General features: G+C 71.4%; 50 protein-coding genes and 3 pseudogenes. 25 read left to right on the top strand and 28 right to left on the bottom strand.

The features are described 5' to 3' along the window. Positions 1–682: 682 nt before the first annotated feature. The gene (locus FLV34_RS32515; RefSeq protein WP_147944911.1) at positions 683–2215 is read right to left on the bottom strand and encodes an FAD-dependent oxidoreductase; all 1533 of its coding nucleotides are present in this window, start codon (positions 2213–2215) and stop codon (positions 683–685) included. Between the two features lie 418 nt (positions 2216–2633). Between FLV34_RS32515 and FLV34_RS32520 the strand changes: the two genes are divergently transcribed. Continuing rightward, a complete protein-coding gene (locus tag FLV34_RS32520; protein WP_147944912.1) occupies positions 2634–3089 on the top strand; it encodes a GbsR/MarR family transcriptional regulator in 456 nt (151 codons plus the stop codon). Positions 3090–3098: 9 nt separating this feature from the next. After that, a complete protein-coding gene (locus FLV34_RS32525; protein WP_147944913.1) occupies positions 3099–3923 on the top strand; it encodes a class I SAM-dependent methyltransferase in 825 nt (274 codons plus the stop codon). A 99-nt stretch (positions 3924–4022) separates the two neighbouring features. Here FLV34_RS32525 and helR read toward each other — a convergent pair whose 3' ends face one another. After that, positions 4023–6167, bottom strand: a complete 2145-nt coding sequence (gene helR / locus FLV34_RS32530; RefSeq protein ID WP_147944914.1) for an RNA polymerase recycling motor ATPase HelR — start codon at positions 6165–6167, stop codon at positions 4023–4025. 330 nt (positions 6168–6497) lie between these two features. Here helR and FLV34_RS32535 point away from each other — a divergent pair, with 330 nt between their 5' ends. The 3 genes and pseudogenes from FLV34_RS32535 to FLV34_RS43475 form a co-directional block, all read left to right on the top strand. Further along, the gene (locus FLV34_RS32535) at positions 6498–7130 is read left to right on the top strand and encodes a LysE family translocator (RefSeq protein ID WP_142651700.1); all 633 of its coding nucleotides are present in this window, start codon (positions 6498–6500) and stop codon (positions 7128–7130) included. Continuing rightward, positions 7127–7870 carry an alpha/beta fold hydrolase gene (locus tag FLV34_RS32540; RefSeq protein WP_147944915.1) on the top strand — a complete coding sequence of 248 codons (744 nt, stop codon included), beginning with the start codon at positions 7127–7129 and terminating at the stop codon, positions 7868–7870. Before FLV34_RS32535 ends, FLV34_RS32540 begins: the two co-directional genes overlap by 4 nt. Positions 7871–8036: 166 nt before the next feature. After that, positions 8037–9146, top strand: a pseudogene (locus FLV34_RS43475) (PLP-dependent aminotransferase family protein); the annotation flags it as partial. A 282-nt stretch (positions 9147–9428) separates the two neighbouring features. On the opposite strand, the gene FLV34_RS32550 reads toward FLV34_RS43475, so the two are convergent. The 3 genes from FLV34_RS32550 to FLV34_RS32560 all read right to left on the bottom strand — a co-directional run bounded on the left by FLV34_RS32550 (position 9429) and on the right by FLV34_RS32560 (position 12415). Further along, complete coding sequence (locus tag FLV34_RS32550) at positions 9429–10784, bottom strand: FAD-binding oxidoreductase (protein ID WP_147944916.1); 1356 nt, start codon at positions 10782–10784, stop codon at positions 9429–9431. Positions 10785–11161: 377 nt separating this feature from the next. Continuing rightward, positions 11162–11578 carry a nuclear transport factor 2 family protein gene (locus FLV34_RS32555; protein WP_147944917.1) on the bottom strand — a complete coding sequence of 139 codons (417 nt, stop codon included), beginning with the start codon at positions 11576–11578 and terminating at the stop codon, positions 11162–11164. A gap of 405 nt (positions 11579–11983) precedes the next feature. Then, positions 11984–12415 carry an Rrf2 family transcriptional regulator gene (locus FLV34_RS32560; RefSeq protein ID WP_147944918.1) on the bottom strand — a complete coding sequence of 144 codons (432 nt, stop codon included), beginning with the start codon at positions 12413–12415 and terminating at the stop codon, positions 11984–11986. 340 nt (positions 12416–12755) lie between these two features. On the opposite strand from FLV34_RS32560, the gene FLV34_RS32565 reads away from it, so the two are divergent. Then, positions 12756–13583, top strand: a complete 828-nt coding sequence (locus tag FLV34_RS32565) for a MarR family winged helix-turn-helix transcriptional regulator (RefSeq protein ID WP_222709701.1) — start codon at positions 12756–12758, stop codon at positions 13581–13583. A gap of 175 nt (positions 13584–13758) precedes the next feature. Here the strand turns inward: FLV34_RS32565 and FLV34_RS32570 are convergent, their stop codons facing one another. The 4 genes from FLV34_RS32570 to FLV34_RS32585 all read right to left on the bottom strand — a co-directional run bounded on the left by FLV34_RS32570 (position 13759) and on the right by FLV34_RS32585 (position 18087). Then, positions 13759–14727 (bottom strand): aldo/keto reductase, encoded by a 969-nt coding sequence (locus FLV34_RS32570; RefSeq protein ID WP_147944919.1) that lies wholly within the window; start codon positions 14725–14727, stop codon positions 13759–13761. After that, a complete protein-coding gene (locus FLV34_RS32575) occupies positions 14639–15100 on the bottom strand; it encodes a MerR family transcriptional regulator (protein WP_142651707.1) in 462 nt (153 codons plus the stop codon). The genes FLV34_RS32570 and FLV34_RS32575 overlap by 89 nt, the downstream gene beginning before the upstream one ends. Positions 15101–15199: 99 nt before the next feature. Beyond that, the gene (locus FLV34_RS32580; protein ID WP_147944920.1) at positions 15200–17272 is read right to left on the bottom strand and encodes a cellulose binding domain-containing protein; all 2073 of its coding nucleotides are present in this window, start codon (positions 17270–17272) and stop codon (positions 15200–15202) included. Positions 17273–17454: 182 nt separating this feature from the next. Next, the gene (locus FLV34_RS32585; protein ID WP_147944921.1) at positions 17455–18087 is read right to left on the bottom strand and encodes a TetR/AcrR family transcriptional regulator C-terminal domain-containing protein; all 633 of its coding nucleotides are present in this window, start codon (positions 18085–18087) and stop codon (positions 17455–17457) included. A 299-nt stretch (positions 18088–18386) separates the two neighbouring features. Between FLV34_RS32585 and FLV34_RS32590 the strand changes: the two genes are divergently transcribed. Further along, positions 18387–19016, top strand: a complete 630-nt coding sequence (locus FLV34_RS32590) for a hypothetical protein (protein ID WP_147944922.1) — start codon at positions 18387–18389, stop codon at positions 19014–19016. 77 nt (positions 19017–19093) lie between these two features. On the opposite strand, the gene FLV34_RS32595 is transcribed toward FLV34_RS32590, so the two are convergent. Then, a complete protein-coding gene (locus FLV34_RS32595; protein WP_142651711.1) occupies positions 19094–19474 on the bottom strand; it encodes an ester cyclase in 381 nt (126 codons plus the stop codon). 78 nt (positions 19475–19552) lie between these two features. Here FLV34_RS32595 and FLV34_RS32600 point away from each other — a divergent pair, with 78 nt between their 5' ends. Further along, complete coding sequence (locus FLV34_RS32600; RefSeq protein ID WP_142651712.1) at positions 19553–20017, top strand: MarR family winged helix-turn-helix transcriptional regulator; 465 nt, start codon at positions 19553–19555, stop codon at positions 20015–20017. 62 nt (positions 20018–20079) lie between these two features. Here the strand turns inward: FLV34_RS32600 and FLV34_RS41885 are convergent, their stop codons facing one another. The 4 genes from FLV34_RS41885 to FLV34_RS32620 all read right to left on the bottom strand — a co-directional run bounded on the left by FLV34_RS41885 (position 20080) and on the right by FLV34_RS32620 (position 22491). Further along, positions 20080–20238, bottom strand: a complete 159-nt coding sequence (locus FLV34_RS41885; protein ID WP_205831114.1) for a hypothetical protein — start codon at positions 20236–20238, stop codon at positions 20080–20082. Between the two features lie 106 nt (positions 20239–20344). Then, positions 20345–20890 (bottom strand): hypothetical protein, encoded by a 546-nt coding sequence (locus tag FLV34_RS32610; protein WP_147944923.1) that lies wholly within the window; start codon positions 20888–20890, stop codon positions 20345–20347. 176 nt (positions 20891–21066) lie between these two features. After that, positions 21067–21840 carry an SDR family NAD(P)-dependent oxidoreductase gene (locus FLV34_RS32615; RefSeq protein WP_142651714.1) on the bottom strand — a complete coding sequence of 258 codons (774 nt, stop codon included), beginning with the start codon at positions 21838–21840 and terminating at the stop codon, positions 21067–21069. An 81-nt stretch (positions 21841–21921) separates the two neighbouring features. Continuing rightward, positions 21922–22491 carry a MarR family winged helix-turn-helix transcriptional regulator gene (locus tag FLV34_RS32620; protein ID WP_261985982.1) on the bottom strand — a complete coding sequence of 190 codons (570 nt, stop codon included), beginning with the start codon at positions 22489–22491 and terminating at the stop codon, positions 21922–21924. A gap of 111 nt (positions 22492–22602) precedes the next feature. Between FLV34_RS32620 and FLV34_RS32625 the strand changes: the two genes are divergently transcribed. The 6 genes and pseudogenes from FLV34_RS32625 to FLV34_RS32650 all read left to right on the top strand — a co-directional run bounded on the left by FLV34_RS32625 (position 22603) and on the right by FLV34_RS32650 (position 30830). After that, positions 22603–25911, top strand: a complete 3309-nt coding sequence (locus FLV34_RS32625; protein ID WP_147944924.1) for an efflux RND transporter permease subunit — start codon at positions 22603–22605, stop codon at positions 25909–25911. 340 nt (positions 25912–26251) lie between these two features. Beyond that, complete coding sequence (locus FLV34_RS32630; RefSeq protein WP_147944925.1) at positions 26252–26926, top strand: transcriptional regulator; 675 nt, start codon at positions 26252–26254, stop codon at positions 26924–26926. After that, entirely contained in the window at positions 26923–28287 is a 1365-nt protein-coding gene (locus tag FLV34_RS32635; RefSeq protein WP_147944926.1) for an MFS transporter, read from the top strand. The genes FLV34_RS32630 and FLV34_RS32635 overlap by 4 nt, the downstream gene beginning before the upstream one ends. Next, positions 28284–28454, top strand: a pseudogene (gene rpsO, locus FLV34_RS32640) (30S ribosomal protein S15); the annotation flags it as partial. The gene FLV34_RS32635 and the pseudogene rpsO, both read left to right, overlap by 4 nt. A gap of 175 nt (positions 28455–28629) precedes the next feature. Then, entirely contained in the window at positions 28630–30057 is a 1428-nt protein-coding gene (gene purB / locus FLV34_RS32645; protein ID WP_147944927.1) for an adenylosuccinate lyase, read from the top strand. 8 nt (positions 30058–30065) lie between these two features. Further along, complete coding sequence (locus FLV34_RS32650; protein ID WP_222709702.1) at positions 30066–30830, top strand: GNAT family N-acetyltransferase; 765 nt, start codon at positions 30066–30068, stop codon at positions 30828–30830. A gap of 64 nt (positions 30831–30894) precedes the next feature. Here FLV34_RS32650 and FLV34_RS32655 read toward each other — a convergent pair whose 3' ends face one another. Then, positions 30895–31632 carry an HAD family hydrolase gene (locus FLV34_RS32655; RefSeq protein ID WP_168066524.1) on the bottom strand — a complete coding sequence of 246 codons (738 nt, stop codon included), beginning with the start codon at positions 31630–31632 and terminating at the stop codon, positions 30895–30897. Positions 31633–31729: 97 nt separating this feature from the next. On the opposite strand from FLV34_RS32655, the gene FLV34_RS32660 reads away from it, so the two are divergent. After that, positions 31730–32302 (top strand): helix-turn-helix transcriptional regulator, encoded by a 573-nt coding sequence (locus tag FLV34_RS32660; protein WP_261985983.1) that lies wholly within the window; start codon positions 31730–31732, stop codon positions 32300–32302. Positions 32303–32543: 241 nt separating this feature from the next. Next, the gene (locus tag FLV34_RS42820; RefSeq protein ID WP_260617525.1) at positions 32544–32759 is read left to right on the top strand and encodes an SRPBCC domain-containing protein; all 216 of its coding nucleotides are present in this window, start codon (positions 32544–32546) and stop codon (positions 32757–32759) included. An 81-nt stretch (positions 32760–32840) separates the two neighbouring features. On the opposite strand, the gene FLV34_RS32670 is transcribed toward FLV34_RS42820, so the two are convergent. The 3 genes from FLV34_RS32670 to FLV34_RS32680 all read right to left on the bottom strand — a co-directional run bounded on the left by FLV34_RS32670 (position 32841) and on the right by FLV34_RS32680 (position 35360). Beyond that, complete coding sequence (locus tag FLV34_RS32670) at positions 32841–33599, bottom strand: MerR family transcriptional regulator (protein WP_142651721.1); 759 nt, start codon at positions 33597–33599, stop codon at positions 32841–32843. Positions 33600–33810: 211 nt separating this feature from the next. Then, positions 33811–34956, bottom strand: coding sequence for an RNA polymerase sigma factor (locus FLV34_RS32675; RefSeq protein ID WP_142651722.1), 1146 nt, complete (start codon positions 34954–34956; stop codon positions 33811–33813). Further along, the gene (locus FLV34_RS32680) at positions 34953–35360 is read right to left on the bottom strand and encodes a YciI family protein (RefSeq protein WP_142651723.1); all 408 of its coding nucleotides are present in this window, start codon (positions 35358–35360) and stop codon (positions 34953–34955) included. The genes FLV34_RS32675 and FLV34_RS32680 overlap by 4 nt, the downstream gene beginning before the upstream one ends. Before the next feature lie 149 nt (positions 35361–35509). Here FLV34_RS32680 and FLV34_RS32685 point away from each other — a divergent pair, with 149 nt between their 5' ends. Further along, complete coding sequence (locus FLV34_RS32685; RefSeq protein WP_261985984.1) at positions 35510–36319, top strand: MerR family transcriptional regulator; 810 nt, start codon at positions 35510–35512, stop codon at positions 36317–36319. 101 nt (positions 36320–36420) lie between these two features. Here the strand turns inward: FLV34_RS32685 and FLV34_RS32690 are convergent, their stop codons facing one another. Beyond that, positions 36421–37500: a tyrosine-type recombinase/integrase gene (locus tag FLV34_RS32690; RefSeq protein WP_147944928.1), complete on the bottom strand. Its 1080-nt coding sequence runs from the start codon at positions 37498–37500 to the stop codon at positions 36421–36423. Positions 37501–37553: 53 nt separating this feature from the next. Continuing rightward, the gene (locus tag FLV34_RS32695) at positions 37554–38018 is read right to left on the bottom strand and encodes a ribosomal protein L7/L12 (protein ID WP_142651726.1); all 465 of its coding nucleotides are present in this window, start codon (positions 38016–38018) and stop codon (positions 37554–37556) included. Positions 38019–38459: 441 nt separating this feature from the next. Here FLV34_RS32695 and FLV34_RS32700 point away from each other — a divergent pair, with 441 nt between their 5' ends. Beyond that, a complete protein-coding gene (locus tag FLV34_RS32700) occupies positions 38460–39341 on the top strand; it encodes an NmrA family NAD(P)-binding protein (protein WP_147944929.1) in 882 nt (293 codons plus the stop codon). A 21-nt stretch (positions 39342–39362) separates the two neighbouring features. Here the strand turns inward: FLV34_RS32700 and FLV34_RS32705 are convergent, their stop codons facing one another. Further along, complete coding sequence (locus tag FLV34_RS32705) at positions 39363–40313, bottom strand: DUF2218 domain-containing protein (protein ID WP_142651728.1); 951 nt, start codon at positions 40311–40313, stop codon at positions 39363–39365. A gap of 112 nt (positions 40314–40425) precedes the next feature. Between FLV34_RS32705 and FLV34_RS32710 the strand changes: the two genes are divergently transcribed. Further along, on the top strand, positions 40426–41016 hold the full coding sequence (locus FLV34_RS32710) for a transcriptional regulator (RefSeq protein WP_185949099.1): 591 nt from the start codon (positions 40426–40428) through the stop codon (positions 41014–41016). Here FLV34_RS32710 and FLV34_RS32715 read toward each other — a convergent pair. Next, positions 40944–41771 (bottom strand): phosphotransferase enzyme family protein, encoded by an 828-nt coding sequence (locus FLV34_RS32715; protein WP_187280795.1) that lies wholly within the window; start codon positions 41769–41771, stop codon positions 40944–40946. The genes FLV34_RS32710 and FLV34_RS32715 overlap by 73 nt on opposite strands. Positions 41772–41773: 2 nt before the next feature. Next, a complete protein-coding gene (locus FLV34_RS32720) occupies positions 41774–42196 on the bottom strand; it encodes a hypothetical protein (RefSeq protein ID WP_261985985.1) in 423 nt (140 codons plus the stop codon). Between the two features lie 16 nt (positions 42197–42212). Here FLV34_RS32720 and FLV34_RS42830 point away from each other — a divergent pair, with 16 nt between their 5' ends. Together FLV34_RS42830 and FLV34_RS32735 are read left to right on the top strand one after the other, a co-directional pair. Beyond that, on the top strand, positions 42213–42605 hold the full coding sequence (locus tag FLV34_RS42830; RefSeq protein ID WP_240972122.1) for an SDR family NAD(P)-dependent oxidoreductase: 393 nt from the start codon (positions 42213–42215) through the stop codon (positions 42603–42605). Positions 42606–42686: 81 nt separating this feature from the next. Further along, positions 42687–43106 (top strand): ester cyclase, encoded by a 420-nt coding sequence (locus FLV34_RS32735; protein WP_187280793.1) that lies wholly within the window; start codon positions 42687–42689, stop codon positions 43104–43106. Between the two features lie 210 nt (positions 43107–43316). Here the strand turns inward: FLV34_RS32735 and FLV34_RS32740 are convergent, their stop codons facing one another. Beyond that, positions 43317–43697, bottom strand: coding sequence for a LysR substrate-binding domain-containing protein (locus FLV34_RS32740; RefSeq protein WP_315985222.1), 381 nt, complete (start codon positions 43695–43697; stop codon positions 43317–43319). A 44-nt stretch (positions 43698–43741) separates the two neighbouring features. Here FLV34_RS32740 and FLV34_RS32745 point away from each other — a divergent pair, with 44 nt between their 5' ends. After that, positions 43742–44917, top strand: a complete 1176-nt coding sequence (locus tag FLV34_RS32745; RefSeq protein WP_261985987.1) for an MFS transporter — start codon at positions 43742–43744, stop codon at positions 44915–44917. Between the two features lie 26 nt (positions 44918–44943). Here the strand turns inward: FLV34_RS32745 and FLV34_RS32750 are convergent, their stop codons facing one another. Continuing rightward, positions 44944–45891 (bottom strand): alpha/beta hydrolase, encoded by a 948-nt coding sequence (locus FLV34_RS32750; RefSeq protein ID WP_147944933.1) that lies wholly within the window; start codon positions 45889–45891, stop codon positions 44944–44946. Between the two features lie 41 nt (positions 45892–45932). Between FLV34_RS32750 and FLV34_RS32755 the strand changes: the two genes are divergently transcribed. Then, positions 45933–46409, top strand: a complete 477-nt coding sequence (locus tag FLV34_RS32755) for a MarR family winged helix-turn-helix transcriptional regulator (RefSeq protein ID WP_147944934.1) — start codon at positions 45933–45935, stop codon at positions 46407–46409. 87 nt (positions 46410–46496) lie between these two features. On the opposite strand, the gene FLV34_RS32760 is transcribed toward FLV34_RS32755, so the two are convergent. After that, positions 46497–47846, bottom strand: coding sequence for a nitroreductase/quinone reductase family protein (locus FLV34_RS32760; protein ID WP_147944935.1), 1350 nt, complete (start codon positions 47844–47846; stop codon positions 46497–46499). Positions 47847–48517: 671 nt separating this feature from the next. On the opposite strand from FLV34_RS32760, the gene FLV34_RS32765 reads away from it, so the two are divergent. Then, positions 48518–49129, top strand: a complete 612-nt coding sequence (locus FLV34_RS32765) for an alpha/beta hydrolase (protein ID WP_261985986.1) — start codon at positions 48518–48520, stop codon at positions 49127–49129. Positions 49130–49204: 75 nt separating this feature from the next. On the opposite strand, the gene FLV34_RS32770 is transcribed toward FLV34_RS32765, so the two are convergent. Then, on the bottom strand, positions 49205–49741 hold the full coding sequence (locus tag FLV34_RS32770; RefSeq protein WP_142651736.1) for an HIT family protein: 537 nt from the start codon (positions 49739–49741) through the stop codon (positions 49205–49207). Positions 49742–49999: 258 nt separating this feature from the next. Here FLV34_RS32770 and FLV34_RS32775 point away from each other — a divergent pair, with 258 nt between their 5' ends. Beyond that, positions 50000–50425 carry a VOC family protein gene (locus FLV34_RS32775; protein WP_168066530.1) on the top strand — a complete coding sequence of 142 codons (426 nt, stop codon included), beginning with the start codon at positions 50000–50002 and terminating at the stop codon, positions 50423–50425. Between the two features lie 494 nt (positions 50426–50919). Here FLV34_RS32775 and FLV34_RS32785 read toward each other — a convergent pair. Then, positions 50920–51406, bottom strand: a pseudogene (locus FLV34_RS32785) (RNA polymerase subunit sigma-24); the annotation flags it as partial.

The following is a 51406-nucleotide window of genomic DNA, read 5'->3' on the forward strand; positions in this document are numbered from 1 at the left end:
GGACCAGCCCACTCGGACACCCCTACCGCAGCCCACTCCCGAAGATCATCCAGCCCGTCCCCGACCCCCAGCCCCGCACCTGGCCCGACGCCCCACCCGGACGCCTGCCCGCCGACCTCCCCGGAGCACCAGACACGATCATGGCCCCACCATGCCCTCCCACCACCCCACCAGCACAAACCCCCGCAGAAACCCCGGCACAAGCAGCGGGCAGGCAGACAAAGCGGACAGCCGATGCCGACAGTCGCGGCAGGGAAGCGCAGGACAACGGCACATCACAGGACGAATCGGGAGCAAGTTTCATCCAGCGCGACCTCGAGACACCGCCCTTTTGACGACTTGACGACGCCTCGCTCGGCACGGGTTCAAGGGAGAAACCGTTCATGGAAGAAGCGTGCGCGGGGAGTACCGGTTCCTGACGGTCGCTTCACAGCGTGCCGTTGTTCCATCGCTGTTCCATTGGCGCGCCACTTCGGCCGCCCGATTGCGGATCAGCCCGCTCGCCGACGCCGCGGATCGACCCGCGGAGTTTCTTGGAGTGCCAGGGTTAGGCGGCGCTTCTTGAGCGCCAGGGTCACCTGCCCTTGCTCTGCAGTGCCTTGGTCCGTAGAACCTTCGTCCGTAGAACCTTCGTCTGTAGCGCCTTCGTCTGCAGGGCCTCCTCGGCCGCGCCGAGCCCTTCCTAAGCCGCGATGAGGGTCGGGTCGCCGAACCAGCGGGCCGCAGCGTGCCGGAACGCCTCGCGGTCGGGGTCGCGTCCGCCGGTCCAAGCGACGACGCCGTCGGGCCGGATCAGTAGGGCGCCGAATCCGAGGTCGTCGCGCACCGGCCCGGCCGCGTAGCGGATCCGGTCCTTCCAGCTCGTCGCCGCGTCGTGCAGGCACTGGCCGGTGGTGAAGTCGAGCGCGACGCCCTGTCCTTCGCGCAGCAGGTCGCCGAGGCGGGTGCCGTCGGCGAAGTGGAAGTCCGGGGCGGTCCGGCCGACGAGTGGGTGCTCATCGCCCAGGTCGTAGCGATGGAACAGTCCCGAGGTGCTGCGGAACACGTGAGTGGTGCCGTCGCGGGTGGCGAGCAGATCGTGGACGAGGCGTCGCAGGGCCGGGGCGTTGGGGCCGGGGTTCATGGTCGCGACCTGGGCGCGTGACCAGTCGAGGATCGCCGCGCCGACGGGGTGGCGTTCGGAGGTGTAGGTGTCGAGCAGGCCGTCCGGCGCGGTGCCGTGGACGGTAGCGGCGAGCTTCCATCCGAGGTTCACGGCGTCGCCGATGCCGAGGTTGAGGCCCTGGCCGCCGAGCGGGGAGTGGATGTGGGCGGCGTCGCCGGCGAGCAGGACGCGGCCGTGCCGGTAGGTCGTGGCCTGCATCGCGCGGTCGGTGAAGCTGGAGGCGAGATGCACCTCGGTGATGGTCGCGTCGGTGCCGGAGACCCGGCGCAGGACCGTCTGAAGGTGCTCGCGCGTCAACGGCTGCGAGCGATCGAAGGCGCCGCCGTCGAAATCCATCATGCCCAGATGTCCATCGAAGGGCGTCCGCAGATACATGCCGGTCGGCGTCAGGGTGAAGCCCAGGCGCAGCGCATGCGGATCGGCAAAGGTGACGTGGGCGACGTAGCCGGTGAACAGCGGCGGCGTGCCGGCGAAGCGGAAGCCCGCGAGCTCGCGCACCGTGCTGCGCCCGCCGTCGCATCCCACGAGCCAGCGCGCCGGGTGGTCGCGCCCGCCTGCGCGGGCGACGACGGTGTCGCCGTCCTGGGTCACGGCCTCGACGGCAGCACCCCGCACGACCTGTACGCCGAGCCGGGCCGCCCGCTCGGCCAGCACCGTGCAGACCGCGTCGAGGCTGGTCATGATGCCCTCCATCGCCGGGCCGGGCAGCCGGAACGGAAGGGCGGCGGTGTCGATGCCGGCCGGGTCGAGCGGCATGCCCGCGAAATGGCTCACGGCACGAGGCGCGGGCGCCTCCCGCGCGCCGGGGTCCGCGCCGACCTGCGCCCCGTCGGCGCCCGAGGCTTTCAGCAGCTCTCCCAGCATCCCGCGGCGGTAGAACGTCTCCATCGATCCGGGGTTCAGGCCCCGCAGTCCCAGCGGGAGCGTCTTCCACGGTGTGGACGGCTCCTCGTCCCGCTCCAGCACCAGGACCGAGCAGTCCGCCAGCGCCAGCTCACCGGCGAGGAACAGGCCCACCGGGCCGGCCCCCACGATCACCACGTCGTACACGTCGAGGCTCCTTCGACCAGGGCCGCCCGGCGGAGGCTCTCGGAGGGCAGCGCTTGGAACATCGCTCCAACAGTGGAACCGTACTCCATGTTGGAGCAATGCTCCAAACCTGCGTGTACGGACACGTCGGGCCGGATTCGGGTCGGAGTCCGCGCGGTCGCCGCCGCGGGCGATCGAGGGTCGTTCCAAGCAAAGATTGACATTGATAGACATTTCAGTCAGAGTTGAAACAACTAGCAACCAGTTATGGAGCACGCCATGGAACGCGTGGCCTTCAACGGCCTCGTCACCCGCTGCGCGGGCGAGCCCAAGTGCCTCGCGGACATCACCCCGACACCCACCTCCGAGACGGTGGCCGCCATGGCACAGTGAACCGGCACACGGAACCGGCACGCGATCGACAAGGGAGGACGCGACGATGAGCACTGAGGCACAGCAGGACCGGCTGCTCCGCTGGGTGGAGCGGGTGGCGGCCTTCTGCGTCGAGGAGTGGGGGCTGCCGCCCATCACCGGGCGCATCCTCGGCTGGCTCATGATCTGCGATCCGGCCGAGCAGTCCGCCGGCCAGATCGCGGACGTCATCCAGGCCAGCCGGGCTTCGCTCACCTCGAACATGCGTTTCCTCACGGCCATCGGCCTGGTCAAGAAGGTGAGAAGGCCCGGCGATCGCGTCTCCTACTACCGCATCGAAGACGACGCCTGGCAGAAGGTCATCCAGCGCAAGCTCGAAAGCCTGAGCGCGTTCGGCGAGATCGCCGACGAAGGGCTCGACATCGTGGGCGGCGAGGGGCACCGCATCGAGCGCATCAAGGCCGCCCACGACTCCCTGACGTGGCTGCAGGACCTCGCGGCCCGTCATCCGTTACACCGTTAAGGAATCCCCATGCACCGCCTGCACCCCCAGCTCGGGCTGATCCAGGAAACGTCGCTCCTCACTCTCTACGCCAAGGCCCTGGACGCCGTACGGCCCAGCCCGATCCTCGGCGACACGCTCGCCGCCGACCTGGCAGGCACCATCGACTACGACTTCGGCAAGCTGAAGGTCAAGCCCAGCCTCGTCGTCAGCACGGCACTGCGCACCAAGAAGCTCGACGACGTCGTCCGCGCCTTCATGGCCGCTCATCCCGGATGCGTGGTGCTCGACCTGGGCTGCGGCCTGGACACCCGGGTGTTCCGCTGTGCTCCGCCGCCCGGCGTCGACTGGTACGACATCGACTTCCCGGAAGTGGTGGACCTGCGGGCCGAGTGCCTGCCCGGCCCTTCCCACCTGGTCGGAGCCGACCTCACCAGTACAGACTGGATCACAGCCGTCCCCGGCGACCGCCCGGCGATGATCGTCGCCGAGGGGGTGTTCCCCTTCATGACCGGCGACTCCTTCCAGTCGCTGACCCGGGCGCTGACCCGGGCGCTGACCGGCCACTTCCCTTCGGGCGAGCTCGCGCTCAACGGCTACACGCGATTCGCCGCCTGGACGATGAAATATCACCCGACGATCAAGGCGCTCGGCGTCAAGGCCGCCCAGGGCTTCGACGACCCGCACGAACCGGAGTCCTGGCACGCCGGCCTCGAACTGGTCGAGGAACAGTTCGTCACCCGCGCACCGGAAACGGCCCTGTTCCCGCAACCCCTGCGCGCGCTGAGCCGTCTCATCGCCCGCAGCACGGCCTTGTCCCGGCAAGGGGCACGCATTCTCCGCTATCGGTTCTGAGCCCGCGCGACCGGCGGTGGCGGCAAGCGGGAGGGGCGGGCGCGGCACCGTCGTCGGAGCCCGGGCATCGCGGCATCGACGCCGTACGCGGGCGAGACGTCAGCTCGTGAGGATGACGAGCCGCTGGGTCGCCCTGGTCATGGCGACATAGCGGTCGACCGCCCCTTCGATGCCTTCGCCGAACTTCTCCGGGTCGACGAGGACGACCAGGTCGAACTCGAGCCCCTTCGACAGTTCCGGGGACAGCGAACGGACACGCGCGCTGCCCTGGAACGCGGGATGGCCGATGACGCAGGCGGTCCCCTCGGCATTGGCGGCGAGCCAACTGTCGAAGATCGAGCGCAGCTCCGAAAGCGAGCCGTACTTGACGGGGACGCCGCTGCTGCGGACGGAGACCGGCACGTTGGCGTCCGGGAGCATGGCCCGGATGACCGGCTCGGCCTCCGCCATGACCTCTTCCGGCGTCCGGTAGTTGATGCTCAGGGAGGCGAGTTCGATCCGATCGAGCCCGATCCGCTTGAGCCGTTCCTGCCACGACTCGGTGAACCCGTGCCTGGCCTGTGCGCGATCTCCGACGATCGTGAAGCTCCGGGACGGGCAGCGGAGCAGCAGCATCTGCCACTCCGCATCGGTGAGCTCCTGCGCCTCGTCCACGACGACGTGCGCGAACGGTCCGGCGAGCCGGTCCGGGTCGGGCGCGGGCAGCTCGGACTCGTCGACCAGATTGCGCTGCAGGTCCTCCCGGCGCAGCTGCGTCACCAGGCCCTCGCCGTCGTCGTCGGCTTCGATCAGGTTCTCGACGACCTGCGCCATGTGCTCGCGCTGGGCGGCGAGCGCGGCCTCCCTGCGTCGCCTGCGTCGCGACGCCTCCGGGTCGCCGAGCCGCTGCCGCGCCGCGTCGAGGAGCGGCAGGTCGGACACCGTCCAGGCCTGGGCGTCCGCGCGCTGCAGCTTCCGCACCTCGTCGGGGCTGAGCCACGGTGCGCACAACCGCAGGTAGGCGGGCACCGACCACAGGTCTCCGACGAGGTCGGCCGGCTCGATCAGCGGCCAGGCGCGGTTGAAGGTCGTGAGCAGTTCCCTGTCGCGCAGCAGCGACTTGCGGACCAGGTCGGCCGGCGCGTCGCCGTCGTGCTTGTCCACCAGGATGGTGAGCAGTTCCGCCCAGATCTGGTCACGCGCCTCGTTGTGGGGAGTGCCCGGGTCGGGTGCGTCGAACGCCTCGGCCCAGTCGTCGGCGCTGACCGGGATGCTTGACCAGGGGGTCGTGACCGTCATCGGCGTGGTGGGCGGATTCTCGTAGAACCTGACGGCAGGCTCGATCGCCTTTACCAGGTCCGCGGACGACTTCAGGCGGGCCACATCCGGGTCGGTCTCCACCGTCGCGGCCGCTCCCTCGGGGACGAGGTCCCGCAGGGTGCAGGTCTGCACACCCTCCTCGCCGAGGCTGGGCAGGACGTCGGCGACGTACGCCAGGTAGGGCTGGTGCGGGCCGACGAACAGTACGCCGCCCCGGCGGTGGCCGACGCGAGGGTCGGAGTAGAGGAGATAGGCGGAGCGGTGCAGGGCGACGACGGTCTTCCCCGTGCCCGGACCGCCGTCGACGACGAGGGCGCCCCGGGACCCGGCGCGGATGACGGCGTCCTGGTCGGCCTGGATGGTGCCGAGCACGTCGCGCATCCGCGGTGACCGGCTGCCGCCCAGGCTCGCGATGAAAGCGGACTGGTCGTCGAGCGCGGCGTGCCCTTCGAACCCGTCCGGGGTGAACACCTCGTCCCAGTAGTCGCTGATCCGGCCCCGGGTCCAGCGATACCTGCGGCGGCTGGCCAGACCCATCGGATTGGCGTGTGTGGCGCCGAAGAACGGCTCGGCCGCGGGGGAGCGCCAGTCGAGCAGCAGCCGGCGACCGGCGCTGTCGGTGAGGCCGAGCCGTCCGATGTACACGGGCTCGGGATCGTCCTCGCCGACCATGTGTCCGAGGCACAGGTCGAGACCGAAACGACGCAGCACGCGCAGGCGGGCGGTCAGGCGATGGACCTCCAGGTCCCGGTCCATCGCCTGCCTGCCCTTGCCGCCGGGCGCCTTGAGCTCGGCGTCGAGGCGACCGGCCAGGTCGGCGATCGACTGTTCGAGGCTCTCCGCGATGGCCGCGAAGTGCCGCTCGTCGGCGGCGACCAACTTCGGATCGGCCTTGTGGGAGAGGTGGCCGGGAAGGTCGAACGCGCTGGTGGGCAGCGGGTTCACGTCATCAGCTCCGATCTGGGTCGCTAGCGACCGTTCAACGCACCAAGGCGCCCGAACCGGCGTGACGAAGTCCCCGCGCGGCCCATGCGTCGACGGCAACGCGCACGTCGCGTCCCCCGTTTTCCGCAGGCGCTGCTTCCGGCCGATGATTGTGGGGCACGGCGGGGGCCTTGCCGCAAGCCCCCCTGGACGCTATACGTTGAAGGTGGAAAGGGATGGACAGTCCCCTTTTCTCCTTCTCGCGCCGGGGAGGCACAGCCACCTCACGGAGCGGTGCACCGGCTGGTAATGCGCTTGCGGGGCTCGGAGCCCGGCCGAAACCATGAGCGCATGATCTGGATCGCTTTCGTCGGTTCGTGTTTCCTGCTCGCGATGATCCCGGGTGTCAGCACTGCGGTGATCTTGAGACAGACGCTCAGGGCCGGGCGCTCGTCCGGTGTGGCGGCGCTCCTCGGCAACGAAACGGGCATCTTCCTGTGGGCGATGGCCGCCGTGTTCGGTCTGTCCGCGCTGGTCCTGGCCTCGGAGGTCGCCTACGGCGTCATGAAGGCGGTGGGCGCCGCGCTGCTGATCGTGATGGGCGTGCAGTCGCTGTGGAAGGCCCGGCGGGCGCCGGAGGCGCTCGACCCGGGCGTGCCGTACGGTGGGGGAGAGGCGCGCGGCGGATGGCGCCGCTCGTACGGCCTGGGGCTCGCCACCTGCGGCGCCAATCCCAAGGCGGCCGTGTTCGCGATGTCGTTCCTGCCGCAGTTCGTGCCCCAGGGCGCCAATGTGCCGCTGACCCTGACCATGCTCGCGGTGATCTGGGTGGTCGTGGACGTCGCCTGGTACGTCGGGGTGATCTGGCTGATCGGCCAGGCCGGCGCCGTGCTCGGCAGGCCCGCGGTCCGCCGCCGTTTGGAACAGGTGTCGGGGACGGTCCTGGTCGCCCTCGGCGTCCGCGTCGCTTTGGAGGCCCGATGACCGTCTGGCACGAGGAAACCGGCTCCGGCGAGCCCGTCGTCCTGCTGCACTCCGGCGTCGCCGACTCGGGCATGTGGGATCCCCAGTGGAAGCCGCTGGGCGAGCGGTTCCGCGTCATCCGGCTCGACTTCCGGGGGCACGGGCGCACGCCGTGCGTCGCCGACGGGCCCTACACGGACGCCGGCGACGTCGCCGACCTGCTCGCCGCCCTCGGGCTGCGCCAGGTCGGGCTCGTCGGATCGTCGTACGGCGGGCGGGTCGCGCTTGAGCTCGCGACCGGGCATCCCGGCCTCGTCTCGCGGCTCGTGCTGCTGAACGCGGGCTGCGGCCTGCCTCCGACCCCCGACCTGGAAGCGTTCGGGACGGAGGAGGACCGGCTGATAGAGGCGGGCGACGTTGGAGGAGCGGTGGACCTCAACGTCCGCACGTGGCTGGGTCCCGAGGCGGACGAGCCGGTCAGGACGCGGCTGGCCGCGATGCAGCGGCACGCGTTCGAGGTACAGCTCGCCGCCGATCCCGAGCCCGAACGGGGCAGGGACCCGATCGACCTGACGGTGGTCACCACGCCCACGCTGGTGGTCACCGGCGGGCACGACCTGCCGTACTTCCGGGAGAGCGGGCGTCACCTGGCCGAGAGGCTGCCGGACGCCACACTGCTCGAACTCGACTGGGCCGGTCACCTGCCGAGCCTGGAGCGCCCCGACGAGGTCGCCCGTCTGCTCGGCGAGTTCCTCTCCTGATCTACTTTGTAAAGGCGCTCGGCTGTCGAACAACCTCACAAAACGAACACATCCGCGACGAGCCCCGACAGCGCCGGCCCGGGTAGGGTCCGATCCCGTGGGGCGATTGAGGACCGGCTCCGGCCCGGCCGAGGACCTGCTCATCGAACTGGACCGCAACGCCGGGGTGCCACTGCACCGGCAGATCGAGGCGTCCATCCGCGCGAGCATCCGGGCCGGCCGGTTGCGTGCGGGCGCGTCGCTGCCTCCCACCCGCACCCTCGCGGCCGGGCTCGGGGTTTCTCGCGGGGTGGTCGTGGAGGCCTACCAGCAGCTCGTGGCCGAGGGCTACCTCGCCAGCCGATCGGGGGGTTACACCCAGGTCGCCGTGTCGATGCCGCCGGCCGCTACCGAAGCCGACGCAGGCACTGGGGCGGCGACGGCGCAGCCGGACCCCCGTGATGCCGGCTTCAGGATCGACTTCGGATACGGGCGCACCGACGTGTCGCAGTTTCCGCGGGCCGCCTGGCTGCGCTCGGTGCGCACCGTGCTCACCACCACACCCAACGACCGGTTCGTCTACCTCGACGGGCGCGGGGTGCCGGAACTGCGGCAGGCCCTGTGCGACTACCTCAACCGGGTGCGCGGCACGCTGGCCGACCCCGGCAACGTGGTCGTCTGCAACGGCTATGGGCAGGGCATCTCGCTGCTGATCCAGGTGCTCGCGCGGCGCGGCGCCAGGCGGATAGCCCTGGAGGACCCGTCGTCCGACGACGACGCCCGGGTGCTCGCAGCGGCCGCGGGTCTGGACGTGGTCGGCATCCCGGTGGGCCCGGACGGCGTTCAGGTCGAGGCCCTCGACCTGGTCGACGCCGACGCGCTGGTCCTCACGCCGTCGCACCAGTGGCCGACCGGCGGGGTGCTGTCGTCTGCGGCCAGGGCCGAGGCGATCCGCTGGGCGAGACGCCGCGGCGCGATCGTGATCGAGGACGACTACGACGCTGAGTACCGCTACGACCGGTCTCCGGTGGGCGCCATGCAGGGCCTGGCGCCCGAGCATGTCGTCTACTGCGGCACGGCCAGCAAGACGCTCGCGCCGGGGTTGCGGCTCGGCTGGATGGTGGTGCCCGCTCACCTGGTCGCCGACGTCGCGTCGGCGAAGCTGCTCGCCGACCGGGGTTCGTCGGTCATCGACCAGCTGACGTTCGCCGACTTTCTCGGCCGCGGCGAGTTCGACCGTCACCTGCGCCGGATGCGTCCGGTCTACCGGCGCCGGCGTGACGCGCTGCTGGACGCGCTGCGCACGCATCTGCCGGATCTGCGACCGGCCGGGATCGCCGCCGGGCAGCACGTGGTCGCCTGGCTCCCGCCCGGCCTCGACGAGGCGGCGGTGGTGGCGGCCGCCGCCCGGCGCGGGCTCCGCATCCAGGGCGTCGGGCGGTTCCGGATCTCCGGTAGCGGGCCCGGTGGCCTGATCTTCGGCTACGCCATCCTCAGCGAGAGCGCCATCGCCGAGGGGTCGCGCTGCTGGCGGCGGCCATCCGGGACGGATCCTGACGGGCCCGTCACAGCGCCGCCGTCACTGGGCCGGGCGGATGTTCTGGTTCAGGTGGAAGACATTCGCCGGGTCGTAGGCGGTCTTCAAAGCGGTCAGCCGGGCCAGCTTCGCCGCCGAGTACGCCCGCCGCACGCCGCGCTTCCCGTCGGCCAGTTCGTCGGCCGACAACGAGTTGACGTAGACGCCGCTGGCGTACGGCTCGAGCGAGGCGCCGGCCGCGCGGGCCGCACCCATCCTGGCGTCGTCCTCGGCCGGGTCGGTCCAGCGGGCGCCGGCGCCGAACTCGAACATCGTGCCGCGGTGGCTGAACGCCGCGTCCGCGTCCGGGACGTCGTTGATCGCGCCGCCGTGAGCCTGCAGGCCGACGCCCGGCAGCTCCGGGCTCGCGGTCAGGTCGGAGCGGCCGCGCAGCAGGAAGGCCTCGATCGCCGCGGTGGGGAAGCTCCGCAGGTAGTGCCCCGTGGAATAGCGGCGGTACGCGTGGCCGCCGGTGGAGTCGTCGCGCTGCTGCAGTTCGAGGTAGGACGGTGTGGTGACGCGGGAGGCGGTCGGACGCCCGAGCGCGGCCATCGCGGGGAGCAGCCGGCGGCCCTCGTCCGGGTCGCCGACCCACACGAACCCCAGCGTGGCGATCGGGCCGGCGGGAGAGCTCGCGACGCTGGCGGTGAACGTCGCCTGCCGGGGCGCGACGGCGTTCAGGTCGCGCCAGCGCTCGATGACCGGGACGGCGTCCTCGGCGCGGAAGTCGGACTCGGCGACCAGCGTCCGCGTGCCGGTGTGGTGCAACCGGAACTCGAATTCGGTGACGATGCCGAAGTTGCCGCCACCGCCGCGCAGGCCCCAGAACAGGTCGGGGTTCTCGGTGCGGCTCGCGGTGACCACGTCGCCCTCGGCGGTGACCACCGTGTAGGAGGCGACGTTGTCGCAGGCCAGGCCATACTGGCGGGCCAGCCAGCCCATGCCGCCGCCGAGCGTGAGCCCGCCGACGCCGGTGTGGGAGACGTTGCCTGCGGTGGTGGCCAGGCCGTACGCCTGGGACGCCCGGTCCAGCGCACCGAGCAGCGCGCCGCCCTGCACCCGTGCCCGGCGGCGGGCCGGATCGACCCGCACGCCGCCCATGGGCGTGAGGTCGATCATGAGACCACCGTCGGGCACGGCGAAGCCGGCGGCGTTGTGGCCGCCGCAGCGCACGCCGATCTCGAGGTCCTGCTCGCGGGCCAGCCGTACGGCGGTGACCACGTCGGCGACGCTCGCCGCGCGGACGATCATTCGCGGACGCCGGTCGATCATGGCGTTCCAGATGGTGCGGGCGGTGTCGTAGCCGGTGTCGCCAGGGGTGAGCACCTGGCCGTCGAAACGCGTTGCCGTTGTCGTCATGTCCCTCAGCCTGGCAGGAATCGGTACCCTCGATAGGATCCGATCCTGCGGGCGTATTCAGGACCAATTTCCGGTGACCGAGTGGTGCCCCACCGTGCGCGAGCTCGACATGAGCGAACAATCCGGCCTCGGGCCGGGGCCCAGTGCCGAGGGTCGACCGTCAGCTGGTCGGCTCTGAGCGACGAACGATCTCAGGGGTGGCCCGCGCTGGGCGCGGACCATCCCTGATGTGCGTACAGCCCGTTCTGGATGAGCGCGACGATGATGCGGAGCATGCCGTAGGGCGAGTTCTGCTGTCCGATCCGGTTTTGGCCGTGTTCCGCCGACCCTCTACGTACACGTCCGGCCGTGCCGCGGGGACCTGAGTGCTCTCCCGCTCAGGCGGCGTTGAACGCCTCGGCGACGGTCAGCGTGTCCTCGTACAGGTGCATGCGAACGATCCGGCCGTCCTCGACGGCCAGGTGCATGGCCACCGGTGTGGTGAACTCCTTTCCGCTGGCCACGGCGGTATGCGTGAAGACCGCCAGCAGCACCACGTCGCCACCGTCGACGATGACGCGCTCCAGCACGACCTTGCTCCTGCCGTGCGCGAAGTGCGGCCACATCGTGGTGAAGTACGGCGCGACCTCCTCCCGGCGCGTACGGCGCCCGGTCCAGGGCAGCGCGTCACTGCCGGGGACGTGCCAGTCGATCTCCTCGGCGAACAGTTCCTGGATGCCGTCGGGGTCCTGCCTGCCGAGGCGCTCCAGGAACTTCTCGGCCACGGCCCGCGAGGTCTGAGCATCTGTCGCCATCGTCGTTGTCCTTGTCCTTTGTCTCTTCGTCTGCTGTCTCTTCGTCTGCCTGAGGTGCCGGTCGGGCCTCAGCCCTGGAACAGCCAGTGCGTGCCGCTCAGCGGCCCGCCGCACTGCATGAGCGCCCCGCCTTCACGCGGCGCGCCGAGGTGGACTGTCGGGAGCCCGGATTCGGCTCTTCATGACTCACTCCTTGCTGTGTCGTTGTGTCGCAGGCGTTGCGCCGGTGGCGGTCGCACGTGCGCGGCTCAGACGCCCCGGAGCGTCGAATGCGTGCCACTTCGCCGATTCGGCGCCTCGTCCGGCTGTCCCATGAGGCGCTCCGATTCTTGATGTAACCATTTCGGTTACATCGGTGATGTGCGGAGTGCGATCACCTTCGGTCAGGGAAGCCGGCGGTCCGGATCAGGAGGCTTTCAAGACGTCCTGCAGCACGTCCTCCAGCGTCGTCCTGGCCAGCTCCCTGCGCAGAGCGGCCTCCACATGGTCGTACACGGCGGTCATCACTGGTCCGATGCCGTGGCCCACGACGCACTCGGGGTCCGGTGTCGCGGGATGCAGGGCGAAGAGCGGTCCCGGTTCGACCGCCTGGTAGACGTCGAGCAGGGTGATCGCCGCCAGGTCTCGCGCGAGCACCCAGCCTGCCCCCGCCCCCCGCCGTGACTCGGCCAGACCGGCCTTGCGCAGCTCGCCCAGCAGGCGGCGGATCACCACCGGATTGGTGTTGACGCTCGTCGCGATCTGCTCGGAGGTGGCGACTTCGTGGCCACGCCGCTGATACAGGCCGATCCATGTCAGGGCATGCGCCGCGATGGTCAGTCTGCTGTTGGCGCTCACGTCGAACTCCGCCTTTCCCCGACTCTGGTCGTAACCATAGATGTTACAACCGCATGCGGCAAGTTCTGCGGTGCCGGCCCCCGTCCGCGCTGTACCGCGGCATCGGCCGGCCATGGAGACGCCGCCGACGAAAGGCGAACTCAGGAAGGCGGCAACGAAAGCGGCGCGCTCGGCCGCACGCAGCTCGCGAGCGACGACCGGCCTCCTGCGGTTTCAGAAAACCTCGGTCTTCGAGACCGGCCGTCCGGCGGAGGTGTCGGATCCGGGCCGCGCCGTTCGTAGCTTGGGTGAGCGGTCACCCACGAGGGTGCTGCCACGACCAAAAGGGAGATGCCGACCGATGCTGTCTCACCCGCCGGCCAAGGTCCACCGCATGTTCGAGCTCGTCGAGCCGATCGGCACCGTCACCTTCTCCGAGGTGGTGAACGAGGCGTTCCTGGCCCTCGGCATGCGCAACTACTGGGACGGGTATTTCGCGGGCCGGGCCGCACCGCTGGGGGCGGCGCCGGCAGAGGTGGTGCACGCGGTCTTCTACAACTTCGCCGAGGGCGAGGTGGCACGCCACATCCCCTGGGTGTGGGGGAAGATCACTCCGGAGGAGGCGATCGCCGTACGCGAGCAGGCCAGCGCCACCGCCCTGCGGCAACTGCTGGGGGAGTGGGCCGGCTTTCCCGCCGTGGTGCGGATCGCCGACCTCGCCACCCGAGCAGCGGTCAGCGCGCCGCCCGAGGGCAGGCCGCTGTACGCGGGGCTCCGGGCGCTCGACGTGCCCGAGGAGCCGGTGGCCAGGCTGTGGCACGCGGCGACGCTGCTGCGGGAGCACCGCGGAGACGGGCACAACGCCGCCCTCGTCGCCCACGGTATCGGCGGCACCGAGGCCCATGTCCTGATGGCTCTGTCCCTCGGGATGATGGCGGAGGACTTCGGCCGGATCCACCACCTGCCCAAGGCGCGGCTGGCGGCCGTCGTCGACGGGCTCCGCGACCGCGGCCTCGTGGACGCCGCCGGCGGGTTCACCGACGCCGGCAGGGAGACCAGGCGGCGAATCGAGGCCCTCACCGACGAGCTGGCGGCTCCGGCGTACGACGTGCTCAGCGCGGACGAGCTCGACGAGCTGATCGCGGGGCTCGAACCGATCGCCGCCGCCGTGCAGGCCGCCGATGACTGAGGGGGCACTGAGTAGCTCCTGACCATCGGTGCGGCCTCGGCGAGCGCTCGCATAGATCAGATCTACTTTGTAAAGGCACCAGACTGCTGGAAAACCAAGATCAACTTTAAAAAAACCAGCCCTCAACAACCGGGGAGCCCGGCGCGGGGCTCGTGCCGGGCTCCCCGGTTGCCGGTCAGTGGTTGAGGGTGCTCATCCCGGCGGGGTCGTACCGCTCACCGGCGAGGGAGTCGAGCGCGTCGAGGTGCTCCGGCTCGAACTTGACGGCCAGGGCCGCGACGTTCTCCTCCAGCCGGACGACCCGCTTGGTGCCGGGGATCGGCACGACGTCGTCCCCGGCCCTGGTGAGCACCCAGGCGAGGGCCACCTGCGCCGGGGTCGCGCCGAGCGTAACGGCGATCTCGCCGACCTTGGCCACGAGGGCCTGGTTGGCGGCGAAGTTGTCGCCCTGCCAGCGGGGGTTGTGGTGGCGGAAGTCGTCGCCGGACAGTTCCCCGGTGTTCGTGAACGCGCCGGTCAGCAGGCCGCGTCCGAGGGGGCTGTAGGCCACCAGGCCGATGCCGAGCTCCCGGAGCGTGGGCAGCAGTTCGTTCTCGATGTCCCGGGTGAACAGCGAGTATTCGTACTGTCCCGCGGTGACCGGGTGGACGGCGTGCGCGCGGCGCACGGTGGCGGGCGCGGCCTCGGAGATGCCGAGGTGGCGGACCTTGCCGGCCTCGACCAGCTCCTTCATGGCACCCCAGGTCTCCTCGACGGGGACGCCTGGATCGATGCGGTGCTGGTAGTACAGGTCGATGTGGTCGACTCCGAGCCGCTCCAGCGAGGCGTCGCAGCAGCGGCGTACGTAGTCGGGGCGGCCGTTGATGCCCACGCGGGTGCCGTCGGGCAGGCGCTCGATGCCGAACTTGGTGGCCAGCACGACCTGGTCGCGCCGGTCGGCGATCGCCTTCCCGACGAGCCTCTCGTTGGTGAACGGCCCGTACGCGTCGGAGGTGTCGAGGAGGGTGATCCCCAGGTCGAGCGCGCGGTGGAGAGTGCGGATCGATTCGGCCTCGTCACCCGGGCCGTAGAAGTCGCTCATCCCCATGCAGCCAAGGCCGAGCGCCGAGGTGCGGAGGCCCTGGCCGAGTGTGTGCTGCTTCATTCTTCTCCCCTGATTTTGCGGCGTAGAGATCGATCTTCTGGTCGACGATCTCGAGATCGCTTCGAAGCTGCTCGATTTTGGCGATCACGTCGGCCCGGTGGGCCTCGAGCATCTCCTTGCGGGCCACGTACGTGTCCCGGCCCCTGCGGACGAGCTCGGCGTACCGGCGCATCGCGGCGATGGGCATGCCGCTCGCCCGCAGGCGGGTGAGCAGCGCGATCCATTCGGCGTCCCGCTCGGTGTAGCGCCGGTGGCCGTTGCCGCCGCGCGGCGGCGGCTCCAGCATGAGTCCGGTGCGTTCGTAGTAGCGCAGCGTGTGGGCGGTAAGGCCGGTACGCTGCGCTACCTGCGCGATGGTCATGCCCTCGTCCATGGGGACCAGTCTGGGAGTTAGAGCGCGCTCTAAGTCAAGTCGGCGATCATGGGGCTGTGTTCACGTGCGGTGCGGAGGTTCACTGTGCGGTGGAGAGGTTCACTGTGCGGTGCAGAGGGTGCCGTTCAGGGTGAAGGCGGTCGGGAACACGTTGGGGCCGCTGTAGGCGCCGACGAAGCCCATGGAGGTGCTCGCGCCGGGGGCGAGCTTGCCGTTGTCCGGGGTGTTGGTGACGGTCACCGAGGTCCCGGTCTGCGTCCAGTTGGCGCTCCATCCGCTGCTGACGCTCTGCCAGGCGGTGGGCCAGGTGAAGTGGAGCGTCCAGCCGTCGATGGCGGCCGTGCCGGTGTTGGTGACGTCCACGGTGGCGACGAACCCGTTGCCCCAGTCGTTGGTGTCGGTCAGGCGTACCGAGCAGGAGCTCTCGTCGGGGCTGCCGGTGGCGAAGGTGAGCGGCGGGGAGGCCCAGGAGACCCGGCCGGCGGTGTCGCGGGTGATGACGTTGACCGTGTAGCGGGTGCCGGGGACGAGGTTGCGGACCGTGAAGGAGGTGCCGGAGGTCTCGCCGAGTTGTTCGGTGACGGCGCCGTTCTGGCGGTGGATCTCATACTTGGCGATGGGGCTCGCGCCGGGCTGGGCGGCGGGCCAGGTGATCGTGGCGGTCTTGTCGGTGACGCCGCTCGCGGCGGGCTGTCCGGGGGCGGTGGGGGCGCCGGTGGTGGCGGTGGCCGGGTGCAGCACCAGCGTGGTCAGCGAGTACGGCGGGAGTGTCTGGGCGGTGGCCGTGCCGGTCTGGCCGGTGCTGATCGAGGTGGCGCCGTTGGTGAGGGTCCGCACGGTGGGCGCTCCGGCGGCGGGGGCGAATCCCGCGTAGTCGATCTTCACCTGGTGTTCGGCGTCCGGGTCGCGGTTGATCAGCAGGACGGCGAGGTCGCCGTCGGCGCGGCGTACGGCGTGCGCGGCGACCAGCGGCTCGTCGGTGGCGGCGCGGACGAACCGGTCGCCGGGGCGGGCGAACGAGCTGATCATGGACAGCGCGTGGTAGGGGGCGAAGGGCGTGTTCAGCGGGGGTTCGCAGGTGTCGCCGGAGCATCCGCCGCTGGACAGCATGCCGAAGTCGCCGTAGTCGGTCTGGCCGGCGACGGTGGTGACGGTGCCGATGCCGTTGTGGACGTTCCACCAGTCGACGGTGAAGACGCCCTGTTCCAGGAGGCCGGCGTAGGCGTCGGCGGCGAACAGCGCGCCGGGCTGGGTGTTCGGCGCGATCCCGCTGTTGATCTCGGTCACCGCGATGCCGATGTCACCGGCGCGGGCGCCGGCGTGCTTGGCGATCTGCTTGCGGACCAGGTAGATCATGTCGGGGATGTGGGCGGTCTTGGTGAGGACGTCGGCCGCGTCGCTGTACGGCGGATACCAGTGCAGGATGACGAAGTCGATCTTCGAGGCGGCCATCGACAGGACGGTGTCGTTCCAGGTGGCCTGGTCGCCTTCGGCGACGATGCCGTCGGGCCAGTTGGCGGGGGTGGTGAGCACCGCGCCGATCTTGATGGTGGGGTCGACGGCCTTCATGGCGTCGGAATACTCGATGAGGTTCCTGGCGTATTCGGCCGGGCTCTTGTCGGCGTGGTCGTCGGCCTCCCAGTCGGCGCCGTAATGGCCGTTGCCGTAGTTCTCGTTGCCGATCTCCCAGAACTTCACGCCGTACTTCTTGGTGACGTTGGCGTACTCGACCCAGTCGGCGGCCTCCTGAGCGGTGCCGGTGCCGTAGTTGGCGATGATGATCGGCTGGGCGCCGGTGCGCCTGGCTCCGCTGATGAAGGTGTCGAAGTCGGTGCCGGGGGCGACGTAGCCGCCGGGGGCGGTGTGGGTCTTCCAGTGGTAGATGTCGGAGTACGACCCGCCCGGGTAGCGCAGCATCTTCACGCCGGCGGCCTTGAGGAGGTCGGCGGTCTCGTTCGTGCCGAGGTTGCTGTCCCAGATCGCGTGGTTGGTGCCCACGGCGGTGTCGGACACGGCGGCCAGGCCCGCGCGGGTGTTGACGGTGACGGTGACGGGCGTGGTGCCGGGCGCGGTGTCGGCGGTCGCGGCGGGTACGCCGGTGAGGACCTGGGCGGCCACCGCTGCGCCCGTGACAAATGCGATGGCCGGCCTGGCGATGCGCAGGGTGCTCATAACGTCCCTTTTTTCTTGAGGATCTTGCTCGTGCGATCGTGATCAGGACGTACTGAAACGGTCAAGCGGAGGCCCCTCGGCAGGGCCCTGAGCTGCGGCGGAGTTAGGCGGGTCGTGCAACTTTCACGCGGAATTCCGTGGTGCCGGGATCGGCTTTCACGCGGACTCCCGCGCGCCAAAGGTCAGGACGCGGGGCCGGTCTGTGCGGCGGGACCGCGGACGATCAGCTCCACGCAGTCGCGGAACAGGTCGTCGACGGTGCGGCCGGGCTGGAAATACTCGGTCACACCGGCCATGACGGTGGGGTGCGCCGCGGCGTACGCGGCCATGTCGAAGCCGTCGAGGGCCTCCGCGTCGGGACGGCCGGCCTGTTCCTCCAGGACGTAGCCGACGGTGAAGCGCAACACCGTCAAGACGATGAGGCGGGCCTGCGGCAGGGGTATGCCGCGCCCGACCAGCGTGCTCATCGCCAGTTCCGAGATGCCGGCCATCTTGAGGGACAGCTGGGAGACCGCGATGATGCGGGCTCCGTCCGGGTGGGTCAGCAGCGCGCGGCGCAGCCGCCCGGCCAGGCCGATCAGCCAGTCCTGCCAGTGCTCCTCGGGCGCGGCCGGTTCCGGCTCGGGGAACTGCTGCTCCAGGATCGCCTCGGCGATCGCGGTGACCAGCGCGGCCTTGTTCGGGAAGTGCCAATAGAGGGTCGGCGACTGTACGCCGAGCCGGGCGGCCAGTTTGCGCGTGGTGACGCCGTCGAGACCCTCCGCGTCGAGGAGCGCGACCGCTTCGGCGACGATCCGCTGCTTGTCCAGAGCCAATTCCGGCACCTCCCCGCCAGACCTTATCAGTGATAGAGTTCCCTATCAGTGATAGGGAACCGCTCGGTTGAACCCGCCGTGCCGGTGGCGCGTCCCGGAGGTATGAAGAGATCGCGTTTGGCCGTCATCGCACTGCTCGTGATGGTGTGCGCCTGCGGCCGGTCCGGTGCCGGTCCGGTGTCCACCGTGGGCGGGACCGAGACGATCGTCTTGCCGCGTGCCGGCCGGCCTGCGGCGCATCGGCCCACCCTGGAGCGGCTCAAGCGAGAGGCGGCGGAGTCGGGGCGGCTCTGGAGGAGGTGGTCCGGCGGTACGCGGCCCGGATGGCCGCCACCTCGTCGCCCAGGCCCACGGACTTCGAGGGGTACGACCCGGCGGCGACCGAGCCGGAGGTGACGATCGACGGCATTCCGTACGCCGAGCTGGTCGACCTGGGCGCCATCGCCAGGTCGGAAGGGCTCTCCTACGAGGAGGCCATCGACCGGTTCGGCGCGCAGTCGTCCAACCAACGGGTGATCGACAAGCTCAACGCGCAGTTCCCTGATGAGATCTCCGGCGTCCGATACGTCGACGACCAGCGGGGGCTGCGCGTCGGCTTCAAGGGCCGCATCCCGGCTCGGGCGATCGAGCTGGCCAGGACCCTTCCACTGGAGGTCACCCTGATCGGCGGCAAGGGATTTTCGGCCGCGGAGCTCCGGCGGGTGCAGGACGCCGTCGTCTCCCGGCTCGGATCCCGTCCCGAGGTGGCCACGATGACGGCGTACGCGGATGAGGAGACCGGACGGGTCAAGGTCGTCGTTCAGCCGAAGGTGATGCCGGACGACGTGGAGGAGTTCACACGCGGGCTGCGGCTCCCGCGGCCGGACAATCCGTACATCACCGTCGAGGTCACCGTCTCCGCCGAATCGGTCGCCCCCCGGATGCAATGAGTGCCCGGCCGGCCCGCCGGGGGGCTTCGGCGGGCCGGCCGGAGCTCCCCGGGGCCGGGATCAGGTCACGACGTGCGTCACGCGGCGCGCGGGAGCGAGCTGGAGTCGATGACCGGCCAGATCTCGGCCACCTTGCCGTCCTCCAGCCGGAAGACGACGCAGGCGTGCACCTCCAGCGGGCCGCCGGTGGCGGGGAAGCCGAAGAAGTCGCCCTGGTGCGTGCCGCGCAGCGTCCACCGGGTGGCCACCCGGTCGCCTTCGGCGATCATGTCTTCGACGTCGAAGTGCAGGTCGGGCACCGCGCTGCGGAGGTAGCGGGCGGTCTCCTTGAGCGCCTCCGGGCCGCGTACGGAACCGGCGCGGGGTGCGAAGTCCGGGCCGACGATCTCGTCGGCGACATCGAGGTCGTCGGCGTTGAGCACCTCGTCGTAGAAGCGCTTGATCACGTCTTTGATCATGGAATCCTCCCGCTAAACTAGTCACTAGAGAGTCATATCTCTAGGTTTCCTAGATATTTGGAAGGCTAAGGAGTTGGTGTGGTCGTGTCAAGGCGCGCCGAGCTCATGGACCAATTGCTCGACGGGCTGCGCCGCACGGGCGCGTGGTCGGTCGCGATGAGCCAGGCCGCGGCCGAACGGATCGGCGTGAACACGACCGACCTGCACTGCCTCAACCTGCTCAGCGACGGCCCGATGACGGCCGGCGAACTGGCCGGGCGCGCGGGCATCACGACCGCGTCCGTCACCGGGGTGATCGACCGGCTGGAGGCGGCCGGCTACGTGCGGCGCGAGCGCGACGGCTCCGACCGCCGCAAGGTCATGGTCACGCTCCAGGTGCGGCAGGCGGCGCAGGACGTCGCGCCGGTGTTCCGGCCGTTCGTCCAGGCGTGGCGGGGGGCGATGGACGACTACACCGACGAGCAGCTGGAGCTGATCGCCACCTTCCTGAGCCGTACGCAGGAGGTCTTCCAATCCGAGGTCGGACGCATGCGCGCCGAATAGCAGCCCGTTCCCGACGGTGAGGCCGGGCTCATGCCCGCGCCTTGATCCCCGCCTCGACCCGTCTAGACCTGGGTCTCGATCTGGGCGAGGTGGGCGGCGAGGATCTCCTCGAACGCGGCGCGGCGGTCGGCCCCGAGAGGGCGGATGTCGCGGGCGAAGTGGGCCAGGGCCGGGAAGCGTCCGGGGTCGGCGCCGAGGACCGCGACGCGGAACTGCTCCATGCCCTGTTCGTACTCCTCCGGGGTGATCGCGCCGGCCCCGGCCTCGGCGGAGATCAGCGCCGCGACGAGGATCGCGATCCGGTGATAGCGCGCCGGTCCCGTCGCGTCACGAGCTGTGGCGGATCGGCATGTCCTGGACGATCGAGCATATGTCCGGGTCGGTTGCGCAGAAGCCGGCCTCCACGTCGAACCTGCCGTGGTCGGTGATGGCCTGCTGCGCCCGGCCCCGCACGAAGGCGGGGCTGATGACGCCGGTCAGGTTCTGGTTGTAATGGCCCGCGCCGGACTGCCCTTGGCCACCGCCCGCACGACCGCCCCTGATGACCTGGCCGCCGCCCGTACGTCCTCTTCTGCCCATCTGCCCGCCGCCTCCGCCCGGACCGGGCGTGCGCGTGACACCGAGCTTCGCGCGGGAGTGGTGCGGGGCGACGCGGGCCGTCGCCGGCTGGGCGACCACGACCCCCGCCGCGGCGATCACGAGCGCGGCCACGACCAGCCGCCGGGTCGAGCGGCCCAGCGCGGAGACCTGCGCGGGGACCTTGGTGTCGCGCGGGTCGCGCGCGCGGGAGCGGGACATCTCGGTGCGTGCCTTCCTGTTCCTGCCCCGGCGTTCGCTGTCGCTCGTCCGGTTGCGCCGGGACGTGACCCTCATACCCGGCCTGGAACCCGGTAGCTGCGGCGCGGGGCCAAGTAGCGATCAGCGGTCGGCCACGGCCCCGGAAACCCGCAGGTCAACCGGGGCCGCGCTTTCCAGCGGACTTCCGGTGGACAGCGCTTTCTGGTGGACGGTGCTTTCTGGTGGACGGTGCTTTCTGGTGGACGGTGCTTCTAGTGGACGCTGAAGCCGCCGTCGACGCAGATGGCCTGGCCGGTGACGTACGACGAGGAGTCGGAGGCGAGGAAGACGGCCACGCCGCGGAAGTCGTCGGGGACGCCGTTGCGGCCGGTCATGGTGCGGGCGGCCATCTGCTCCACCCGTCCGGGCACGGCCTGGGCGGGCGCGGTCAGCGGGGTCAGGATGAAGCCGGGGATGAGCGTGTTGCTGGTGACCCCGCGCGCCGACCACGCCTCGGCCTGGGAGCGGGTCAGCCCGCAGATGCCGGCCTTGGCCGTGCCGTACACGCCGCTGTCGCCGAATGCGCTGATCGACTGCTGGGAGCCGATGTTGATGATGCGGCCCCGGCCCCGGGCGGCCATGCGGGGGCCGAAGTGCTGCCCGAGCAGGAACGGCGCGGTGAGGTTGACGGCGATGGTCTGGTCGTAGTCGCCGGGGGTCAGCTCTGCCATGGGCTTTCTGATGTTGTTGGCGGCGTCGTTGACGAGTATGTCGATCTCGCCGAAGAAGCCGCCCGCCTCCTCGCACACGCGGGCGACGCCGGCGCGGTCGCCGAGGTCGGCGCTGATGGCGGCGGCGCGCACGCCGAGGCCGTGGAGCCGGTCGACGGCCTCGGTGAGCTCCTTCTGCCGCCTGGCGACCAGGACCACGGCCGCTCCGGCGCGTCCGAGCGCCTCGGCGATGGCGTATCCGATGCCGGAGCTGCCTCCGGTGACGAGGGCGACCCGGCCGGTGAGTGAGAAGAGTTCCTCGATGTAGGTCGGCATGTCGCCGGAAGGTACCAGCAGGCCGGGGCGGGCCCGGCGGACGGGCCGGAGGGCGAGACGAGAGGCAGGCCGAGGAGCAGGTCAGGCGGTCGGGCCGGTCGGGTCGGCGTCTTCGGCGTGCATCTCGCGCATCACGTCCTCGATCTTGCGCATCACCGTCTCCATGGTGCGCAGGGTCTCGGTGTCGAGGCGCCGCAGGAGGCGGATGTAGCCTCCGGTGCCGGCCTCGACGATCTCGCTGGTGAGCCGCCGCCCGGCCTCGGTGAGCTCGACCCGGCGTACGCGGCGGTCGTGGGGGTCCTCGTGCCGGCTGGCCAGGCCCTGGGCCACCACGCGGTCGACGATGCCGGTGACGGTGGCCAGGCCGACGCCGAGGTGGCGGGCGAGCTCCTGCCCGGAGGTGGATCCGGCGAACGACAGGAACATGACGACCTTGAGCTGCTGCATCGTGAGGGTGGAGGCGAGCAGCGGCATCGAGCGGTCGCGGGCGAAGAAGCGGCCCATGCTGCGCTGCAGTTCCGCGAGGCGGGTGATGAGGCACCCGCGCTCGGCGTCCTCCCCGATCTCCCCGTGGGGGGCGGGGGCGTCCTGCGGGCGGGGGGCGGACGCCGCACCGGTTCCGGTGCGCCGCTCGGCTGGGCTGTCGTTCACTGTCACCTCTCGGGTCAAGAGGTTACCAGCCGTTAATGCGACCGCTGAATGTTCGCATGATGCGAAGTGTTAGGCTTGGGAAAATAGTTTCCCCCGATGTCAGGAGCTCGCATGACCTCCTTGGCCAGGCTGAGCCTTGGCAACCGCACTCTCGTGATCATGATTGCGGTGGTGCTCGCGGGTTTCGGCTTGTTCGCGATTCCCTCGCTGAAACAACAGCTTTTCCCGTCGCTGGAGTTCCCGGCGGCGTTCACGGTGGCGAGTTATCCGGGTGCCGCTCCCGAGATCGTCGAGGAGCAGGTCACCAAGCCGATCGAGAGCGCGTTCCAGGGTATCGCCGGCGTCACCGACATCACCTCCACATCCCGCGAAGGGATGTCGCAGGTGCAGGTGGCGTATGAGTACGGCACCGACATCGACCAGATGATCGGGAAGATGCAGCAGGCCGTCAGCCGCATCAAGGCGCAGCTTCCGGCCGACGTCGATCCGCAGGTGGTCGCGGGCAGCACCGACGACATCCCGGTGATGGCGATCGCGGTGGGCGACGGCGGCGACCAGCACGCCATGGCCGACAAGATCGAGAAGATCATGGTGCCAGAGCTGCAGTCGATCGAGGGCGTCCGCGACGTCACCGTCAGCGGCGCCGCCGAGCAGCAGGTCGTCATCACCCCCGACCAGGGCAGGCTCGCCCTGCTGGGGCTGTCGGCCGCGGCCATTCCCGATCTCCTGCGGTCCAACGGGGTCTCCATCCCGGCCGGCACGCTGACCGAGGACGGCAAGTCGCTGACCGTGCAGATCGGCGACCCGGTCCGTACGGTGAAGGACCTGGAGAACCTCTACCTGACCCCCCTCGCGCCCGCGGCGGGTGGTCAGGGCGCCGCGGCCGGGCAGCGCGGCGGCGCGACCCCGGGTCAGGCCGCCGGACAGACGGCGGGCCGGGCCGGAGGGCAGGGCGCGGGACAAGGCGGCGCCGCCGTGCCGGGGACGTCCACGGCAGCGGCTGCGGCGCAGGCCCGCGCCGCCGGGGCCCGGCCGAAGCCGGTCAAGCTCGGGGACGTGGCCGACATCAAGGTCGTGGACGCCTCCGCGACCACGTTCACCCGCACCAACGGCACCCCGAGCCTCGGCGTGTCGATCACGATGGTGCCCGACGGCAACGCCGTGCAGATCTCCCACGCGGTGAACGACGCGCTGCCGGACCTGACCCGGGCCCTCGGCGACACCGCCGAGCTGACCGTGGTGTTCGACCAGGCGCCGTACGTCGAGCGGTCCATCGAGGATCTCACCACCGAGGGCCTGCTGGGCCTCGCGTTCGCCGTGCTCGTGATCCTGGTGTTCCTGCTGTCGGTCCGCTCGACCCTGGTCACGGCCGTGTCGATCCCGCTGTCGGTGGTGATCGCGCTGATCGCGCTGTGGATCGGCGACTACTCGCTGAACCTGCTGACGCTGGGGGCGCTGACGATCGCCGTGGGCCGCGTGGTCGACGACTCGATCGTGGTGCTGGAGAACATCAAACGCCATCTCGCCTACGGCGAGGAGAAGCGGCGGGCGATCCTCGGCGCGGTACGCGAGGTGTCCGGCGCGGTGACCGCCTCGACGCTCACGACGGTCGCGGTGTTCCTGCCGATCGCCTTCGTCGGCGGGATGGTGGGGCAGCTGTTCAGCCCGTTCGCCATCACGGTGACCGTGGCTCTGCTGGCGTCGCTGCTGGTGGCGCTGACCGTCATCCCGGTGCTGGCCTACTGGTTCCTCAAGGCGCCGTCGCTCACCCCGCAGGAGATGCAGGCCGCACGCGAGGACGCCGAACGCAAGGAGCTGCGCAGCCCGCTGCAGCGGATCTACCTGCCGGTGCTGCGGTTCGCGACGCGGCGGCGCCTGGTCACCGTGCTGATCGGGGTGGTGGTGTTCGCCGCGACGATGGCGCTGGCGCCCAACCTGAAGACGAACTTCCTCGACAACTCGGGCAACGACACCACGCAGATCAGCCAGCGGATGCCGGCCGGCACCGACCTGGCGACCACCGACGCGGCGGCCAAGAAGGTCGAGGCGGTGCTGGAGGCCGACGGGGGCGTGAAGTCCTATCAGGTGACGGTCGGCGGCGGCAACCGCTTCCTCGGCGGGGTGGGCGGCGGCGCGGACCGCGCGTCGTTCTCCGTCACGCTGAAGGAGGGCGAGGACACCTCCGCGCTGGAGGACCGGCTGCGGCAGCGTCTCAAGGGCCTGACGGGGATCGGCGACGTCACGGTCGGCGGCAGCGGCGGCGGGTTCAACTCCGACCAGGTGCAGGTCATCGTGCAGGGCTCGGACCAGGCCGCGCTGAAGACGGCGGCCACCACGGTGCGCGACGCCATGGCCAAGATCGACGGACTGCGCGACGTGGCCTCCAACCTCGAAGACAGCGTCCCGCGGGTCGAGGTGCACGTGGACCGGGAGAAGGCCGCCGCCAGGGGCCTGACCGAGGCCGGGATCGGGCAGCTGGTCGCGCAGGCGTTCCGCGGCGCGCCGGTCGGCTCGATCGACGTCGGCGGCCGCTCCAACGACGTGATCCTGCGCGCCGCCGGTGACGCGCCCGACGACATCGCCGCGATCAGGAAGCTCGAGATCCCCACGGCGACGGGCCTGGTGAAGCTCGGCGACGTCGCCGACGTGGTGAAGGCCGACGGCCCGACCCAGATCACCCGGCAGGACGGCGACCGCACCGCCACGGTGTCCGGCACCGCCGACGCGTCCAACCTCGGCGCGATCACCACGAAGGTCACCGACACGCTGAAGACGCTGACGCTGCCGGCCGGGGTGACGTACAAGATCGGCGGGGCGAGCTCCCAGCAGCAGGACGCGTTCGCCGACCTGGGGCTGGCCATGCTGCTCGCGGTGGCGATCGTCTTCATGATCATGGTGGCGACGTTCCGCAGCCTGGTGCAGCCGCTGATCCTGCTGGTGTCGATCCCGTTCGCGGCGACCGGCGCGATCGGGCTGCTGCTGGCCACCGACACGGCGCTCGGCGTGCCCGCGCTGATCGGCATGCTGATGCTGATCGGCATCGTCGTCACCAACGCGATCGTGCTGATCGACCTGATCAACCAGTATCGCGAGCAGGGGCTTGGCGTGGTGGAGGCGGTCATGGAGGGCGGCCGGCGGCGACTTCGCCCGATCCTGATGACCGCGATCGCGACGATCTGCGCGCTCACCCCGATGGCGCTGGGCGTGACCGGTTCGGGTGGGTTCATCTCCCAGCCGCTGGCCATCGTCGTGATCGGCGGCCTGATCTCCTCGACGCTGCTGACGCTGGTGCTGGTGCCGACGCTCTACACGATGGTGGAGCGGCTCAAGGAGCGCATGCGCCGTACGCCGAAGCCGCCCGCCTCGGGTGACGACGAGCTGACCGTGTATGGCAAGGAGGCCCTCGAACCGGCCCCGTGAATCAGGCCGGGGGAACCAGGCGGGGTGAAACGGGAGCCGGTGATCAGGGCCGCGCGAGCCGCGCCCCAGTGAACCGGGATCAGTGAACCGGCCCAGTGGATTGGGCCCAGTGGATTGGACACAGTGAACCAGTTCCAGTGATCCGAGCGTGGACCTGCGGGCCGAGTGCCTGGCCGGCCCTTCCCGCCTGGCCGGAGCCGACCTCACCGGCTCCGGCTGGATCACGGCCATCCCTGGCGACCGCCCGGCGATGATCGTCGCCGGCCTGTCACAACCAACCGCAAACAGTTCTTCGCGAAGAAGTCTTTGCGAAGAACTGTTTGCGGTTTATGGTGTCGGCATGACCGATCACGGTGACACCCCCCGGAACCCGCTCGCGGAGGACGCGGTCGTCCTCGACGCCAAAGGACTGCGCGCCCTCGCCCACCCGGTGCGCGTGCAGGTGATCGGCCTGCTGCGCAAGCACGGCCCGTCGACCGCCACCCGCCTCGCCGAGCTGCTGGACATCAACTCCGGCGCGGCCAGCTATCACCTGCGCCGGCTCGCCGCCGCGGGATTCGTCGAGGAGGACACCACGCGCGGCAACGCACGGGAACGCTGGTGGCGCGCCGTCCATCGATCCACCCAGTTCGACGACATGGAGCTGGCCGAGCGGGAGCCCGAGGCCACGCTGGCCTACCTGCAGTCCGTCGCCGCCATCTACGCCATGCGCACCCAGCGGACGATCAACGAGCTGCAGACGATGCCCCGTGACTGGCGCGCCGCGGCCGACATGAGCGACATGCCGCTGCGGCTGACCCCGCAGGAGGCCACCCCCCTGCGCGAGGAGCTGTGGGCGGTCATCGCCGGCTACCGCCGCGACAGCCCGGACGCGGCCGGTGCCCCGGCGGACGCCGAACGGGTGGGGGTCATCGTGCAGATCCTGCCCGAACTGGACGCGCCCTCCAATCGGGAAGACACCGCTCAAGAAGACACCGCTCCGGAAGGCGCCGCGCGGGGAGACGACCCCCGATGACGGGCCAGGACGCGCGTACGGACAGGGGCACGCGCACGGACACCGGCGAGAACACGAGCAAGGGCGCGAGCAAGGGCGCGACCTTCGGCTCCCGCGCGCGGAGGCTGCGCCCGCTCGGCGGGCTGCTGGCGGCCATGGCGGTCGCGCTGACCGGCACCCGGGTGTCGGCCGTCGCACTGCCGTGGTTCGTGCTGGTCACGACCGGCAGCGCCACCCAGACCGGGCTGGTGGCCTTCTGCGAGATGACTCCGTACGTGGTGGTCAAGGCGCTGACCGGGCCGCTGGTCGACCGGGCCGGCCCGCGGGTCGTCTCCTGGAGCACCGACGCGATCAGCGCGGCCGCGGCCACCGCGATCCCCCTGCTGCACGCCGCGGGCCTGCTGACCTTCCCCGTGCTGCTGGCCTTGGTCGCGGTGATCGGCGCCGTACGCGGGCCGGGGGACCTGGCGAAGGAGATCATGATCCCGGAGGCCGCCGAGCGCGCCGGGGTGCCGCTGGAGCGCGCCACCGGACTGTCCGGCGTGACCGAACGGCTGGCCTCGACCCTCGGCCCGGCGGCCGGCGGCTTCATGGTGGCGCTGCTGGGGCCGCTGACCGGCCTGGTCCTCAACGCCGTGTGCTTCGCCCTCGGCTCGCTGATCATCGCGTTCGCCCTGCCGCGCGGCATGGGCCACCCGGCCGACGACGCTCCGGCCGCAGCCGAGTCCGGCTACTGGCGGCGTTTCGGCGAGGGCTTCGCCTTCCTGCGCGGCGAGCCGCTGCTGCTCACCATCATCGTCATGATCGGGATCACCAACCTGCTGGACGCGGCGTTCGGCACCGTGCTGCTGCCCGTGTGGGCCGAGCGGTCCGGCAACGGCCCGACCGCGATCGGGCTGAGCAATAGCGTGTGGGGCGCGACGGCGGTCGTGGGGAGCCTGGTCGCGGCGGCCGTCGCACACCGGATGCCGCGCCGGGTCGTGTTCTTCGCCGGGTTCCTGCTGGCCGGGGCGCCGCGGTTCCTGGTGCTGGCGGCCGACGTGCCGATGTGGGCGGTGCTGGCGGTGTTCGTGGTCAGCGGGGCAGGCGGGGGCTTCCTCAACCCGATCCTGGGGGCGATCGCCTTCGAACGGGTGCCGCCCGGCCTGCGCGGCCGGGTCAACGCGCTGGGCGACGCGATGGCGTGGGCGGGCATCCCCCTGGGTGGGCTGATCGCCGGGGCGGCGGTGGCGTGGTCCGGTCTCGTGCCGGTGTTGCTGGCGGCCGGCGCGGCGTACTTCCTGACCACCAATCTGGCCGCGCTGCTGCCGCAGTGGCGGGAGATGGACCGTCTGCGCGGCCGGGGCGCGCAGCGGTCCCCGGCGGCCGATCCCATCACGTGAGCCCGTCGCGTGCCGCTACCACCAAGTCCATCATCAGCGAGTACGGCACCAGCGAGGGTGACACCGGGTCGCCGGAGGTCCAGATCGCGCTTCTGAGCAAGCGGATCAGCGACCTCATGGAGCACCTCAAGACCCACAAGCACGACCACCACGGCCGCCGTGGTCTGTGAGGCGCGGGACCGATGCGTGTTCCCCTGCCCTGCCGCCACACCGTACGGCGCGCGCGGGCCGAGCCGATCCCGCCCGCCGATCCCGCCCGCCGTGCCCGTCCCCGAGAGTGCGGCGAGCGTGTGCGGCACCTGCGGACAGCCGGAGGAAGCGGCCTCAATAGACTGGGCCAACGTGAATGCCAAGCCGCGTATCCCGAATGTCCTGGCCGCTCGTTACGCCTCGCCCGAGCTGGCCCGCCTGTGGTCCCCCGAGCACAAGGTGGTGCTGGAGCGCAGGCTCTGGCTCGCCGTGCTGAAGGCCCAGGCCGACCTCGGGATCGAGGTGCCCGAGCAGGCGATCGCCGACTACGAGAAGGTGGCCGAGCAGGTCGACCTGGCCTCCATCGCCGAGCGGGAGAAGGTCACGCGGCACGACGTGAAGGCCCGCATCGAGGAGTTCAACGCCCTGGCCGGGCACGAGCACGTCCACAAGGGCATGACCTCCCGCGACCTGACCGAAAACGTCGAGCAGCTGCAGATCCGCGACAGCCTGCTGCTGGTGCGCGGGCGGGTCGTGGCGCTGCTGGCCCGCCTGGGCCGCCTGGCCACCGAGCACTCCTCGACCGTCATGGCGGGCCGCTCGCACAATGTCGCCGCGCAGGCGACCACGCTCGGCAAGCGGTTCGCGACCGCCGCCGACGAGCTGCTGGTGGCCTACGAACGCCTTGAGGACCTGCTGGAGCGCTACCCGCTGCGCGGCATCAAGGGGCCGGTCGGCACCGCGCAGGACATGCTCGACCTCCTCGGCGGCGAGGACCGGCTGGCCGAGCTGGAGGACCGCGTCGCCGAGCACCTGGGGTTCGCCCGCCGCTTCACCAGCGTCGGCCAGGTCTATCCCCGCTCGCTCGACTACGACGTGCTGACCGTGCTGGTGCAGCTGGCCGCCGCGCCGTCGTCCCTGGCCAAGACCATCCGGCTGATGGCCGGGCACGAACTGGTCACCGAGGGCTTCAAGGAGGGCCAGGTCGGCTCGTCGGCGATGCCGCACAAGATGAACACCCGCTCCTGCGAGCGCGTCAACGGCCTGACGGTGATCCTGCGCGGGTACGCCTCGATGGCCGGGGAGCTCGCCGGCGACCAGTGGAACGAGGGCGACGTGTCCTGCTCGGTCGTCCGCCGGGTCGCGCTGCCCGACGCGTTCTTCGCCTTCGACGGCCTGGTGGAGACCATGCTGACCGTGCTGGACGAGTTCGGCGCGTTCCCGGCGGTCATCGAGGCAGAGCTGGGCCGCTACCTGCCGTTCCTCGCCACGACCAAGATGCTCATGGCGGCCGTGCGGGCCGGGGTCGGCCGCGAGACCGCCCACGAGATCATCAAGGAGCACGCGGTCGCCTCGGCGCTGGCCATGCGCTCGCGCGGCGCCGGCAACGAGCTGCTCGACCGCCTGGCCGCCGACGAGCGTTTCCCGCTCGGCCGCGCCGAGCTCGACGCGCTGCTGGCCGACCGGGCCTCCTTCGCCGGCGCGGCCGCGGGTCAGGTGGCCGCCGTGACCGCGCGGATCGGTGAGATCACCGCGCGCCATCCCGGCGACGCCGCCTACGTCCCGGGCGCGATCCTGTAGGGACACGCGTGCGCGAACTGGTGAGCGAGGCCGAGGTCGTCGCCGCCTCAGGCGACGACGACCTCGTGGTGTGGGCGGCCCAGGGCATGCGGCCCGGCGTACGCGCGTGGGCGCATGGGGACGCGGTGGCGGTGGCCAGCCCCGAGGTGTCGCGGCGCGACCGCCTGGTGGTGCGGGGCCCGGCCGCCCAGGCCGTCCGGCTCGTACGGCATGCCCTGGCCGAGTGCGGCCCGTCCTACCGGCCCCTCGGCGACGCGGAGCTGATCGAACGGGTCATCGAGGGCATGCCCGAACTGGAACTGGCCGGGCACTTCTCCTGGATGGGCACCGAGAAGCTCGCCCCACCCCGCTCACAGGTGACGGGCGGCGAGGTCACAGGCCCGGAGGGGGCGGCCTCCTGGCTGGCGGACTCCGCCGCCCCGGAGGTGACGGCGCTGCTCGCCGCCGCCAACCCCAGTTCCTACGCCGTGCCGGGCCTGCCGCGCGTACGCCGCTGGGCCGGGGTCCGGGACGGCTCGGGCGCCCTGCTGGCGGTCGCGGCCGACGCGTGGCCGGCGCCGACGGTGGGCCTGCTGGCCGGGGTCGCGACGGCCGAACCGGCGCGGGGACGCGGGCTGGGGGAGCGGGTGTGCCGGTTCGTGGCCGCCGCGCTGATCGCGGAACACGGCCGCGTGGCGCTGATGGTGGACGACTGGAACCGGGCGGCCGTCGTCGTCTACGAACGGCTCGGCTTCGCCCGCCGCCGTGTCGCCGCCGCGGGCCTGCGTACCTGACCGGGCCCCGCGCGGTGCGGGCAAGCCGGTTTGCGGGCCCGGTTCGAGGGCCCTGTCCGGGCTTTCAGGCGGCGCGTGACGGGCCGAGCAGGCGCGGGCGCAGCGCGGCCAGCACGCCGGGCAGGTCGCGCAGGGTGGTGATCCTCGTGACGCCGGGGGAGGAGGCGCCGGGCTCGGCGCGGTAGCGGTCGAGCCACACCCCGTGCATGCCCGCACGGGTGGGGGCGACCGCGTCGAGCAGGAGGTTGTCGCCGACCATGAGCACCTCCTGCGGGCGCAGGCCGAGTTTGGCCGCGGCCTTGTGGTAGCACTGCGGGGCGGGCTTGAACGCGCCGAGCGTGTCGGGGGTCAGCACCACTTCCATGCGGTCCATCAGCCCGATGCTGCGCAGCTTGGCCTCCTGCTGGACGGCCACGCCGTTGGTGAGAACGCCCAGCGTGGGGGCGTCATCGAGGGCCGCCAGCGCGTCCAGTGCCTCGGTCACGTCGGCGAAGGCGGTCCAGGCCGACTCGTAGTGGGTCAGGAAGGCGGCGAAGGCCGCGTCCGGGTCGGACGGCGTGGGCAGCCCGAGGCGGCGGCAGAACTCGCGCAGCCGCCGGCGCCGCTGCTCGGCGAACGAGCACTCCCCGGCGTGCCACGCGGGCACGTGCTTGTCCTCCAGGTCGAGCCACAGCGCCGGCGCCTCCGGCAGCAGCTCATGACCGGGGCAGACCGACTCGGTCCAGCGGGTCGCGGCGTGCGCGACCGCCCGGCGATGATCGAAAAGGGTCTCGTCGAGGTCGAACAGAATGGCCCTGATCACGAGTCCCCATCTTGACTGGGTCGTGTTTCCGGCGCGTTTCCTGTCAGTGAAGGCCCCGATGATGACAGGTAGGAGATTTCCTACCTATGATGATGCCGTGGACGTCACCCCCACCACCGCAGGGCCGCGGGCACGGCCGTCATCGGCGCCGTCTCCGCCGCCGCCTTCGGAGGACGAGATCTTCGCCGCGCTCGCCAGCCCGGTGCGGCGCGAGGTGCTGCGCCTGCTGCGCGAGCGCGGCCCCCGGTCCGTCCAGGAGCTGGCCTCCGGCTTCGCCATGGCCCGGCCCAGCTTCTCCGAGCACCTGCGGGTGCTGCGTGAGGCGGGACTGGTCAGCGAACGCAGGGACGGCAGGCGCCGGCTCTACAGCCTGGAGCCCGTTCCGCTCGTCCGGGTCCGCGACTGGCTGGACCCCTACGAACGGTTCTGGCGCGACAGGCTGTCGGCTCTGCGCCACCTGCTCGACGACACCGAGACCGCAGACAACGACACCGACGGCACCAAGACCGTGGACGCCGGGACCGTGGACGCCGGGACCGTGGACGCCGGGACCTCGGACACCGAAACGACCGGCGGCACGACGACGGACACCGCGACGGCAAGCGCCGGCGTCCCGCCGTACGGCAGCGGCGGCGGCCACCACGCGGACCACGACGAGGAGAGGCCATGAACGACGCCGACGACCCGACCGTGCTGCGCCTGGACGAATACCTGGCGCACCCGCCCGCCCGCGTGTGGCGGGCCCTGACCGACCCCGACCTGCTCGCGCGGTGGTTCATGCCGGGCGACTTCCGCCTCAGCGTGGGACACCGCTACGCCATGCGCGGGACGGCCATGCCCGGCACCGGGTTCTCCGGCACCGTCCAGCCGCCACCGTCCAGGCCGAGGTGCTGGCCTTCGAGCCCGAACACATGCTCCGCCTGGGCTGGCGCGACGCCGACCCGGCCAGCCCCGCCGGCGCCGACTGGACGATCACCTGGACGCTCGAACCCGAAGGCCGGGGCACCCGGCTGTTCCTCACGCACGAGGGCTTCGATCCCGGCAACGAGATGCAGCGGCGGGCCCGCTCCATCATGGACGGCGGGTGGCGCCACCTGATGACCGGTTCGCTGGCCGCCGTGCTGTGACCCCTCCCTGAATCGACCCCTCCCTGAATCGACCCCTGTCTGGATCGACCCCTCCCTGGATCTTTTGGCCGGACCCCGGGGTCAGGCGTGCCGCGCCGCGTTGGCGTGGATGGCGTCGCGGACCCAGTGGCTCAGGCCCTCGGCGAGCCGTTCGTAGTTGGCCGCGAACCGCGGGTCGGCCACGTACATCTCCCCGAGACCCTTGTGGATCTCGTAGGTGCAGTCGTAGAACCAGCGGGTGATGTGCGCGCGGTGCCGTTCGGCCAGGTCCATAGCGCGCTCGCCGTCCGCGGGCTCTCCCTCGGTGAAGGCCGCCGCGAACGCCTGCAGCACCTCGCCGGTCTCCGCCGTGATGGCCCGCCAGTCGTCCTTGGTGTAGCGGGCCGTCCGGCGGCGGCTCTGCTCGAACGCGCCGGTGCCGCCCCAGCGTTCCTCCGCCTCCTCGGCGTACTGCGCGGGATCGAAGTCGCCGAACACCTCGAACCGCTCCTCCGGCGTGAGGGAAATCCCCATCTTCCTCGCCTCCATGGCACGTTCGACCGCCGCCGCCATCGCCTCCAGCCGCCCGATCCTGCGCCGCAGCAGCTCGTGCTGGCGGCGCAGGTGGGTCACCGGGTCGGTGCCCGGGTCGTCGAGGACGACGGCGATCTCCTCCAGGGAGAACCCGAGCTCCCGGTAGAACAGCACCTGCTGCAGCCGGTCGAGGTCCGCCTCGCTGTAGCGCCGGTATCCGGCGGCGGTGCGCTCGCTGGGCCGCAGCAGCCCGATCTCGTCGTAGTGGTGCAGCGTCCGCACGGTGATCCCGGCGAAGCGGGCGACCTGGCCGACCGAGTAGCCCATGGGCTCTCCTCCCTTCCGGGGCCAAGCCTGCGGCCTCTCGTTACGTGAGGGTCAACCCGGATCCGCCGCCGCGCGGAATCCCCGCCGTGGCGGTCGTGCCTGTGGCCACCGGGGTCATCCCCTCCCTCGTGCGGATCTCCGCCCGGCGCCGGACCGTGAACACACGCCGCCGGGGGCGCGCGGAGCCCCCGGCGGTGCTCGCCGAGGGTGCTCACTGCCGGAGCAGCCGCCGCACCCGCGCGGCCTGCCGCGTGAGGTGGTCGCGCTCCGGCACGCTGGTGGCGGCGCGGGCGGCCTCGGCGTACAGCTCGGCGGCCAGCGGGAGATCGCCGGCGCGTTCGTGCAGGTAGGCCGTCACCGCGGCGTAGCGCGGCAGACCGGGATCCACGCCGTCCAGCGCCGCCAGGCCCGCGTGCGGCCCGTCGGCCTCGCCGACCGCCACCGCGCGGTTGAGCCGCACCACCGGGCTGCCGGTCAGGCGCAGCAGCTCGTCGTACCACTCCACGATCTGCACCCAGTCGGTCTCGGCGGCGCTGCGGGCGTCGGCGTGCAGGGCGGCGATCGCGGCCTGCGCCTGGTATTCGCCCAGCCGGTCGCGGGCCAGCGCGGCCTGCAGGATCGCCACCCCCTCGGCGATCTTGCCCGTGTCCCAGCGCGACCGGTCCTGCTCGGCGAGGGGCACCAGACGGCCTCCCGGGCCGGTGCGCGACGCCCGCCGCGCGTGGTGCAGCAGCATGAGCGCGAGAAGCCCGGCGACCTCGGGCTCGCCGGTCAGCGCGGCGAGCTGGCGGGTCAGCCGGATCGCCTCGGCCGCCAGGTCGACGTCTCCGCCGTACCCCTCGTTGAACACCAGGTAGAGCACGCGCAGCACCGTCCCGAGATCGCCGGGCTGGTCGAGCGGCAGCCCGGCGATCCGCCGTTTGGCCCGGCTGATCCGCTGCGCCATGGTCGCCTCGGGGACGAGGTGGGCCGCCGCGATCTGCCGCGTGGTCAGGCCGCCGACCGCGCGCAGCGTCAGGGCGACGGCCGAGCTGTGCGGCAGCGTGGGGTGCGCGCACAGGAAGTACAGCCGCAGCGTGTCGTCCGTCGCGGGCGCGGGACCGGACGGAGGCTCGGCCTGCACGGCCAGCTCCCGGCCCCGCCGCGACGCCTCGGCGCGGGCGGCGTCGACGAACCTGTGCCAGGCGGTCGTGACCAGCCAGGCCTTCGGATCGCGCGGGGGATCGGCGGGCCAGGTGTCCAGCGCCCGGATCAGGGCCTCCTGCACGGCGTCCTCGGCCGAGGCGAAGTCGGCTCCGCGCCGGACGAGGACACCGATCACCGCGGGCACCAGCTCCCGCAGCAGCGACTCGTTCACTCGGTGACCGTGGGCGGCTCGGCGAGGAACGGCCGGACCTCCAGCCACTCGTGGATCGGCTTGCCGCCGGGGCCGGGGGCGGCCGACAGCTCCCCGGCGAGCTGCACCGCGCGGTCCCAGGAATCCACGTCGATGACCATCCAGCCTGCGATGAGGTCCTTGGTCTCGGCGAACGGGCCGTCGGTCACCGGCGGGCGCCCCTCGCCGTCATACCGTACGAACGCGCCCTCGGGTGACAGGGCCTGGCCCTCGACGAACTCGCCCGTCTCCTCCAGGCGGGCCGCGAAGTCACGCATGAACTGCACGTGCGCGTCGACCTCCTCCGGCGTCCAGGTGTCCATCGTCCCGTAGTCGACGACGGGGGCCGGGCCGCCCCGGTAGTGCTTGAGGATCAGGTATTTCATCGTGCTTCTCCTTCGTCGGGCGGCCCTGTCGTGGCCGCTGCTGTCCCTGGGACGGAGCCGGCAGCACATTCTCGACACCCGGCACGGCGATTTCCGCGCGATATCCGGCCGTGGACCCTCACACGGGGAGACAGGCCATGCTGGGGCACGTGAACGACGACCTCCTGTCGATCGGGCGGTTCGCCCGCCTCGCCCGGCTCAGCGTCAAGCAACTGCGCCACTACGCCGCCATGGGGCTGCTCGAACCCGCCTGGATCGACCCCGCCAGCGGCTACCGCTACTACCATGCCGCCCAGGCGCGCGACGCGCTCGTCATCGGCCTGCTGCGCTCCCTCGACGTGCCCCTGCCCGTCATCGCGGAGGTGTTGTCCGGCAACGACGGGGGACCGGACGTTTCGGGCTCCGCGGCCGCCGCGCTCGCCCGGGTCAGGGACGACCAGGAGGCCGAGCTCGCCCGCCGCAGGCGCACCCTCGAAAGCCTCGAACGCATCCTCGCCACCGGCCTGCCCGGCGCCGAGGTCACCCTCGTCACCGAACCGCCGCGCCCCGCGGTCGTCGTCCGCGACCTGGTGGCCACCCCCGGCGACATCGGCCGCGCCACCTCCGCCTGCGTCGCCCGCCTGCTGGCCGCCGCGCCGCCGGCACCCGCCTTCGTCGGGCTGTTCCCGCTCGACTACGGCGAGCTGATCCCCGTCGCCGTCGCCCTCACCGGCACCGGCCTGCCGCAGGTGCCCGGCGCCGCCCCCGAGACCCTGCCTGGCGGCACGTTCGCCGTCGCCGCGCACGTCGGCCCCTACGACCAGATCCCGCTCACCGCCCACGCACTGCTCGCCTGGTGCGCCGAACGCGGGCACGCCCCCACCGGCCCGCTCCGCGAGGCGTACGTCTCCGACCCCGCGACCACCCCGCCCGAGCGGCTGGTCACCCACCTGATGATCGGCCTGGAGGACGACCGATGAACGATCCGCCTCGGTGGCGTCCACGACAGCGACTCCAGCGACCCCGCGGCGCTGCGCACCATCCCGCGCCGGCCCGTGCGCACCGCCTGACCATCCCGGCGTCAGGTGTCCGGCCCGGCCTGGTCGTCCCGTACGGCCCGGCCGCGCCGGCGGCGCAGCAGGGGGTGCGACCCCATCGCCACCTCCAGCTCCCCGGGCAGGTCGTCGCGGTAGCGGCCGAGCGTCGACAGGTCGCTGTGGCCCAGCACCCGCCGCACCGCGTCCATGTCCGTGCCGTCGGCCAGCAGGTGCGTCGCCGTCGTGTGCCGTAACCCGTGCGGCGTCACCGCCCGGCGCCGCCCGGGTTCCACCTGCCGCTGCACCCGGTCGATGACGGCCTGCACGTCGCCCCGCGCCAGCCGCCTGCCCCGCCACGACAGCAGCAGCGCCTTCTCACCGTCCCCGCCGGCCCGCACCGCCAGGTAGGCGTCGAGCGCCGCCGCGACGGCCTCGGGCAGCGGAACGTCCCGGGTGCGCCCGCCCTTGCCGAAGATGCGCCAGTAACGCACCCCGTCGTTGGTGTAGAAGTCCTCCACGTTGGCCCGCACCAGCTCCGACACCCGGGGGCCCAGCGTGGTCAGCAGCAGCACCCCCAGCGCGTCGCGCACCTCCGTCCGCTGGTCGGCCCGCCTGCGCCGCCCCGCCCCCGAACCGGCCGCCTTCGCGGGTGGTGCGGCGGGCGAGGCCGCCGCCTCGATCAGCCCCTCGGCCTGCTCCCGGGTCAGCGCGCGGCGCTCCGGCCGCAGCCCGCCCCGCTCGCGCGCCCGCACCGACGAGGCCGCCATCGGATCCAGATGCACCCAGCCCGCCGACGTGGCGTGCCGGAACAACGCCGACACCGACCGGCGGAACCTCGCCTGCGACGCCGCGCTCTGCCCGGTGTTCTTCTCGTGTCCGTCATGCTTCCTGCGCTCGTCGGGCTTGCGGGCGAAGGCCAGCAGCACCGCGTCGACGTCCTCACCGGTCAGGTCGTCCAGCACCCGGCCCGCCCCGGCCAGCCGTACGAACGTGGCCACGTCACGCGCGTACACCTCGGCCGTGGCGGGCGACAGCGCACCGGTCACCGTCTTGGCGCGGACCAGCTCCACATAGCGGTCCCCGGCCTCCTGCACGGTCAGCCTGTTCACCTGTACGGGCAGCATGATCGACACCGTACCGAGCCGCACCGACAGCGGACACCGTTGTAGCGGGTCTCCTACGCCTCGCCGGCCGCGCCGGTGACGTCGATCGCGTCGACGAACCGCTCGGCCTCCGCCTGGCCCATGCCCGTCTCGCCGCGCACCAGGAACACCGCCTGCTCGCCACGCCCGGCCGCCTTCAGCTCCCGCACCCGCGACGCCAGGTCCGGCCGCGCCTGGCCCGGCGCCACCGGCAGCGGCCGTCCGGCGGCCAGGGCCTCGGCCAGGTCCTTGGCCTCCTTCAGGCCGAGCCCGGTCTGCTCGCGGATCAGCTTGATCGCCTCGATCTTCTTGTTCTCGCCGTACAGCTCCCGCACCCGGTGCTGCAGGTCGGCCGAGACCGGCGGCAGCAGGCCCGGGCTGCGCCAGGCCAGCGGCCCGGCGGGGCGTGCGCCGGCCCGCACCGCCGCGAGACCCACACCGAGAAGCGCGATCACGATGACGGCGAGGACCAACACCTCGACCGTGCCCAAGCCGAACATGTGATGATCGTAAGCCCCGCCCCATGGAACAGTCAGCCCTTCCGGACGAGCGCCGTCTCGTCTCGGGGCCGTCCCCGTCCCGTCCCCGTCCCGTCTCCCGGCCGTCTCAGGGCCGAGGCCGTGCCGCCGTCGCGTGCCTGACCACGACATGGACAGGCACGCGGCGCGAGCGGCGCGGGCCCCGCCGAGCAGGGTGCCGGGCGCGACCAGGCCACCGGGCGACGAGACATGATGGAGGGGTGATGGCCGGCAAGTCGTCATCGAGGAGATTCTCCGCCTGCCCGACGATCCGGGGCAGCGTCTGATCGTGAGAGCGGCCAAGGCGGGCACGCCCTCGGCCGCCCGGCTCGCACTTCTCGGCGCCCGCGCCGCCGGCTGACCGCCGGCCCGCGCGCACGCCGGTCGTCGACGCATCGAAGATCCCATACGCGAGGAGCACTCATGATCGTCGTCGCATCCGCCACCAGCAACACCGGTTCCGCCGTCGCCGAGGCACTGCTCGCCGCCGGACACCGGATCCGGGTGCTGGGCCGCGACCGCGGCCGGCTTCAGCGATTCGCGGAGCGCGGCGCCGAAGCGGCCGAAGTACGCCCCGACGACCCCCACGGCCTCCGGGAGGCCTTCGCCGATGCCCGCGCGGCGTTCGTCATGATCGCACCCGGCCTCATCCCCGGCAGCACTGACTTCCCCGCCTACCAGCGGCGCGTGATCAGCGCTTATCGTCAAGCGCTCGACGATCTCGACGGCCTCACCCGGATCGTCGGCCTGAGCGCCTGGGCCGCGAGCTACGCCGGTGCCCGTGGCCCGGTGTGGGGGCTGCGGCCGTTCGAAGAAGCGCTCGACACCCTGACCGGTGTGGAGGTGACCCACCTGCGGGCCGGATGGTTCATGGAGAACACCCTGCCGATGATCGAAGAGGTGCGGGCCACCGGCACCGCCCACGGGCTCATCCCCGGGGACCTCCCTCTCCCGGCCATCGCCACGGCCGACATCGGCGCCGTCGCCGCGGATCTTCTCACCGGGCGCCGCAGGGCCGGCACCCGCACGCTCGAACTGCAGGGCCCCCGGGACATCACGCTCGACGAGATCGTCGCCGCGATCGGACAGGCGGTCGGACGACCTGGGGCGCGCTACGAACAGATCGACGCCGCCGCCATGCGCGAGCGCCTTCTCGCCGCCGGGTTCTCCCCGCACATGGCGGACGGCACCACCGCCATGACCCTCGACGTCGCCGAGCGCCGGATCGTCATGACCCAGCCGCGTGATGCCGAGACCGCGACACCGACGACCTACGAGGAGTTCCTCGCCCGCGTGATCGGCTGACCCCGCACACGCCCTTGCGGATCAGCCGATCCGCCGGGCGATCGTGATCCCGTCCCGCACCGGCAGCATCACCGACTCCACCCGGCTGTCCCGCGCGATCGTCTCGTTCAGGCGGCGTACGGCCACCTGCGCGTCCCCCTGGAAGGCAGGGTCGAACACGCGCCCGCCCTGGAACACGTTGTCCACCACGACCAGCCCGCCCGGGGTGAGGCGGGTGACCACCTCTTCGTAGTAGTCGGGGTAGCTCTGCTTGTCGGCGTCGATGAAGGCGAAACCGATGGCCGGCTCGGCGGGAAGCGCGCGCAGCGTCTCCAGCGCCGGACCGATCCGCAGGTCGACGCGGTCGGCCACACCGGCGCGCTCCCAGTAGTTCCTGGCGATCGACGTCCACTCCGTGCTCACGTCGCAGGCCAGCAGCCGCCCGTCCGGCGGCAGCCCCCGGGCGATGCAGATGGAGGAGTAGCCGGTGAACACCCCCACCTCCACGGCCAGGCGGGCGCCCGACAGGCGCACCAGCATCGTCAGCAGGGCGCCCTCGTCGTGCGAGACCTGCATCCCGGCCGCGCCGCCGGTCTCCTCCCGCGTCCTGACCACCAGGTCGTTGAGTACATCGTCGGCGGGGGAGCAGTGGGTGAGCAGGTAGTCGTCCACGACGGGGGACATGTGCCACGCCGCGTCGCCCGCGACCGGGGGCGACCAGTCGGCCACGAGATCCTCCTGGGTGGCGAACCGCAGCAGGTGACGGGCGACGACATCCTGCACGCCGAGCAGCGACTCGGCGTCGGCGGCGGTCGCGATCATCTCCAGTCCGCCGCCGTGCGGCCGCAGCACGCACCGCCCGGACCGCACCTCGATGACCGCGCGGCCGTCGCCGCCGAGCACGGCCCGCGCCTTGTGGCTCATGTGCGACACGAGCTGCTTGATGTAGCGCTCGGGTCTGTCGGTGACGACGTGCGCCGTCGAATGAGGCATCGGCTTCCTCCATGTGACAAGCGTTGATATTTTTCGACGCTTCCGGTCCGGCGATTGTGGTGGGCGGCTCGCCGGTTTGTCAAAGCGTCGACCATCCTCGACACTTTCTTACGTGAACGACGACAAGACGACGGGGGAGCGCCCCGGCGGCGAACCCGGCCTCCTGGAGCTGCGCACCCCCGAGCAGTTCAAGGCACTCGGCCACCCCGTCCGTCACCGCATCGTCAACCTGCTCCGCCAGCGCCCCGCCACACTGGGAGAACTGGCCACCGCACTGGGAGCCGCCAAGGGCACCATCGCCTACCACGTCCGCGTCCTGCGCGAGGCCGGCATCGTCCGCCTCGCCGGCACCCGGCACGTACGCGGCGGCACCGAACAGACCCTCGCCCTGGTCAGCCGCGGCTTCCGGCTGCACAAGGACGCCGAACCCGGCCCCGGCTTCCTCATCAGGGCCGCCCTCGCCGAGATGCTCCCCGCCCGGCCGGAACAACCCGAGCACACCCAGCTCAACCACCTCTGGCTCACCCGGCAGGAGGCCGACGCGCTCATCGCCCGCCTCCGCGACCTCCCGCCCCCTCCCGGGCGCACCCCACCGCCCGGCGGCGAGCCGTACGGGCTGCTGCTGTCGCTCTACCCCGCCGACATCCCCACCCTGCCGCCCGTCCCCTCCGGCGACAGCGCCGACAGCAACAGCGCCTCGTGACGCGCGACATGCGCGCTGTCGGCGAGATACAGCAGGTCGTGCCCCTCGGCGACATGCGCGGCGAACGCCTCATGACCCGCCGCCGCCTCCGCACGCATGTGGGCCACCAGATGCGCCAGCCGCGCCCGCGCCGTCCGCGGCAGCGCCTCCCGGCCGGCCGCGCCGAGCCCGTAGGCGTCGGCGAACACCCGCAGCCGCCGCGCCTGCTCCGCCACCCCGGGAGCACTCTCATCACGACTCGGATCGTGCAACGGCACGAACCGGTACGCGGCATAGGCCACATCCCACACCCGCGGCCCCGGATGCGCGGTGTCGAAGTCGATGAACGCCACCGGCCGCCCCTCCCGGAAGACGCAGTTGTACGGCGCCACGTCACCGTGACAGACCACCTCCGCCGGAGCGCGCGGCGGGAAGTACCACTCGGCGTCCTCCGGCGGCGCGAACCCCACCGTCGCGTCGTGGTAGTCCCGCAGCAACGCCCCCGCCCCGGCCAGCGCCTCATCGGTCATCACGTACGCCGGCAGGGGATAGTCCGGCACCTCACCCGGGACGAACTCCAGCACCTCCCGGTCTTCACCGTCACACCCGTACGCTCTCGGCGCGCCGCCGAACCCGGCCGCCGCCAGATGGCCCAGCAGGGCGTGCACCACCGGCGTCCACCTGCGGGCCGGCCGGCGCACCGTGCCCCCCACCCGGACGACCCGGTTGACCCCGCCGCCGGTCAGCTCCTCCTCCCCGCGCTCCGGGACGGCCATGCTCACCCGCCCGACCGGACGGATCGTGTGGGGGAGGTCTGCGGCGCCGTCCAACCGGCGAGGAGTTTGAGGCGGTCCTCCGAGGGGGTGCCCGGCTCGGCAGTGTAGATGACCAGCTCGTGGACGGCCCGTTGAGGCAGGGGCAGGTTCAGGGAGCGGAAGGTCATCTCCAGACGGCCGGCTTCGGGATGGTCCAGCCGCTTGCCGCCTTCGAGACGGATCCGGACGTCGTGACTGGCCCACATGGTGCGGAAGTCGGGGCTGAGCGTGGACAGCTCGCCGACGAGCTCACGCAGGGCCCGGTCGTGTGGTGCACGTCCCGCTTCGGCGCGGAGCATCGCGACCGAGGCCCTGGTCAGGAAGTCGCGGATGTCCGAACGGTTGCCGGCGGGATCACCGGTGTGGTCTCCGGACAGAGATTCCATTCCTTCGACTGTACCCATGGTGCGGATCACCGGCGCGACCAGCGGTATCGGCGCCCACACCGCGCGGCTGCTCCTCGGCCGCGGCCACCGCGTGGCGGTCACCGGCCGCGACGAGAGCAGACTGAAGGCTTTCCTCGACGAGGCCGGCCGCCCCGACCGGCTGCTGGGTCTTGTCGCGGACGCGGCGGACTGGCAGGCCACCGAGCCCGACCTCGCCGCGTCCCTGGAGCGCAACGCGCTACGGCCCGGCCGTGCCCGCGTCCCCGAGGTCGGCATCCACGCCACGGTGAGACGCCTGCGCCGCCCGCGATCGTCGGATGGGTTCGACGTCGTCCGTACGGTGGTCTTCGACGGCCGCGGCGGCTTCGCCGTACGAGCCGAGGACGATCCCGATGAGTGGCAGCCGTGAACAGGGCCCGGCAAAAACTGCGCTGAGACGGGCGCGGCGGCGCGCTCACAGGGCATCCACCGATAAGGGAGGGCCGACATCGTGGGTGAAGCCCGCCGGGTGCGCGACAGATACAACGCCGCGTTCAATGCGCATGACATTGACGCGCTGCTCAGCACGGTCAGCCCCGACGCGGCCATCCTCAGCCCCGAAGGCCTCGCCGAGGGCCGCGAGGAACTCGGCTCCTACCTGGAGGAGTTCTGGGCGGCGTTCCCGGACGTGCACACCGTGGTCCTGGAGTCGTTCGACACCGACGACACGACCATCGACGAGGTCGTGTTCGTCGGCACCCACAAGGGGCCTTACCGGGGGCCGGGCGGCAAGGTCATCCCGCCGACGGGCCGCCCGGTGAACATCCGCGCCTGCTACGTCTGCACGGTCGAAAACGGGTTGATCGTCAGCATGCGCGTCTATCTCGACCAGATGGAACTGCTGTCCCAGCTCGGCGTGCCGCCCGAGTGACCCGCCGAGGATCTCACGACGTGGGATCAGAAGGTTGGGATCAGGAGGCGGGGGAGCAGGGCGGGGCCACACCCCAGCCCCAGCGGGGGACGGGCGCCCGGCTGGGGGTTCGCCAGGGCGAGACGGGTGCCCCACTCGATGTAACTCGCGAAGACGGAGCGGAAGTCGGGATCGCCGGGCAGGACGAGGCCGCTCCGCCTTCGAGCGTAATCATGTAACTGGCAAAAGTGCGGAGTGATCGGCGTCGATCAGCTCAAGGAAGGCCGTGGCCGCCGGAGACGGCCGGTTGTCCCAGATCATGTGCTCCACCCGCGTGGGAGCGTCACGGAGGCGGATGACGCGCAGGTCGGGAAAGCGCGGCGCGTATGCGGCGGGAAGCATGCCCACGCCGAGGCCCTGCCGTACGAGATCGACCATGAGATCGGCGGACGACACCTCGAAGGGCACCTCACGCCGCACCCCCGCGGCCGCGAACGCCTCGTCCGACTGCGCCCGGCCCGCCGCGCCGACACGGAAGTCGATGAACGGCTCGTCCGCCAGCCCCCGCAGGTCCGCCTCGGTCTCCACCCGGTGATAGTCGGGCGCGACCACCGCGACCAGCTCGCCGCCACCGAGACGGCGGCTGCGTCGCGGCGATCACCGCCAGCCTCTTCGCCTTCCTCACCACCGAGCTGATGCCCGTCGGCCTGCTCACCCCGATGAGCACGAGCCTGCGCATATCCGTGGGCGCCGCCGGGCTCATGGTCACCCTGTACGGCGTCTCCGCCGGGCTCGGCGTGCCCTTCATCGTGGCGTGGACCAGGCGCGTCAACCGGCGCGTCCTGCTGTCCACGCTCCTGGCGATCCTGACCGTGGGAAACACGATCACCGCGATCTCCCCGAACTATCCACTGGTCCTGACGACCCGGCTCGTCATGGGCTTCGCCAGCGGAGTGTTCTGGGCCATCGGCGTGAGCATGGCCATGCGCCTCGTCGCCGAACGCCACGCGAGCAGGGCCGCCGCGATCGTGATGTCCGGCATCTCGATCGCCGCCGTCGTGGGCATCCCGCTGGGAACCGTCCTGGAAAGCCTCACCGGCTGGCGCACCACCTTCCTCATCTGGGCCGGCCTCAGCGCGCTGGTCCTCCTCACCGTCGTCACCGTCATCCCGTCACTGCCGTCGACGAACGCGGTCTCCGTACGAGAGGTCTTCGGCCTCCCGCTGAAGAACGTGCCGCTGCGCCTGGTGCTGTTCACCATCGTGCTCTTCGTGCTCGGCCACTTCGGCGCGTACACGTTCGTCCGCCCCTACCTGGAGGACAGCGCGTCCGCCACGCCCTTCTTCATCACCGCGGCGCTGATGGTGTACGGCGCTGGCGGCGCGGCCGGGAACTTCGTCGCCGGCTACACGGTGACCAAGAGCCTCAGAGGCAGCTTCATCGCCGGCTGCGCGGGACTCGTGACGTCGTTGCTCCTGCTGCTCACGATCGCGCACGGGCAGGCAGGAGCGGTCGTCACGCTGGTGCTCTGGGGCGTCTCCTTCGGCGTCGTCCAGCTCTCCCAGGTCAACCTCACCCAGGCCGCCGCACCCGACACCTTCGAAGCCGCCATGTCGCTCAACACCATGGCGTACAACACCTCCATCGCACTCGGCGCGCTGTTCGGCGGTCTGTTCGCCGATCACCTCGGCGTCACGAGCGTCGTCTGGTTCGGCGTGACGCTCACCGCGGCCTCGCTGCTCCTCACCCTCGCCACCCGCCGGAGGGCCACCCGCCCCGTCCTCGGCGACGCGCCGGCGTCCGCCCCCGCGCAGACGGCCGACCGGGCGTGAACACCCACTGATCACGACCCGGCCGATCACGACCCGGCCGAGCGGCTCCCGGCGGGGGAGAACGCGCGCGGCACGCCCCCGGCGCGGATGCGCTGGCCGAGGAAGAAGGCCGCCCGGTCCAGTGCCTCGTCCGCCTCGTCCAGCACCCCGGCGAACGACTGGAACACATGCGGCACGCCCGCGGTGACGTCCAGGATCACGTCCACTCCCGCCGCCCGGGCCCGCGCGGCCAGGCGCGTGGAGTCGTCCAGCAGGACCTCGTTGGTGCCCACCTGAAGCAGCATCGGGGGAAACCCGGTCAGATCGGCGAGGACGGCCGGGCTGAGCAGAGGCTGCCGCGGGTCGGCCCCGCCGAGATACATGGCCCCCGTGTGTTCGAGGGCCTCCCGGGTGAAGATCGGGTCGATGCCCTCCTTGGTGTCCATGCTCTCGCCCGTACGGGTGGCGTCGAGGCCGGGGGAGAACGCCACGATGGCGGCGGGCAGCGGAAGACCCGCGTCACGCGCGGCGAGACAGGTGGTGACCGCGAGCCCGCCGCCCGCGGAGTCCCCGGCGAATGCGATGGCCGAGGGGTCCTCCCCGCTGTCGAGAAGGGCGCGGTAGGCGCTCACGCTGTCGTCGATCGCGGCAGGGAACGGATGTTCGGGGGCCAGCCGGTAGTCCACCGAATAGGCCGCGAAGCCGGTCCTGACCACCAGGTTTCCCGTCAGCGACAGCGCGGTCTCGGGGGATCCGAAAACCCAGCCGCCGCCGTGGAAGTAGAGGATCGTCCCGGCGCGGCGCTCCTCGTCCGGCTCGACATGCAATGCGGGCCGGTCGCCGAGCGTCGTCGGCGTGACGCGCACGGCGTCCGGCACGATCATCTGCGCCATCAGCGCCGTGAAGCCGGCTCGGAGGGCCTCGACCGACCGGGGCCCTTCGGGCCATGGCCGTCGCAGTATCGCGTCGATCCGGGCGCGTTGTTGCTTGCTCATGGGTGCTCCCGCCAGAAGTAGATGCCCGTACACTATATGCCGTGGCATCTAAATCGAACGGGGACCCAGCCGGCCTCCAGAGCTTCTTCTCCGATCTCGTCCGATGCGAGACACGCCTCTACAACGCCCTCAACGACCGGCTGCGGGAACGGCACGGCATCGTCACCTCCCAGTTCGAGGCCCTGCGCTATCTGCGCGACCACCCCGGGTCCCGCGTCGCGGACCTCGCCGCCGAGTTCGCCGTCGGCATCGGCGCGACCAGCAAGGGCGTCGACCGCCTCGAACAACGCGGATGGGTCGTCCGCCGGCCCACCCCGGCCGACCGCCGCTCCTCCCTGCTGGCCCTGACCGACGACGGCACGCGGCTCGCCGACGCGGCGGAGGCCACCGTCACCGGCGCGCTGGCCGACCTGGTCGCAGACACCCTCGACGGCTCCCCGGGGGAGGCCACCCGGCAGGTCCTCGCCACGCTGCGCTCCCTGCTCGAACGCGGCCAGATCGGCATGCCCACAGGCTGAGACGAGCCCCGGCCGCCCGATCGGCCGGGAACGATGCCGGCTCGTCCCGATCGGGCGGTCAGAGGCGTCTTCACGGGCGGATCGGCGTCACCTCGCCCTCCCCGCCCGGGTGCCGGCGACCCAGTCCGCGAGACGGCGCAGGAACGTCATGGCCACAGCAGGCGGGTCCTGCGCCATCACGCTCGCATGGAAGGCATGCGGCATGCCCTCGTACAGGTCCACGGTCACGTCGACATCAGCGGCCGCGGCGGCCGCCGCGAAGCGCCGCGTGTCGTCCAGCAGCACCTCGGCGGTCCCGGCCACGAGCAGCAGCGACGGCAGGTCGCGCAGATCCCCGTGGAGCGGAGACTGGGGCGCCCGATCGGCGGGCGCTCCGGCCAGATACTGCACGGTGACGTGTTCGGCCACCCGGCGATCGATCACATCCCCGCCCTCGTTGACGTCCAGGGACCGGCTCGACAAGGTCAGATCGGTCAGCGGGGAGACCGCGATCGCCGCACCGGGCAGCGGATCACCCGCCTCCTTGAGCGCCAGCAACGCCGACAGGACGAGCGTCCCGCCCGACGACTCGCCGCACACGACGACCCGATCGGCCGGCACCCCCTGCTCCAAAAGGCTCCGATACACCGCCACCACGTCGTCCAACGCGGCGGGATACGGATGGGCGGGCGCCAGCCGCTGGTCCACCTTGAACACGGGACGCCCGGTGGCCTCCGACAGCCGCCAGGCCATGAGAGGCTCCAGCGCCGGCTGGGCACGCTCGAAACCGCCTCCGTGCACGTACAGCGTGACGCCGTCCCCGGTAGCCGACCCTCCCGCCGCGCTGACCCACAGCCCCGGAACGCCTCCGGTGTGCGCGAGCGCGGGCGTCACATCGCCACCGAGCGCCGGTGCACCGGTGAACAGGGACTGCATCGCGGTCATCACGGCCGCGCGGTCGCCGGAGGCGGCGGGGACCTGAGCGACGCGCAGACGATCCCCGTCACGCGGCGAAGGGGCGCCTTCCGGCAGGTCCGAGAAGGAAACGGAGCGCGGGGTCAACGCCACGACGGGCAACACGCGGCCCGACCGCACCTCATAGTCGGCCCAGCCGGCATCGGCTTCGACCGCCCGGGCGAACAGCCGATCGCGTTCCTCGCCCTCCAGAACGGCGGCCTCCGCCTCGATCGTGAGGATGCCGGTCTCCACGGTGACGCGGGAATCGGCACGCAGGTTGTGATACCAGGCCGGGTGGCGCGGCGCACCGCCTGCCGAGGCGATGACCAGCATCCGGCCTCCCTCGTCATCCAGGTAGCCCAGGGGGACCGTACGGCGGACCCCCGAACGTGCGCCGGTGGTGGTCAGGAGGAGCAGCCTGGCCCCCTCGAAAGGGCCGCCCACCTTGCCACGGTTGGCGCGGAATTCCTTGATGATCTGCTGATTGAAGTCGTGCGGCATTATCTGCTTTCTTGTTCCGGACTTTCTTGATGCAGGGATTTCTTGATGCCGGGATTTCTTGATGCGGGGCTTTTCCGGGCATGGCGAACCGACCGCCTCGCCGCATCAGCGCAGGCGGTGGTGAAGGAATGACGGAAACGCGCGCGGCGGCATAGGAGACGGCGCGGCGGCGAATTGCGCCGACGCGACAGGCCGCGCCGATACGCGGTCGAAAGAATTTCAGATCACGAGGTCGAAGATGCGGCGGGCCTCGCGCCCGCCCGGCCCTCACGCCGTGGCCGGGTGCCTCACTCGCTTGTGGCCCATGGCCGACCCGGCAGTCACGAAGCTCACGTTATCGCCACCTCGGGAATGCGGCAACATCGCATCCGTCCCGGTTCACAACATGGCGGGGGACAGGCCCGTCCTGCCGTGATATGTTCACCGTCACCGCGCATCGCGGCGAACCAGGGAGGTGAGACCGATCAACGCTGTGACAGGTCGGGACTCCCTCCTTCTCATCGCCTAGGGGAGTGCCCGCGAAAAGGCATCCTCGAAAGGCGTGAAACGCTGTGCGCTTCATCTCCTGCACGTCGTCCGGCGGCGTCACCGAACAACTCTTCACCCTCGATGCACTCCCCGGCGTGCTCTGGACACCGGAAAACGCCACAGGCGCTCGTCCTCTCATCCTGATGTGCCACGGTGGCGGCCGGCACAAGAAGGACCCCGACATCCTCGCCCGCGCGCACCGCTACGTCACCGAGGGCGGCTTCGCCGTCGCCGCGGTGGACGTGCCCGGCCACGGCGACCGTCCGACGGACGAGAGGTACGACAAGATCGCTACTGAGAATCAGGCTCGCGTGGCGGCGGGGGAGGAGCTCGCTCCGCTGATCGCCGCCTTCCAGGCGCTCGTGGCCCGCCAAACCGTCCCGGAATGGCGGGCGGTGCTCCGGGCGCTCCGCCGGCTCGACCACGTCGGCGGCGGCCCGGTGGGCTACTGGGGCGTGTCGCTGGGATGCGGCCTCGGCGTTCCGTTCGTCGTCGCCGAGCCCCGGATCCGGTGTGCGGTGCTGGGCCTGGGCGGCGCGCCGGCGCCGGCCGAGGCCGGCGCACGGGTCACCGTGCCGGTGCGGTTCCTGCTGCAATGGGACGACGAACGGGTGCCGAGGGCTCAGGGCCTCGCACTGTTCGACGCCTTCGCCTCGGCCGACAAGACCCTGCACGCCAACCCCGGCAGGCATGGCGAGCTCCCCGAGTCCGAGATCGACAGCTCACTGCGCTTCTTCCAACGGCACCTCGCCTGAACCCACCGCCTCGTCACGTGTGAGCAGGCCGGCCTGCGGGGGAGCGACGCGCACTGGGCAACCGCGTGCCGGTCGTCACCTGTCCACGCCGGCCTCGGACAGGACGGCGCGCAGGCGGCCGGCAAGGTCGGCCGCCTGCTGCGCCGACCAGGGAATCACGCCGTTCTCGGTCATCAGAGCGTGATACTGCTGCTGCTCATACGGAGTTCCTGGAGGCAGGGGAGCGATATGCCAGTGCAGGTGGGCGTTTCCCTGTTGGCTGCCCAAGGACAACAGATAGGTGCGTTCGGAGGGGACGACCGCCTCGACCGCCAGGGCGACTCGGCGGACCGTCCGCATCAGCCGCAGGTAGGCGTCTTCGTCAAGGTCCCGGACGGCATGCTCCACGTGGGCGCGGGGAGCCACCAGGACCTTGCCGGGCATCGTGGGGTAGCGATCCAGGAAAGCGACGTGGTGCTCGTCCTCGAAGACGATCTGCTCAAGGTCGTAGCCGGGCGCGCCCGCCAGGATGGCGCAGATGAAGCACGGACGGCCTCTGGTGCGCCGGACGTAGCCGGCGAGATCGAAGGGTTCTCTTCCCTGAGGCAACGGATCGCTGTCGTGGGTGCTCATGGTCGCACCATAAGCGGACCATGAGGCTGATCAGTCAGTATCCGGCCATCGATGGAAAGAGCGGACATCACTCCCTATACCGGACAGAATTCACCTTCTGTCCGGTATAGGGAGTGATGTGGCATTTGTCGCATCCGTGGAGGCGTATACGTCCGGCAGGAAAGATCTTGGATCTGGGTGTCGAGGATTCGGCGCCGGCTCCGTCCCAGGGGTGCCCGTGACCGCGACAGAGGAGGGACCACCGTGACGATCCAGCGCATGGACAACGTCGGCATCGTCGTCGACGACCTGGAGGCCGCCATTGCCTTCTTCGTGGAACTCGGCATGGAGCTGGAGGGAAAGGCGCTGATCGAAGGGCCGTGGGCGGCACGCCTCGTCGGGCTCGACGACCAGAGCGTCGACATCGCGATGATGCGCACCCCGGACGGCCACGGGCGGATCGAGCTGGCGAAATACCACACGCCGGAGGCGATCGCCGGTGTGCCGCGGGACGCCCCGGCGAACACGCTGGGCATCCGCCGCATCATGTTCGCCGTCGACGACATCGACGAGGTCATCGCGCGCCTGCGTGCTCACGGCGCCGAACTCGTCGGCGACGTCGTGCAGTACGAGGACGCGTACCGGCTCTGCTACCTGCGCGGGCCCGAGGGAATCGTCGTCGCGCTGGCCGAGGAACTCGGCTGACGGCCTCCGCCGCGGTGACCGCGCGGGCATGGGCGTCACGCGCACCTGAATCCCAGGCCACAGCCCCTTCCGGCGTTGCTCGATAATGTACATTATGTCAAGTTGGCTGGTTCGGCCACTCCTCTGGTTCCTCCGGTTCGCGTCTCGAGGCGTCGCCGTCTCCCACGATCCGACCGGTGCTCGCGATGAGCGGGCCCGCGCCCGCGTCGGCTGGTGTGGCGCCGAAGCCGGGACGTACGGCGAGCCCGGCAACCGGCCGGCCGCTCCCTCTGTCTGCCTCCCGCTGCGGTGCGGCCGGCCGGTCGGTTACGTACTGTGACCTCTCCCCCGGGCTGATCGGCCGTGCCGCGTGTGCCGAGGTGCCGCCGCATGTCGAGTACGCGCTCGGCCGCGGCCTGAACGAGATCGTCAGGCGGTTGATCGGGTGGGCGACCGAGCCTTACGACGTGATTCGCCGTACCGGTGCGGTCCTCTCCCCCGCGTGAGCGGCGGGTTCAGCGGGTGACAGTGATCTCCCGCTCCATGTGTGACAGTTTCTCCGGGTTGCGTACGGCGTAGAGGCCGGTGATGAGGCCGTCGTCGATACGTACGGTGATGACGGTGTCGACGTGGCCGTCGGCCCGGATGATCAGTGCGGGGTGGCCGTTGACGTGCGCGGGCTGCAGTGAGGCCGCGGGAGCGAGCCTGCTCAGCAGGTGGGCCACCTGGTCGGCGCCGACGATGGGGGTCGGGGCGGCCTGCTTGAGTCCCCCGCCATCCGCCAGGAAGACGATGTCGGGGGCGAGGATGTCGAGCAGGCGTTGCAGGTCGCCGGTCTCGACGGCCTGTTTGAAGGCCTGGAGGGCGTGGCGGGGCTGGTCCGGGGGGACGGTGTCGCGGGGGCGGCGGGCGGCGACGTGGGAGCGGGCGCGGTGGGCGATCTGGCGGACGGCGGCCTGGCTCTTGCCGACGGCGTCGGCGATCTCGTCGTAGTCCAGGTCG

The organism is Microbispora sp. CSR-4, assembly GCF_008033685.1.
Taxonomy (GTDB): Bacteria; Actinomycetota; Actinomycetes; order Streptosporangiales; family Streptosporangiaceae; genus Microbispora.

Coding starts and splice junctions, on each gene's coding strand:
- FLV34_RS32520 (WP_147944912.1), top strand. CDS start 2,634: ATGAGCACTGAGGCACAGCAGGACCGGCTGCTCCGCTGGGTGGAGCGG.
- FLV34_RS32525 (WP_147944913.1), top strand. CDS start 3,099: ATGCACCGCCTGCACCCCCAGCTCGGGCTGATCCAGGAAACGTCGCTC.
- FLV34_RS32535 (WP_142651700.1), top strand. CDS start 6,498: ATGATCTGGATCGCTTTCGTCGGTTCGTGTTTCCTGCTCGCGATGATC.
- FLV34_RS32540 (WP_147944915.1), top strand. CDS start 7,127: ATGACCGTCTGGCACGAGGAAACCGGCTCCGGCGAGCCCGTCGTCCTG.
- FLV34_RS32550 (WP_147944916.1), bottom strand. CDS start 10,784: ATGACGACAACGGCAACGCGTTTCGACGGCCAGGTGCTCACCCCTGGC.
- FLV34_RS32555 (WP_147944917.1), bottom strand. CDS start 11,578: ATGGCGACAGATGCTCAGACCTCGCGGGCCGTGGCCGAGAAGTTCCTG.
- FLV34_RS32565 (WP_222709701.1), top strand. CDS start 12,756: ATGCTGTCTCACCCGCCGGCCAAGGTCCACCGCATGTTCGAGCTCGTC.
- FLV34_RS32570 (WP_147944919.1), bottom strand. CDS start 14,727: ATGAAGCAGCACACACTCGGCCAGGGCCTCCGCACCTCGGCGCTCGGC.
- FLV34_RS32575 (WP_142651707.1), bottom strand. CDS start 15,100: ATGGACGAGGGCATGACCATCGCGCAGGTAGCGCAGCGTACCGGCCTT.
- FLV34_RS32580 (WP_147944920.1), bottom strand. CDS start 17,272: ATGAGCACCCTGCGCATCGCCAGGCCGGCCATCGCATTTGTCACGGGC.
- FLV34_RS32595 (WP_142651711.1), bottom strand. CDS start 19,474: ATGATCAAAGACGTGATCAAGCGCTTCTACGACGAGGTGCTCAACGCC.
- FLV34_RS41885 (WP_205831114.1), bottom strand. CDS start 20,238: ATGGAGCAGTTCCGCGTCGCGGTCCTCGGCGCCGACCCCGGACGCTTC.
- FLV34_RS32610 (WP_147944923.1), bottom strand. CDS start 20,890: ATGAGGGTCACGTCCCGGCGCAACCGGACGAGCGACAGCGAACGCCGG.
- FLV34_RS32615 (WP_142651714.1), bottom strand. CDS start 21,840: ATGCCGACCTACATCGAGGAACTCTTCTCACTCACCGGCCGGGTCGCC.
- FLV34_RS32625 (WP_147944924.1), top strand. CDS start 22,603: ATGACCTCCTTGGCCAGGCTGAGCCTTGGCAACCGCACTCTCGTGATC.
- FLV34_RS32630 (WP_147944925.1), top strand. CDS start 26,252: ATGACCGATCACGGTGACACCCCCCGGAACCCGCTCGCGGAGGACGCG.
- FLV34_RS32635 (WP_147944926.1), top strand. CDS start 26,923: ATGACGGGCCAGGACGCGCGTACGGACAGGGGCACGCGCACGGACACC.
- FLV34_RS42820 (WP_260617525.1), top strand. CDS start 32,544: ATGCTCCGCCTGGGCTGGCGCGACGCCGACCCGGCCAGCCCCGCCGGC.
- FLV34_RS32670 (WP_142651721.1), bottom strand. CDS start 33,599: ATGGGCTACTCGGTCGGCCAGGTCGCCCGCTTCGCCGGGATCACCGTG.
- FLV34_RS32680 (WP_142651723.1), bottom strand. CDS start 35,360: ATGAAATACCTGATCCTCAAGCACTACCGGGGCGGCCCGGCCCCCGTC.
- FLV34_RS32690 (WP_147944928.1), bottom strand. CDS start 37,500: ATGCTGCCCGTACAGGTGAACAGGCTGACCGTGCAGGAGGCCGGGGAC.
- FLV34_RS32695 (WP_142651726.1), bottom strand. CDS start 38,018: ATGTTCGGCTTGGGCACGGTCGAGGTGTTGGTCCTCGCCGTCATCGTG.
- FLV34_RS32700 (WP_147944929.1), top strand. CDS start 38,460: ATGATCGTCGTCGCATCCGCCACCAGCAACACCGGTTCCGCCGTCGCC.
- FLV34_RS32705 (WP_142651728.1), bottom strand. CDS start 40,313: ATGCCTCATTCGACGGCGCACGTCGTCACCGACAGACCCGAGCGCTAC.
- FLV34_RS32715 (WP_187280795.1), bottom strand. CDS start 41,771: ATGGCCGTCCCGGAGCGCGGGGAGGAGGAGCTGACCGGCGGCGGGGTC.
- FLV34_RS32720 (WP_261985985.1), bottom strand. CDS start 42,196: ATGGAATCTCTGTCCGGAGACCACACCGGTGATCCCGCCGGCAACCGT.
- FLV34_RS42830 (WP_240972122.1), top strand. CDS start 42,213: ATGGTGCGGATCACCGGCGCGACCAGCGGTATCGGCGCCCACACCGCG.
- FLV34_RS32750 (WP_147944933.1), bottom strand. CDS start 45,891: ATGAGCAAGCAACAACGCGCCCGGATCGACGCGATACTGCGACGGCCA.
- FLV34_RS32760 (WP_147944935.1), bottom strand. CDS start 47,846: ATGCCGCACGACTTCAATCAGCAGATCATCAAGGAATTCCGCGCCAAC.
- FLV34_RS32765 (WP_261985986.1), top strand. CDS start 48,518: ATGTGCCACGGTGGCGGCCGGCACAAGAAGGACCCCGACATCCTCGCC.
- FLV34_RS32770 (WP_142651736.1), bottom strand. CDS start 49,741: ATGAGCACCCACGACAGCGATCCGTTGCCTCAGGGAAGAGAACCCTTC.
- FLV34_RS32775 (WP_168066530.1), top strand. CDS start 50,000: ATGGACAACGTCGGCATCGTCGTCGACGACCTGGAGGCCGCCATTGCC.